This window comes from Actinomadura nitritigenes (genome assembly GCF_017573545.1).
GTDB lineage: Bacteria > Actinomycetota > Actinomycetes > Streptosporangiales > Streptosporangiaceae > Spirillospora > Spirillospora nitritigenes.
The window spans coordinates 56,247-113,335 of the sequence record NZ_JAGEOK010000007.1 but is presented as its reverse complement, the minus strand read 5'-3'; the positions used below and the strand labels follow the sequence as shown (position 1 = coordinate 113,335).

Sequence of the window (57,089 nt, the reverse complement as noted above, 5' to 3'; positions counted from 1 at the left end):
GGCGTCCTCCCTGGCACCCTGCACCTCACCAGCCCGAACGCCGCCTGGGATCCGGACGGGCCGCTCGCGTTCGGGACGACCGCGCGCCCATGGGCCGCCCGCCCCGGCGACCGGTACGCCGGCCTCAGCGGCTCCGGCGTCGGCGGCGCCACCTTCCACGCCGTCCTCGCCGGCTACGACGGCGGCCCCGAACCGGTGTCCGGCCTCGCCCAATGGCCCGCCGAACTGTTCCTCGTCCGCGGCGCCGACCGCACCGCCGCCCGCGCCGAGATCGCGCGGCTCCGGCGGCTGCTGGACGCGCCGTCCGTCCGGCTGCGCGACCTCGCGCGGACCTGCGCGTCCGCCGAAGGGCGCGTCCAGGTCGCCGTCGTCGCCGCCGGCCTCGACGACCTGCGCGCCAAGCTCGCCGCCGCCGCCGAGTTCCGCAGCGCGCCCGGCGTGCACGTCCGCAGGTCGGGCGACCCCGGGCAGGTCGCGTTCCTGTTCCCCGGGCAGGGCGGCCAGCGGCCCGGCATGCTCGCCGGGCTCTTCGTCGCCTTCCCCCGCCTGCAGCGCCTGCTCCGCCTCGCCGGCGGGCGCTACGCGCCCGCGATGTTCCCGCCCGCCGCGTTCGGCCCCGACGACGCCCGCCGGCAGCGCGACGCGCTCGCCGACACCCGGGTCGCGCAGCCCGCCCTCGGCATCGCCGGCCTCGCCGTCCACCGCCTGCTCACCGCCGTCGGCGTGCACCCCGACCTCGCCGCCGGGCACGGCTACGGCGAACTCGTCGCGCTCTGCGCCGCCGGCGTCTTCAACGACACCGACATGATCGAGCTCAGCGCCGCCCGCGCCGAGGCCGTCCTCGCCGCCGCGGGCGCCGACCCCGGCGCCATGGCCGCCGTCGCCGCGCCGCTCCGGCAGGTCAGGGAGGCCGTCTCCGGCGTCTCCGAGATCGTCGTCGCCAACCACAACGCGCCCGACCAGGTCGTCGTGTCCGGCACCACCGCCGGAGTCGCCCGCGCCCTCGCCGTCCTGGCCGAGCGCGGCCTCGCCGCGGAGCGACTCCCGGTCGCCTGCGCCTTCCACAGCCCCCTCGTCGCCGCCGCGTCCGGCACCCTCCGCACCGCCCTCACCGGACGCGATCTGCGCTCGCCCGCGTTTCCCGTCTGGTCCAACACCACCGCCGCCCCCTACGACAGCGATCCCGCCGAGCTCGCCGCCACCCTCGCCGGGCAGATCGCCGCGCCCGTCCGGTTCGTCGAGCAGATCGAGGCGATGTACGAGGCGGGCGCCCGCACCTTCGTCGAGGCCGGACCCGGACGCGTCCTCACCGGCCTCGCCCGCCGCATCCTCGGCGACCGCCCGCACACCGCCGTCGCGTGCGACGCCGCCGAGGACGGCTCCGTCGAACGGCTCCTGCACGCCTTGGCCGAGCTCGCCGCCGCCGGTGTCCCCGTCGACCCGCTGCCGCTGTTCGCCGGGCGCGACGCCCGCGTCCTCGACCCCGGGTCCGTCCCCGCCGCGCCCGGCTGGACCGTCAACGGCCACCTCGTCCGCACCGCCGATGGCGGCTACCCGGCGGGCGCGCTCCGCCCCGCCGAGCGCGTCCCCGCCGCGGCGCCCGCCCGCCCGGCGGGCTCCGACACCGCCGTCCTGGAGTACCTGCGCGCCGGCCGCGAACTGATCGCCGCGCAGCGCGAGGTCATCCTCCGCCACCTCGGCGCCGAGCCCGCCGGACCGGGCGTGCCGCCCGCGCCGATCCCGGCGCCCCGCCCCGTCCTGCCCGGCGAGACCCTGCCCCTCCGCTCCGCCGCGCCCGAACCGCCCCGCGACGTCCACGCCACCGTCCTGGCGGTGATCAGCGCCCGCACCGGCTACCCCGAGTCCGCGCTGGGCGCCGACCTCGACCTCGAGGCCGACCTGTCCATCGACTCCATCAAGCGCACCGTCATCATCGGCGAGGTCACCGAGCGCCTCGGCCTCACCGCCCCGGACGCCGTCATCGAGCAGCTCGCCCGCCTCACCACGATCGCCGACATCGTCGACTGCCTCCGCACCCGCCTGCCGTCGGCGCAGGGCCCGCAGCGCCCCGCCGTCCCGCCCCAGGCGGCGCCCCTCCCCGGCGGGCCCGAACGGCCCGCGAACACGGCACCCCGGCCCGCGAAACCCCGCGATCCGGAGATCTCCCCGAAGGCGCCGCACGCCGAGGCCGCGAGCGGCACCGAACCCCGCACCCGCCCGGCGACACCGGCACCGGCCGACCAGCCACCGGGCGCGTCCCGCGATGCGGAGACGCCCTCGATCGCAGGAGCCCCACGTTCCACGGCCCCGGAAGCCGCGGCCGGAACGACCGAGGCGCTGGAGCAGACGTCGAGCACGGAGGCCCGTGCCGGCAAGGCGGTGAGCAGTGCCGCCGGTGCGCCCACGGAACGAGGAGGGGCGCGCACCGCCGCGCCCGTCTCCGAGGGCGGCGGTGAGCGGGCCGGTGCGACCGAGCGGCCGTCGGGCGCGGCGACTCGGAGTGCGGGCGGCCGGGGAGCGGAGCTTCCCTCGGGCGAGGAGGATGCGGCGGCGTCTGCGGAAGGGGCCTCGGAGGCGGCCGAGGAACCGGCGGACGTCCGGGCCGGTAGCGCCGGGAACCAGGCCGGGGTGCCGTCTGCCCGGAGGCCCGAGGCGCAGGGCTCGGGCGGCCGGGAGGACGCGCCCGCCGGCGAGGCGCAGGCCGACGCGGCCGGCGAGGACGCCCCGGATCGGCGGCCCGCCGGGGAGGCGGCCGTCGAGGTCGTGCGGCTCGGCGGGGACGGGGTCGCCGCGCTCGGCGGGGAGGACGCGCAGGCGGGCCCCTTCGGGCTCGGCGGGACGCCCGCGCAGCGGGCCGCCGGGCGGGACGGGGAGCCGACGGGGGCGCGCAGGGTGCTCGCCGGGCGGGTCCGGCCGTCGGGGGAGCGGGCCCGGCGGGTCGTCCGGCAGGTGGTGAGGACGGCGGACCTGGAGGCGCTGCCGGTGCCGGCGGACACCGGGACGGCGTTCGACGGGCGGACGTTCGTGGTGGTCGACGACGGGTGCGGCGTCGCGCTGGAACTGGCGGACCTGCTGGAGCGGCACGGGGCGCGGGCGCGGACGCCGCTGGACGTGGACGGGAAGTGCGACGGCCTGGTGCATCTGGCGGCGCTCCGGCCGGGCGCGACGGCCGTGCTGCCGGACGCGTACGCGGGGATCCGCGCCGCGCTGGTGGGCGGGCTGCGGTGGCTGGTGCTGGCGAGCGGGGCCGGCGGGACGTTCGGGCGCGCGTTCGACGGCGGCGGGATCGGTGACCCGGGGCCGGGCGCGGGGTTGCGCGGCCTCGCCGCGACGGTCGCGCAGGAGTACCCGGACACGCTGGTCAGGGCGCTGGACGTCGACACCAAGGACACGCCGCGGGCCATCGCGTCGCGGATCCTGGCCGAACTGCTGGACGCCCGGGGCCCCGTGGTCGTCGGCCATGAGGGCGACCTGCGGCACACGATGCGCGTCGTGCCGGTGGAGCTGCGCGGCGAGGCGCGGGTGCCGCTGGGACCGGACGGCGTCGTCCTGCTGACCGGGGGCGCGCGGGGCGTCACCGCGCGCACCGCGCTGGAGCTGGCGCGGACGACCGGCTGCCACATCGAGGTGATGGGGCGGACGCTGGAGCCGGTGGGCCCGGCGTCGTTCCCGGACGTCCCGGACGAGGCGGGGCTGCGGCGGGCGCTGGTCGCGCAGGGCGGGCGCCGGCCCGCGGAGATCGAGGCGACGGTGCGGCGCATCCTGGCCGAGCGGGAGATCCGCGCGAATCTGGACGCGCTGAAGGAGCACGCGGCGTCGGTCCGCTACCACGCGGGCGACGTGCGCGAGCCCCGGGTGGTCCGGGACGTGGTGGAGCGGGTGTATCTGCGGCACGGCCGGCTGGACGGGGTGGTCCACGGCGCGGGCGTCGTGGAGGACCGGCTCGTCCGGGACAAGGAGCCGCAGTCGTTCGAGCGGGTGTACCGGACGAAGGTGGACGGCGCGTCGGCGCTCGCGGCGGCGGTGAGGCCCGACGTCGGCTTCTTCGTCGTGTTCGGCAGCGTCGCGGGCGTGCACGGCAACCGGGGGCAGGCCGACTACGCGGCGGCGAACGAGGCGTGCGACACGCTCGCGCACGTGTGGCGGACGCGGCTGCGCGGCCGGGTGCTGGTGGCGGACTGGGGCCCGTGGGCGGGCGGCGGCATGGTGTCGCCGGAGCTGGCGCGCGAGTACGGGCGGCGCGGGATCGGCCTGATCGATCCCGACGCGGGCGTGGCGGCGCTGCTGCGGGAGATCGCGCACGGGGACGAGACGCAGGTCGTGTTCACCGGGACGGTCCGGTGACGGGGGAGCCGATCGCGATCGTGGGCGCCGGGGCGGTGTTCCCCGGGGCCGGTTCGGCGGCGGAGCTGTGGCGCAACGTCCTGGCGGGCATCGACGCGATCACGGACGTGCCGCCGGGCCGCTGGGATCCGGCGCTGTACTACGACCCGGACGCGTACGGGCGGCCGCCGGAGTGCGACCGGTTCTACTGCCGGCGCGGCGGGTTCGTGGACGAGCTGGCGACGTTCGATCCGGCGCGGTTCGGCATCACGCCGGCGTCGGTGCCGGGGATGGAGCCGGACCAGCTGATGGCGTTGCGGGCCGCGGCGGAGGCGATCGCGGACGCGGGCGGCGACGATCGGCTGCCGGACCGGACGCGGGTCGGGGTGGTGATCGGCCGGGGCGGCTACATCACCCCGGGGGTCGCGCGGTTCGACCAGCGGGTGCGGACGTCGCACCAGGTGGCCGGGGTGCTGGCGGAGCTGCTGCCGGAGCTGGGCGCGGACCGGCTGGAGGAGATCCGGCGGGCGTTCTGCGAGCGGGTCGGGCCGGACGGCCCGGACGCGTCGGTGGAGCTGGTGCCGAGCTTCGCGGCGGCGCGGATCGCGAACCGGTTCGATCTGCGCGGTCCGGCGTACACGGTGGACGCGGCGTGCGCGTCGTCGCTGCTGGCGGTGGAGCACGCGGTGCGGGCGCTGCGGAGCGGCGAGGCGGACGCGATGCTCGCGGGAGCGGTGCACCACGCGCACCACGCGACGGTGTGGAGCGTGTTCAGCCAGCTGCGGGCGCTGAGCCCGAGCGAGACGATCCGGCCGTTCGACAGGGCCGCCGACGGGACGCTGCTGGCGGAGGGCACCGGGGTGGTGCTGCTGAAGCGGCTGCGGGACGCGGTGCGGGCGGGCGACCGGATCCACGCCGTGGTGGTCGGGACGGGGTCGTCCAGCGACGGGCGGGCGGCCGGGATCATGAGCCCGCTGGTGGACGGGCAGGTCCTGGCCGTTGAGCGGGCGTGGCGGGACGCGGGCCTGGACCCGCGGGCGGCGGGCGCGCTGGGCCTGGTGGAGGCGCACGGGACGGCGACGCCGGCAGGGGACGAGGCGGAGCTGGCGACGATGCGCCGGGTGCTCGGGACGGACGGCCCGCCGGTCGGGCTCGGCACGGTGAAGTCGATGATCGGGCACGCGATGCCCGCGGCGGGGATGGCGGGGCTGATCAAGGCGGCGTGCGCGGTGCGCGACGGGGTGCTGCCGCCGACGCTGCACGTGGACGATCCGCATCCGGCGCTGGACGGGGGGCGGCTGCGGGTCGTCCGGGAGGCGGCGGAGTGGGCGCGGCCGGCGGACGGTCCGCGCCGCGCGGTGGTGAACGCGTTCGGGTTCGGCGGCGCGAACGCGCACGTGATCCTGGAGGAGCCTCCGGCGGGGCGGGCGCGCAGGCGCAGGCGGCTGGACGCGCCGCGGTCGGAGGAGGGCGTGCTGAGGCTGGCCGCCCGCACCGCCGACGAGCTGGCGGCGCTGCTGGCGGTGCCCGACCAGGAACTGCTCGCGCGCGCGGGGGAGAGCCCGCCGGACCTGCCGGTCCGCCTGGCGATCGTCGGGCCGACCGCGCGCAGGCTGGACCTGGCGCGGGCGGTCGTCCAGCGGGGGACGCCGTGGCGGGGACGCAGCGACGTGTGGTTCGCCCCGCGTCCCCTGCTCGCCGAAGGCGGGCGGCTGGCGTTCCTGTTCCCGGGGTTCGAGCCGGCGTTCGAGCCGCGCGTGGACGACGTCGCCGAGCACTTCGGGATGCCGAAGCCGGAGCCGACGGGCCGCACCGACCTGCCCGGCCACGCGGCGGACGTGATCGCGGTGGGCCGGCTGCTCGCCGCCGCGCTCGCCGAGCTGGGCGTCGAACCGGACGTCGCGGCCGGCCACAGCCTCGGCGAGTGGACCGCGATGATCGTCGCGGGGATGTACGACCCGGCCGCCGTGGACGCGTTCGTGCGGGCCCTCGGCCGCGACGGGCCGGACGTCCCCGACGTGCTGTACGGGGCGCTCGGCTGCGGCGCGGACCGCGCGCAGGAGGCGATCGCCGGGCGGCCCGGCCTGTACGTCAGCCACGACAACTGCCCGCACCAGTCGGTGATCTGCGGGCCGCCCGACGACGTCCGGGACGTGCTGGGCCGGCTGGCGGCCGAGGGCGTCCTCGGCCGGGAGCTGCCGTTCCGCACCGGCTTCCACACGCCGCTGGCGGAGGCGTACGAGAAGCAGGTGCAGCGGTCGTTCGAGGCCCTGGACATCCGCGAGCCGCGCTTCCCGCTGTGGTCGGGGACGACGGCCGCGCCGTTCCCGTGCGGCGCGGACGCGGTGCGGGAGCTGGTCGCGCGGCACCTGCTGGAGCCGGTGCGGTTCAGCGAGCTGGTCGAGGAGCTGTACGGGACGGCGCACGTGCGGGCGTTCGTGCAGATCGGGCCGGGCAGCCTGACGGGATTCGTCGGCGACCGGCTCGGCGCCCGCGAGCACCTCGCGATGGCGGTGAACGTCCCGAAGCGGGACGGCATGGCGCAGCTGCGGCGGGTCGTCGCGGCGCTGTGGGCGGAGGGGTACGGGGCGTCCCCGGCGCCGCCGGCGTCGGCGGGCATGCGGCTGGACCTCGGGACGCCGCTGGTCAGGCTGGACGGCGCGGTGCCGCCGATCCGGCCGGGCGGCGCGGCGGTGCCGTCGCTGCCGGCCGACGATCCGGTGCTCGCCGAGCTGGAGGCGCTGCTCAACGACGCGGCGACCGGCGCGCAGAGCGTCCTGGAGGCGCTCGGCGGGGGCGCGGCGCCCGCCTCCTCCGAGGACGCGCCGTCCGCCCCGGCGGACGAGCTGGTGATCTCCCGCGTGTTCTCGCTGGAGGCGATGCCGTACCTCGCGGACCACTGCCTCTTCCCGCAGCCCCCCGACTGGCCCGACATGTCGGACCGGTTCCCGATCGTGCCGCTGGCCACGCTGCTGGAGGTGATGGCGGCGACCGCGCGGGAACTGCTGCCCGACACGGTCGTGGTCGGGTTCGAGTCCGTCCGCGCCGTCCGGTGGGTCGTGGCGGCCCCGCCGACCAGCGCCGCCATCCGCGCCCACCTCGTCGAGGGCGGAGGCACCGGTCCGCGCCGGGTCAAGGTCGTCATCCCCGGCCACACCGACGGGACGGTCCTGCTCGCCGAGCGCCACATCGCCCCGCCCCCGCCCGACCGCACCCCGCTGACCGGGGAGGGCCCGCCCGTCGTCTCCGCCGAGCGGCTCTACGAGGAACGCTGGATGTTCCACGGCCCGCTGTTCCGCGGCGTCACCCAGGTGACCGCGCTCGCGGAGGACGGCGTGCGCGGCGTCCTGACGTCCCTGCCCACCCCGGGCGCGCTCATCGACAGCGCCGGGCAGCTCTGCGGCCACTGGATCCAGGTGTACGGGGAGAAGGACCAGACCGTCTTCCCCGTGGGGATCGAACGCGTCTCCCTGTACGGCCCGCCGCCGTCCGCAGGAGAACGCCTCGAGACCACCGTGTGGGCCGAGTCGCTCACGGACACCACCCTGCGCTGCTCCGTCGAGATGGTCCGCGAAGACGGAACCCTGTGGGCGCGCGTCGACGGATGGACCGCGCACCGCTTCTACACCGACGAAGCCCTGTGGCGGATGAAGTTCACCCCCGAAGTGTCCGGCATGGGGGAACCGCAGGACGGCGGCTGGTGCCTCGCCCGCAAGCGCTGGGACGGCACCGCCTCCCGCGACCTCGTGATGCGCCAGTACCTGTGCGCCGCGGAGCGCGCCGAGTACGAGCGGCTCCCCGGCTTCGCGCAGGGCCCGTGGCTGCTCGGGCGCATCGCCGCGAAGGACGCCGTCCGGGACTGGCTGTGGCGCAACGGCCACGGCCCCCTGTTCCCCGCCGAGCTGACCGTCCGCGACGGCACCGGGCACCACCCGGCCGTCACCGGGCCCTTCGACCAGGACCTGGCCGTGGCCATCGCCTGCGACGCCGACCTCGGCGTCGCGCTGGCACGGCCCGCCGGCGAGCCCGCGGGCATCGGCCTGGCGTCCGGCGGCACGGACGCCCGCGTCCGCGCCGCCAAGCAGGCCGCCCTGCAGGCCCTGCCCGCCGGCCACCCCGAACCCGCCGTCACCGCGTCCGACGCCGAGCGCCTGCTGGTCACCGGCGGCGGCACGGTCACCGAGGTCGGGACGCGAGAGCTCGACGGACACGTCGTGGCCTGGACGGTCACGGCGGGCGGAACCGACATGGAGGAGAGCCGAACATGAGCGACGACGCCCTGACGCAGGTCGTCCGGATGCTGGCCGAGGTCGTGGGGGAGGACTTCCTGCTCGACGTGGAGATCGGCCGCGACACCTCGTTCAACGAGGACCTCGGACTGGAGAGCATCGAGTTCGTCGCCCTCGCCGACAAGCTGCGGGACCACTACGGCGACGGCGTCGACCTCGCCGCGTTCATCGCCGGCATGGACCTCGACGAGATCATGGACCTGACGGTCGGCGACCTGGTGGACCACATCGCCGCCACGGAGGCCGCCCATGCCTGACGTCACCGTCCGCGGCGTCCGCTTCCACGTGCAGACCATCGGCCCGCCCGCGCCCGGCGCGCCCGTCGCCGTGTTCCTGCACGGGCTCGTCCTCGACAACCTGTCGAGCTTCTACTACACGATCGCCGGGCCCGTCGCGGAGGCCGGCGCCCACGCCGTCCTGTACGACCTGCGCGGGCACGGCCGGTCCGAACTGACCCCGGACGGCCACGGCGCGGACGACGCCGTCGCGGACCTGTTCGGGATCCTCGACGCGCTCGGCCACCACCGCGTCCACCTCGTCGCCAACGGCTTCGGCGGCGTCATCGCGCTGAAGGCCGCCCTCGCCCGGCCCGACCGGATCGCCGGGCTCGTGCTCATCGAGGCGTACGGTCCCGCCGAGCACGACGGCTGGGCCGAGGGCCTGCTCAACGCCCTCACCGCGTCCGCGCTGGGCCTGGAGTACGAGCGGCTCGCCGACCAGCTCCTCGCCGCCGGATGGCGCAGGACCGGCCGGCAGGTCGCCGCCGCCGACGCGCTCGTCAACCGCACCACCCTGCTCGACGACCTGGCCCGCACCGAACCCGTCCGCCCCGCCGAGCTGGCCGCCGTCCGCTGCCCCGTGCTCGCCGTGTACGGGCAGCACTCCGGCCTCGCCGAGGCCGGGCGGCTGCTGCTGCGCACCGTCCCCGGCTGCACGCTGCACGTCATGACCGGCCACGCCCACACCGTGCTGCGCGACGGGACCGCCGAACTCCTGGAGGTCATGTTGCCCTGGCTGGCGCACCACGCGGGCACCCGCGTCAACGTCACCGCCGCCGGAGGTGCCCGGTGAAGGGCCGCCGCATGCAGGTCCCGTCCCTGCTCGGCGCCCCCGGCATCCCGCGCGCCGAGACGCCGAAGCGCCGCTTCCTGTTCGCCGTCCCGCCGCTCGCCGGGCACGTCGCCCCGACCGTCGCGGTCGGCGCCGAACTCGCCCGCCGCGGCCACACCGTCGCCTGGACCGGCCACCGCGCCACCCTCGAACCGCTGCTGCGCGCCGGCGCGCGGATCTTCTCCGCCGAGGACGACGCGTCCGCCGCGCGGCTCGCCGCCGCCCGCGAGGAGTGGCTGCGCCTCCGCGGCCCCGCCGCCCTGCGGTTCCTGTGGGAGGAGTTCATCGTCCCGCTCGGCCGCGCGATGATGCCCGGCGTCGAGACGGCCCTCGACCGGTTCCGCCCCGACGTCGTGATCAGCGACCAGATCGTCCTCGCCGCGCCCGTCGCCGCCCGGCACCGCGAGATCCCGTGGGCCACCTCCGCGACGACCTCCGCCGAGTTCACCCGGCCGCTCGCCGGGATGCCGCTCGTCGAGCGGTGGGTCCGCGACCAGATCGGCGACTTCCAGCTCGAATACGGCATCGAGGACCTGCTCGACCTGCGGTTCTCCGACCACCTCGTGCTGATCTTCTCCACCGGCGCGCTCGTCGGCGACACCTCGTTCTTCCCCGACCACTTCGCGTTCGTCGGCCCGGCCTCCGACCGCCCGGCGGGCGCCGCGTTCCCGTGGGAGTGGCTGGACGGCCGGCCCGCCGTCCTGCTGACCCTCGGCACCCTCGACGGGCCCGCCGGGGAACGGTTCCACCGGGTCGCCGCCGACGCCGTCCGCGACCTGGACGTCCAGGCGGTCTTCGTCGCCCCGCCCGGGACCGTCGACGACCCGCCGCCGAACGTCCTCGTCCGCGCGCAGGTCCCGCAGCCCCGGCTGCTGCAGCGGATGTCCGCGGTCGTCTGCCACGGCGGGCACACCACCGTCTGCGAGAGCCTCGCGCAGGGCCTGCCGCTGGTCGTCGCGCCGATCCGGGACGACCAGCCGGTCATCGCCCGGCAGGTCGAGGCCGCCGGCGCCGGCGTCCAGGTCCGGTTCGGCCGGGTCCGCGCCGAGGAGCTCCGCGACGCGCTGGCCACCGTCCTCACCGGGGACGCGCACCGCGCCGCCGCCGAGGCCGTCCGGGACTCCTTCGCCGCCGCCGGCGGCGCCGCCGAGGCCGCCGACCGCCTGGAGAAGCTGGCGTGATCGCGGTACCCGCGCTGGTGGCGGCGGGCCTCATCGCGGACGCGGTGCGGCTCCGCCGCCGCCTGGCGCGGTTCCGCGGGCTCCCGCAGCCCCGCCGCACCGCCCCGCTGAGCTGGGAGGACCGCCGCGAATCCACCGGATACGACGTGATCGGCGCCGACGGCGCCGTCATCTCCGCCAACGTCCGGCACGCCGCCATCGAGCACGCCCGCGCCACCGGCCTGGACGTCCTCGGCCTGGTCCCCGCCGACCTCCCCGTCGTCCGCGCGCTCGACATGCTCCGCCATACCCGCGACGCGGGATTCGCGGCGGTCGTCCACACCGAACTCCTGGACGACGCCTACACGGGCGACTACACGAGCACCATGGCGCGCCTCCGGCGCTACGACGCCGACGTCGAGCACGTCGTCGTCCCCTGCCACCTCACCCCGCGCGCCCCCGCCTGCAAGGGACGAGCGGCGTGGCTGCACGGGCTCGGCGTCACCCTCGCGCAGGCCGTGGTGCCCTCCATCCTCACCATGGCGCTCGTCCTCGCCGCGCTCGTCTCCGACCCGCAATGGGGCCCCGTCGCCGTCATCGCCTACTGCGCCGTGCCCTACCTCGTCTTCGCCGGCACCCCGCTCTCACCCCGCGACCTGCACCGCATGGCGCTGCTGCGGCCCGTCCTCACCCCGTACACCTGGTGGCGGACCCTCGTCGAGGACGCCCCGCCCTGGCACCGCCCCGCGTGGCGCCACCCGCGGAAGGACGAGATTTGATCGGCCTCGCCACGTCCCCGGACATCCGCATGACCGCGTACGTCTTCGAACGCGTCCACGGCTCCCCGCCCGCGGCGCTGCACCGCGCCCTCATCGGCCTGCCGCTCCTGGACGGCCTGACGATCGCGCTCCCGTGGGGCACCATCGTCGCCGCGGATCCGTCCGCCGCCCCGTCCCTCTACTCGGTGAAACACCCCGCTGACGGCGTCGTGCACCTCTCCGGGCCCGTCCCGCACTGGGCCCGCGAGTCCGCCGCCGTCCTGAACTCCCACGCCGACCCCGCCCCCGGCACCCGCCTGGTGATCAACCGCGAGATCCCCCTCGAGACCGGCCTCCTCACCGGCGCCGAGACCGCCGCCGCCACCTTCCTCGCCCTCCGGGCCCTCCACGGCCCGCCCGCCGGACCTCACCCCTTCACCGGCCACCCCGCCTACCGGGCGGCCCTGCACGCCCGCGCCGCCCACGCCCTGCTGACCACGCCCGGCACCCTCGAACACGTCCCGTTCGACCTGGCCGCCGCGGACCTCCGCGTCCTGATCGTCGACCTCGGCGCCCGGCACTCGTCCACCCTCCCCACGCCGCCGGGCGCCGCCGCCCGCGCCGCCGCCGCGCTCCGCGCGTCCGGCCCGTCCGCCCTCGGCCCGCTCCTCACCGACGCCCACACCCCCGGCGACCCGCTCCCCGATCGCGCCCTCCGCACCGCCCTCGACGCCGGCGCCCTCGGCGGCCGCAAGATCGGCGCCTGCGTCGTCGCCCTGACCCCCACCACGGCCCTCCCGGAGATCCGCGAGGCCCTCACCGCCCGCCTGACCCCCGACCTCCCGCGCCCGCCCCGCCTCCTCACGGCGCTCCCGGCAGCCGCCGAGGACCCCCACCCCTGACCGCTCGCGACCCGCCCGTCACCCGTACCGCGGCCCGTCCAGTTCGGGCCGATGCCGCAACCCCGCCTCCCTCGCCTTCTCCGCCGCCTTCCGCGCCGCCTCGGCCTCGGCCGCGGAGTAGACCCCGGCGACCTGGTACATCGTCTCCCGGGTCTCGATCAGAGAATTCTGCGACGCCTGCAACCTCCGCAGCGCCTCCTGCTGGAGCTGCCCATAACGCCTCTCCGCCGCCTCCCCATACGCGCTCAGGGCCCCGCTCGCCAACCAGGAGTCATTGACGTTCACCGAGGCGTCGACCCACAGGTTCACCGCCTCGTTGATCTTGTCTCCGGCCTCGATCAGGTACTTCTTTCCCTCGACGCTGTATCCGCCCATGGCCGTCCTTGTCGCTCACGTGGAGAGATGATCCAGAACCTCGGTCGCCAGCGCGGCGGCCGTCTTCTCCTTCTTGCTTTCGTCCAAGGCGGGAGAGTGCGCGGCCGTATATCTGACGGTGACGGTCGTATATCCCTTGCGCACCGCGACGTGGACGCCTGAATCGTCGCGCTGCCAGCACGCCTCATCGGCGGACATTCGGAGAGGCGTGCATGGCCGCTGGAGCTGAGCGGCCTTGTAGGCGATCCTGGCGTCGTTGTACTTCTGACCGCCTTGCACCTGTTTCGATTGCGTGTAGGCGCCCACCTGGAGCAGCCCGCTCGGTGTCCCCGCATCGGGCGAAGGATCGCCCTTGGACTCCCAGCGGCAGTCCGCATGCTCCTCGTCGTTCTTCTCGCGGGCCATGGTGGACGGTCCGACCAGCCTGTCGACCAGGTCGCCGTCGAGGAGCCGGCACGCGTCCGGAAGCTCGGCGCCGGTGTCGGCCATGGGAGGCGAATGGGAATCGCCATCTCCTTCACCCGAGCAGCCGGCGGCCAGGACGGCGAACGTGACGATGACACCGGCGAGTGCGGAAAAGGGAGACCGCGCGCCTCTGGCCCGGCCGCCGCCGCTCTGCTCAGCCATAGGTCCACTTGCCCTTGTCCGAGACGATGGCGGGAGCCTTGGCAGGCGGATCCAGTTGCAGGATCTTTCCGTTGATGGCCTCCATCGCGCTGGCGCCCTTCTGGGTGATGTTGAAGACGGCCTGCTTTCTTGTGTAGATGCCGTCTATCCACAGCTTCAGCACGCCGTGCAGCGCGCTCCACGCCGTGTCCTGCGCATCGCCTTCCAGGGTCTTCAGGTCCATGTGGTATTCGATGGCCTTGTCAAGCGTCTCCTGATAGGACTTCATGCCGTCGTTGTATTGATCGACGACCTGATTGTGCACGTCGATCAACGCATCACCGATCGCGTTCAGGGTCTCCGAAATATTGGTGGCGGCGTCGAGGACGATGTTCTCCATGTACTTGTCGAACGCCTCGAACGCTTCGCCTTTCCAGTATCCCCCGAGCTGGATGGTCGTTATCTTCAGCGGATCGAAAGACTCGTGGTAGTGCGCCGACGCCTTGTACCAGTTCTGGGCCGCCTTCCGCACCGCGCGCGGATTCGGCTTCATCTTCTGCAGGGTCCGGTACGCCTTCGCCACTTCGGTGGCGAGCGCGACGGAGGCGGCGATGTCGATCAGCACGGTGGCCGTGGTCGGACCGCTCTGGGGCTCCTCGGCGGCGGGGGCGGTGCCGCCGCCGTTCGAGCGGGAGCCGCCGCCCGAACTCCCGCCGCGACGGCCCGGCCTCGGGCGTGGTCTGGGCGCGCTCATGCTCGGGGCCTCTCTCCTGTCAGACGCGGTTGCGGCGGGCGATGCGAGAGGCCTCCTGCTTGTACTGGGCGCCCGCCTCGGCGCGGGCGGCCGCCAGCGCGTCGAGGATCCGGCGGCCCACCAGACTCCGGTCCGAAGTGACCAGGCCGTCGCGATCGAGCGACACGTGCAGGAGCCGGCCGTCGCCGTCCACGTCGATCGTGCCGAGGCCCGGCCGGATCTTCTGGGTGATCCGCACGTGGCGCTGTCGCGCGTCCAGGTCGGACAGCTGTTCGACGTGGTCGTTCACGGCCCGTTCCGTCTCGAGCATCCGCCGTTCCGCTTCGGCGAGTTCGGCGAGGCGCTGCTCGGCGCGGGCTCGTGCGCCGGCGTCCGGGGGACGCGTCACGCTCGCTCTCCCGAGGCCGGATCCGGCCGCTCGCCGCTGAGGGCCCGCTCGCCGCCGAAGGCCCGGTCGTACAGGCGGGCCTCGAGATCGGCGGACCGGTCTTCGGCTTCGTTGACGGCCTCCACGATGCCCGCTTCGATGAGCCGGAGCCCGGCCGCGTCCAGGCGGGTCGTGTCGATGCCCAGGTCCAGGAGCCGGCCGTTTCCATCGATCTCCGCTGTGACCAGGCCGTCGGCCTTCACGGTCGTTATCCGGGCTCGGGACAGCTCGGCGTGCAGTTCCTGAAGTTCGGGCGGTGGGGGCATTGACTCGTCTCGTGGTTCGGGGGGAACGAGATTTGTCAGGAGAGTGTAGTGGCGCGTAAGAGCGGTGCCTAGACGGTCATTGGCGCCGCGCGCTTTTCGATGGTGCGGTTGAGTGCGCGCTTTGTGGCTGATCTGGGAAAATGGCGGATTCAGAGTTTGGGGGTGAAGGGGCGGCGGTGGGCGGGGTCGTCGGGTTCGGCCTGGGCGCGCAGGGCGGTCTCGACCAGCTCGATGGCCTGGAGGAGCGAGACGAGGCGGGCGCCCTCGCGGCGGTAGGCCTCCAGGACGGCCTCGACGCCGTGCGGAGGGACGAGGGCCGCGAGGTCGACGCGGGCGGAGCGGAACCCCTCGCGGGCTGCTTCGACGGACGCGTTGACGTGGTGCCGGGCCATCCGTGCGAGCGCGATCGGATACCGGCGCAGCACGCCGTAGCGCCGGTACTCGGGCGGGACGAGCTCCAGCAGCCAGCTCATCGCCGTGTCCTCGAAGCGGTCGGTGCCCGGTGGGTGCACCTGCGAGGGCCAGCCGGGCGGGACGTAGCTGCTCACGCGTCCACGATAACCCGGAATTCGAACCTATGTTCGACCCGAACCGGACAGGTCACTCGGGCGCGGGCGGCGGGGTGATCGGACCGTTGCGGCGGATCCGGATCTTGCCGGAGTCCAGGTCGTCGCGGGCGGAGCCGTCGCCGGCCTGCTCGTGGTCGTCCTGGCGCAGCACCTTCTGCCGCTGCTGCTCCTCCTGCTTGACCTTCTTGGAGCCCTCGAACGCCGAGGCGAGGTCCTCGAACATGCCGCCGCCGAAGCCGGCGCCGGTCTCACCGTCCCCGCGGATGGCGCCCATCAGCGTCGACCGGCCGGTGCCCTCCGTGGGCCAGTCGACGGGCTCGTGACCGGCCTGCTCGGGACGGTTGCCCATCGGGCGCCCCTTGACGCGCTTGCGGCGGCGAAACGGTGACTTCACACAAGCTCCAACGCGATGAGCCTCCAGATTGATCCCGGCGGGCGTTCAGCCTCCGAACGTCCACCGGGTGGGAGAACCGGTGAAATCTCCCTGACGCAGCCCGAACGCCTTCTGTGGCCGCACCGCGACGGTCGCGTTCACCTCCGGGTCCAGGAAATCGACACGATAGCGGGTCGCGTACTTGGAGTTGACCAGGTCGATGAAGCGCTGGAGGTCACGCGGCTCGGTGAGGACCTCCGCCCGGCCCTCCAGGACGACCGGGTTCTCCGCCTCCTCCGTGGCCACCACGACCTGCGGGTTCGCCCGCAGGTTGACCATCTTGCGGGACGGGACGCTGCTGCTGAACAGCAGTGCCTCACCGGACCAGGCGCCCCACACCGGCATCGCGTGGGGGCGGCCGTCCGGCCGGACGGTGCACAGCCAGAAGTTGCGGGCGGCGCGCAGCCGCTCGACGGCCCAGGACCACGGGAGCAGGCCGCTTCCCTCGGCGGGCCCCCTGATCCCGTAACCGGGCATGTGCGGACGGTCGGCGGCGGGGTCCGGCCCCGGGACGTACCCGGGGCGGGGCTCCGACGCCAGGGCGAATCCGGACGCGGGCTCCGGTGCCGAGGCGAACCCGGAAGCCGACATGGCGCTCTCCCTTCTGCGGACGTTCCCCGGCCCATCGTTTCAGACCGCGGAGCCCTCCGGTGACGCTCGGTGGCTCGTTGGGAGCGGCTCGGCGCGGTAGCCTGCGGGACGTGCGCCTATCCCATGTCATCGCGGCTCTCGAAGAGCTCTACCCGCCGTCGTGGGCGGAGTCCTGGGACGCCGTCGGCCTGGTCTGCGGCGACCCCGACCAGGAGGTCGGGCGGGTGCTGCTGGCGGTCGACCCGGTCGCCGCGGTGATCGACGAGGCGCTGGAGTGGGGCGCCGACCTGGTGGTCACGCACCATCCGCTGCTGCTGCGCGGGGTGCACTCGGTGGCCGCGACGACGCCGAAGGGCCGGCTGATCCACCGGATGATCGTCAACGGGGTCGCGCTGCACACCGCGCACACCAACGCCGACGTCGCCGATCCGGGGGTCTCGGACGCGCTGGCGCGGGCCGTCGGGCTCACCGGGGAACTGCGCCCGATCGTCCCGGCCGCCGACGATCCGCGCCGCGGCCTCGGCCGGATCGGGGAGCTGGACGGCCCGGTCACGCTGCGGGAGTTCACCCGGCGGGCCGCGGCCGGGCTGCCGTCCACGGCGTGGGGGCTGCGGGCCGCGGGCGACCCGGACCGCGCCGTCCGCACCGTCGCGGTCTGCGGCGGCGCCGGCGACTCCCTCCTCGACACCGTCCGCGCGGCGGGCGTCGACGTCTACCTCACCGCCGACCTGCGGCACCATCCCGCGTCGGAGTTCGCCGAGCACGGCGGCCCGGCGCTGGTCGACGCGGCGCACTGGGCGACCGAGCACCCCTGGCTGGCCGACGCCGCGCGGCGCCTGGCCGCCGCCGCACCCGAAGCGGGCAAGTTGGAGACCCGGGTGTCCACGCTCGTCACCGACGCGTGGAGCCTTCACGAAGAAGGAGAACAGTGAAAGCCGCACCGCAAGCCCAGCTTCGCCTGATCGACCTGCAGGACCTGGACAGCTCGCTGGACCGCCTCGCGCACCGCCGCCGGACGCTGCCCGAGCTGGCCGAGATCGAACGGCTGGAGGGCCGGCTCGCCGAACTGCGGGACGCGATCGTCGCGGCCGAGACCGACGCCGGCGACCTGGCGCGGGAGCAGAAGAAGGCCGAGCAGGACGTCGACCAGGTCCGCAGCCGCGCCGAGCGGGACCAGAAGCGGCTCGACTCGGGCCAGGTCACCTCCGCCAGGGACCTCAGCGGCCTGCAGGCCGAGATCGAGTCGCTGCACCGCCGCCAGTCCGACCTCGAGGAGGTCGTGCTGGAGATCATGGAGCGGATCGAGGAGGCCGACGGGCGCGTCGCCGCGCTGCGCGCCGACCGGACCGCGGCGCAGGAGGAGCTCGCCGCGGTCGTCGCGCGCCGCGACGCCACCCTGAAGGAGATCGACGAGGAGAACGGCACGACCGGCGCCGCCCGCACCGCCGTCGCCAAGGACGTCCCCGACGACCTGCTCGGCCTCTACGAGAAGCTGCGGGGCCAGTTCGGCGGCGTCGGCGCGGCGAAGCTGTTCCGCGGCGCCTGCCAGGGCTGCCACCTGGCGCTCAACACCGTCGACCTGAACCGGATCCGGGCCGCCGCCGCGGACGAGGTCGTCCGCTGCGAGGAGTGCCGGCGCATCCTCGTCCGCACCCCCGAGTCGGGCCTGTGAAGCTGATCGTCGAGGCGGACGGCGGGTCCCGGGGCAACCCGGGCCCGGCCGGGTACGGCGCCCTCGTCCGCGACGCGCTGACCGGCGAGGTGCTGGCGGAGGTCGCCGAGTCGATCGGCATGGCCACCAACAACGTCGCCGAGTACCGGGGGCTGATCGCCGGGCTGACGGCCGCGGCGGGCATCGACCCGTCCGCGCGGGTCGAGGTGCGGATGGACTCCAAGCTCGTCGTGGAGCAGATGTCCGGCCGCTGGAAGATCAAGCACCCGGACATGATCCCCCTCGCCCTGCGCGCCCGCGAGGTCGCCGAGGGCCTCGGCTCCGTCTCCTACGGGTGGATCCCGCGCAACCGCAACGCGCACGCCGACCGGCTCGCCAACGAGGCGATGGACGCCGCGGCCCGCGGCGAGCGGTGGTCGCGCACCATCGAGGAGCCCCCGCGGGAGGAGGCGCCCGGGCCGCCGCCGGTGTCCTCCACCCCCACCCGGACGATCCTGCTCCGCCACGGCGAGACGCCCCTGTCCGCCGAGAAGCGCTTCGCCGGGACGAACGACGTCCCGCTGACGACCCTGGGCCTGACCCAGGCCCGCGCCGCCGCCCTCGCCCTCAAGGACCGCGGGCTCGACGCGATCGTCACCTCGCCCCTGTCGCGGTGCCGCGACACCGCCGCCGAGGTCGCCGCCGTCACCGGCCTGGACGTCCGGGTCGAGGACGGCTTCCGCGAGACCGCCTTCGGCGACTGGGAGGGCCTCACGTTCGCCGAGGCCGGCAAGGGCTGGCCGGCCGAGATGAAGGCGTGGCTCGCCGACCCGGAGGCCGCGCCGCCCGGCGGCGAGAGCTTCGCGCAGGTCTCCCGCCGCGTCCGCACCGCACTGGACAAGCTGAAGGTCCGCAACCGGCAGCAGACGGTCCTGGTCGTCTCGCACGTCACGCCGATCAAGCTGCTGGTCAAGGACGCGCTCGGCGCCCCGATGAAGTCGCTCTACCGGATGCACCTGGACGTCGCGTCCCTCACCGCGATCGACTGGTACGCCGACGGCCCGGCCAGCCTCCGGTCCTTCAACGACGCTCATCACCTGGAACACTGACCGACCCGCTACAGTTCTCTGTACGGCGGACGAGCCGGCCGGACGGCCGCGTCGGGGAGCGATCCCCGTCGAGGAAAGTCCGGGCTCCACAGGGCAGGGTGGTCGGTAACGCCGACCCGGGGTGACCCGCGGGACAGTGCCACAGAAAACAGACCGCCACCGGTTCGCCGGTGGTAAGGGTGAAACGGCGAGGTAAGAGCTCACCAGCGCCCACGGTGACGTGGGCGGCTCGGTAAACCCCACCCGGAGCAAGGTCAAGAAGGGGCTTCGGCCCCGCGCAGGTGCCTGAGGGCGGCCCGCCCGAGCCTGCGGGTAGACCGCTGGAGGCCGCCGGCAACGGCGGTCCGAGATGGATGGCCGTCACCCGCCCTCCGGGGCGGGCACAGAACCCGGCTTACAGGCCGACTCGTCCGCCTTCCCTTCCGACCACCTCGGTGACCGTCGCGGTACGGGCCGTGGCGCCCTGCGGGGGCGGTGCCGTCCGACTCATCGCCGCCGCCATCCGAAGCGAAGACCTCCGGAAGGCGAAGCCACCGGCACGCATGCCGGGTCGTTCAGCCGGGCGGCCCGGTGGGCGCCGAGGGGCTCCGGAACGAGCGGCGGTAGGCGCCCGGGGTCGTGGCGAGGGCGTTGACGAAGCGGCGGCGGAGGTTGGTGGCCGACGAGAGGCCCACGCGGCGGGCGATGGCGTCCAGCGGGAGGTCGGACGACTCCAGCAGGTCCTGGGCCGCGGCGATCCGCTGGGCGAGCAACCACCGGCCCGGGCTGGTGCCGAGCTGGTCGGCGAACCGGCGGGTGAGGGTCCGGGGCGAGACGCCCGCGTGCGCGGCCATGTCCTCGATCGACACGGGTTCGCCGAGACGTGCGGTGACCCACTCCAGCAGCGGTGCGAGCGTGCCGTCGATGTGGGAGGGACGGGGCGGCGCCGAGTACTGCAACTGGCCGCCCTCGCGGTGGGGCGGCATGACCATGGTCCGTGCGACATGGGCGGCGTACCGGGCGCCCTGGTCGGTGCGGAGCAGGTGCATGCACAGGTCGAAGCCCGCGCCCGCCCCGGCGCTGGTGGCGACGTCGCCGTGGTCGACGTAGAGGACGTCCGGGTCGAGTTCGACGTCGGGGAAGCGCTCGGCGAACTCGCCGGCCTGCGCCCAGTGGGTGGTGGCACGGCGGCCGTCCAGGAGGCCGGCGTGCGCCAGCGCGAAGGCGCCCGAGCAGATGCTGACGACGCGGGCGCCGCGGGCGTGCGCGCGGCGCAGGGCTTCCACGACGGCGGGGGAGGGCGGCTCCGCGGTGGGCAGCCAGCCCGGGACGATCACCGTCTCCGCCCGGTCGAGGGCGTCCAGGCCGTCGGTCACCACCATGTCGTACCCGGCGAGCGTGGCGAGGGGCCCGGGGTGTTCGGTGCACACGCCGAAGGCGTACCTGGCCGGGAGCTCCGCCCGCTCGATCCCGAACACCTGGGCCGCGCAGCCGAGCTCGAAGGTCGACTGCGGCGGGCGGACGAGCGCGGTCACGCGGTGCATGGCGTGAAAGTACCGCATGATGTCTATTCAGACACTCGGCGGGGCGGTGGCGCGTTCGCGAGGCTGGGGCCATGACGACAGAGCAGAACACGGCCGGTTACGCGTGGTCGTCCGTTCGGGACGCCCCGGTCCGCGAGCTGTTCCCGGGGATCCGGCTGCGGCCGCTGTGGAACGGGGACTCCGGTGCGAAGGCCTTCGTGCTGGAGATGGACCCGAACACGGGCTGGGAGGGCGTGGACGTCCACGAACCGGGACCCGAGGAGGTCTTCGTGGTGTCGGGCGTCTTCAACGACGGCGACCGGGACTACCCCGCCGGCTCGTTCATCCACGCTCCCGCCGGCTCCTCGCACGTCCCGCAGACGACCACGGGCTGCACCCTCTTCCTCTTCTACCCGGAAGGCTGAAGGCGTCCGCGCGGCCGGGACGGGCGTGGGGTTGTGGCGTGCCGCCCTCATGCGCCGTTGGACGAGGGCGGCACGCCACGAGCGAACGCCGGGCGGGCTCAGCCGCCGGGGGTGCCGGTGCCGGTCGGGCTGCCCGTCGGGGCGCCGGTCGGGCTCTCCGGCGGGCTCTCCGGCGGGCTCCCGGTCGGGCTGCCCGTCGGGCTCTCGGTGGGGCTCTCGGTGGGACTGCCCGTCGGGCTCTCGGTGGGACTGCCCGTCGGGCTCTCCGTGGGGCTGCCCGTGGGGCTCTCGGTCGGGCTGCCGGTCGGGGTGGGACTCGCGGGCGGGACGCCGCCGCCGGTGCCCGAGACGGTGATCTTGGTCTGCAGGCCCATGGCGCGGTCGTTGTCGCTCGGCGACCAGAGCTGGTACGTGCCGGGTTGCAGCGAGACGTGCAGCTTGGCCTGGGTGCCGGGCGAGATGCCCGGGGTCTGCTTCGGCGTGGTGAGGCCCGGCCCGGAGATGGCCAGGGCGTGCTCCCTGCCGCCCTCGTTCTTCACGATGAAGACGTAGGGCCCCGCCGTGAAGGTGTTCTTGGACAGCTTCAGCGAGTTGTCCTGCTCGGTGACCGTCACGGTCGCGGGCTTCGGCTGCGCGCCGCCGCCCGGGCTGGTCGGGCTGCCGGTCGGGCTGCCGGTCGGACTCATCGGGCTTCCGGTCGGGCTCGTCGGGCTTCCAGTCGGACTCGTGGGGCTTCCGCCCGGGCTCGTCGGGCTTTCCGTGCCCGGGCTCGTCGGGCTCTCGGTTCCCGGGCTGCCGGTGGGGCTGGTCGGTGGCGAGCCGCCGGGGCTCGGGGCCGTTGTCGCGTTCGCGGCCGTGACCGGGAGCAGGGCGCCGGCGGTCAGGAGGACGGCGCCGGTGGCGGTCGAAATGGTGGTTTTGTTCATAAATGCCGGGCTCCCCGGCGCGCCTCCGCCGAAACCGCGCAGGTGTTGCCGAAAGTCCAGGTCAATGGCGGTTTCGGCGGAGGTCGAACGGCATGGTCAGGGCGCCGGCCAGGGCAGGGTGAAGCGGGTGAAGACGATGCCGCCGGTGTCGCCGATCTCGTAGAGGTCGCCGACCGATCCGTCGGGCAGGACGGGACCATCGCCACCTGAGTGTCGTTCGTCCCCTCCCCGAGGTCGTAGCCGGCGTCCACACGGGCGTCCGGGGCCTACGGGGCTGAGATGTGCAGGGAACCTCGCACCGGAGCCGAGTGGCGTGAATCTCGATGGCTTCGGGTCACACGACACAAACGGCCTGAAAGAGCGCGCCTAACGTCATGGGTAGAGCTGATCGCCGGGTCGGCGGAGGCTCGGGGCGCGGTGGCCGCCCCGTGGAGAGGAGCGCTGATGTTCATCATCATCGTGTTCGTGACCCTCGTGCTCGCCGGGGCGCTGGGGTCCCTGGTCTACCTCGCGGTGTTCGCGCGGGCCAGCCGCAGCGACACGCTTTTCACGCCTCCGGCGAACCTCGGCGCGCGCACCGCGCGGCGGGTGACCGGAGTGTACGTCCGCGACCCCCGGCAGGAGGGCGCCCTGCACCACCGCGGGTCCCCGCGGAACACCGCCCCCGTGATCGGAACCGACCGGCCGGAGGACGACGGCCGGATGCGCGGCGAGCAGCTGGTCGGACGGTGAGACGGAGGGTCTCCAGGGCACGGGCCCCGGAGACCCTCCGGTGTCACGACCGGCCGCCGGCGTCCCGGTAGGCCGACTCCGGGACGTGGTTCGGGATCGTGGCGAACTTCCCCGCGGCGCGATCGAGGACCTTGACCGTCGCGGACTTCAGGTCGAAGTAGAGCCCCACGAGCTCCAGCTCGCCGGCCTCGGCGCGCTCCCGGAGCCACGGGTAGGTGAGCAGGTTGTCGAGCTGCTGCATCACGTTGATCTGGCTGAGCCGGGCCAGCGGGTCGTCGCCGTGGTCCTCCTCGGCGCGGAAGCGCTCCAGCGTCGGCGTGCCGAGCTCGAGCCAGCGGGTCAGCCCCTCCAGGTGCGCGACCTCCGCGCCGCCCGCCATGACCGCGGCCATCGCGCCGCAGTTGGAGTGCCCGCAGACCGCGATCGTGCGGATGTCCAGCACGTTGGTCGCGTACTCCACCGTCGCCATCACCGAGTCGTCCGGGACGGCCGAGTCGTGCGGCGGGACGAAGTTGCCGACGTTCCGGTTGATGAACAGGTCACCGGGCCCGCTGGCGGTGATGATGTTGGGCACGACGCGCGAGTCCACGCAGGTGATGAACAGGAGCTCCGGCTTCTGCTCCATCGCCAGCTCGGCCATGATCGGCCGGACCAGCCCGGCGGTGCTGTCGTGGTACTCGCGGACGCCGTCGAGCAGCACGGACGTCGGGGTCGGGGGCTCGACGGCGCTCGCGGAGCGTCGCTGCCGATTCGCCCATGGAGCCCACCAGCGCGCTGGGGGGGACGACTTACGCGGCGAAGACAAATCACCTGTCACCCCTCTTTCATACCAACCCTCGTGAACCTCGTCGATGTCGACCCTGCCTCCCTGGCGCTCGTGCGCCAGCCGCCACTGGTGGACGGCGTCGAAGGCGGCATGGTCCATGAAGTCGACGTTCAGGTCGAGGTCGACGCCCGCACCCGCCGGAACGGACCGCAGCGCGCGCGTCACCTTCGGTACTCCGAGGAAGGTCAGTGTCCCCTCCACGACCACGTGCCAGCGGGGCGGAACGTCCCCGTCGTCCGGCGCGGGGAGGAGCCGCTCGGTCCGGACGGTGAGCCGGGTCAGCCGCCGCAGCGCCAGCACCGCCGTGACGGCGATGCCCAGCAGCACGCCCTCGCCGAGGCCGAGCAGGACCACGCCGGCGAACGTGGCGGCGTAGGCGGGCGCCTCCCGGTGGGAGCGCAGGTCGCGGATCCGCGCCGGGTCCACGAGGCGGATGCCGAGGACCACGAGCAGCGCCGACAGCGCCGACAGCGGGACGCGCTCGATGACGGGCCCGCAGGCCACCGCGAGCACCAGCACCCACACCCCGTGCAGGACGGTGGACAGCCGGGTCCGGGCGCCCGCCTCCAGGTTGGCGGTGCTGCGGACGATCACGCCCGCGACCGGGAGGCCGCCGAACAGCCCGGACACCGCGTTCGCCGCGCCCTGCGCGGCCAGTTCCCGGTCGAGGTCGGTGGGCGGGACGCCGGCGGGCCGGACGCGGTCGACCGCCACGCTGCACAGCAGCGACGCGACGGCCGCCACGACCGCGAGCGAGACGACGGCGCCCGCCACGCCGTGCGGTGACCCGTGCGGCAGCTCCGGGACTCCCCAGCCGTGCAGCAGGGACCCCGGCAGGTCCACCCGGTCGACCGGCCATCCGAACGCCCACACGGCGGCGGTGGCGGCGGCGATGGCGGGCAGCGGACCGGGGACCAGGCGCAGCCGGCCCCCGCGCGGCAGCCGGGACCAGCCCAGCAGCACCAGCACGGTCAGCGCGCCGACGAGCGCCGAGTACGGCGCCGGGTGCAGCAGCTGCCCCGGCAACTCCCGCAGGTTCGCCACGGCGGACTCCTGCGGGCCGCCGCCCAGCACGACGTGCACCTGGGCCAGCACGATCACCGCGCCGACGCCCGCGAGCATGCCGTGCACCACGGCGGGCGACACGGCCAGCACGACGCGCGCCACCCGGCTGAGGCCGAGTACCACCTGCAGCACCCCGGCGAGCAGGGTGATCGTGCAGGTGGCCCGCCAGCCGTAGCTCGCGATGAGGTCGGCGACCAGCACGGTCAGCCCGGCGGCCGGACCGCTGACCTGGAGCGGCGACCCGCCGGCCAGCCCGGCGACGACACCGCCGGCGACGGCGGCGACGAGCCCGGCGGCGACCGGCGCGCCCGAGGCGACCGCGATGCCCAGCGACAGCGGGATCGCGACCAGGAACACGACGAAGGACGCGAGGACGTCCCTGCGCAGAGCGGATGCGTTGAGTGGCTTTGAAGTCACTCAACGTATCCAATCAGGATTCGCGTCCCCGGAGAAGATCGCCTCCTTGGAAAAGAGCGAGGACCGCCGGAGATCCGGCGGTCCTCGCTCCGATGCTCGCGCGGCGGCGCGTCAGCGGCGGTAGTTCTCCCAGTCGTCGGGCTGCTGCCGCGACCCGTACGGGTCGGCGTCGTTCGGCTGCCCGCCCTGCTGGTAGCCGCCCTGCTGCGACGCGCCGGGGTAGCCCGAGCCGTACGCCTGGGTGGCGCCCGGGTCGTGCGGCGCGGCCAGCGGGTCGCCGCTGTTGTAGCTGCTGCCGCTGAAGTCGCCGTAGGCGCCCGTGCCGCCGCCCTGCCCGCCGGAGCCGTACGGCTCCCGGGACCCGCCGCCCAGCGGGTCGTCGTAGCGGGGCGACTCGCCGTAGGCGGGGGCGGTCGGGTACCCGTCGGTGTGCGAGCCCTGGCCGTATCCCGCCCCGGGGCCGGTGCTCGACGGGCCGAACCCGCCGTCGTACCCGCCGCCGGAGCCGGACGCTCCGCCGGACGCCGGCGGGGGCCACGGCCCCGTGCCTGAGCCGCCCGAGCCCGTCCCCGAGCCGGTGCCGAACGAGCCGGTGCCGAGCGGGTCGCTCAGCGGGTCGTTCAGCGAGCCGTACGAGCCGCCGGAGTCCCCGGACGGGCCGCCCGTGGAGCGCTGCCGGTCGGTCTGGATGCGCTGGAGGAGTTCGTCCACGGTCGGCAGCTTGTGGTTGTCGGTGTCCGAGCCCGAGCCGCCGGACGGGGCCCCGCCGAGACCGCCGTGCGCCGCCGGAGCGGCCGGGGCCGGGGGAGCGGGCGGGATCGCCTCGGCCGGGCCGGGCAGCCCGCCGGTCGTCTCGCCGAACCCGCGCGCGGGCTCCTCGGGGCGGCCGAGCGGCAGGCCCAGCGGGTCGGCGGCCGGCGGCGCCTGGTGCGGCGCGGGCGGCTGCGGCGCGGACGAGCCCAGCGGCAGGTCGAAGGCGTCCGGGCGCCCGCCCGCCGGACGCGAGCCGAGCGGGTCGCCGCCGAAGTCGCCGTAGGACGGCTCGTGCGAGGACCCGTACTGCGGCTGCTCGGGGACGCCGTACTGCGGCTGGTCGCCGTAGGGCTGGTCACCGTAGCCGGGCTGGTCCTGCGTGCCGTAGTGCGGCTGGTCGGCGTGCCCGCCGAACTGGTCGCCCCCGCCGTAGGACGGGTCGTACTGGTCGGCCGCCCCGTAGGCCGGCTGCGGCTCCTGCCCGCCGTACACCTGCTGGTCGGGCATGCCGTAGGGCGCCTGCGGGCCGGTGCCGGACGGGCCGCCGAGCGCGCCGAGGTCGGCCGGGATCGGGTCGTGCGAGGTGGAGCCGGGGTCGCCGGCGAACGGCCCGCCCTGGAAGCCGCCGGGGGCCTGCTGCGGTCCGGTGCCGGACGGGCCGCCGAGCCCGTTGAGGATCGTCCCGTCCGCGCCCAGGGAGACCGGCTGGGTGAGGCCGGGCTGCTCGACGGGGGGCTGCGGCTCGGGCGGCGCGACGTGCTGGGTCGCCTGCGCCTGCTGGGGAGCGTGCTGGGCGTTCAGCGGGTCGGCCGACGGGTCCGGCCCGCCCGCCTCCTGGCCGTGCTGCCAGGGGAACTTGGGCTTGTCGAAGGTGATGGTGGCCCAGTAGTCGTCGTCCTCCATCTCGTCGGACGACTGGCCGCCGGGAGCGGGCGGCGGCGGCGACGGGGGAGCGGCGGCGGGAGGCGGCGGGGCGGCGAGCGGTCCGCCGGCGACGCGGCGGTCGAAGCCGGGGTCGGGGGCGGCGTTGCCGTAGCCCTGGTCGTACCCGGGGCCGTAGCCGTCGTCCTGCGCGCCCATGTCGTCGGGCGGCGGCGGGGCGGCACGGCGGCCGCGGGGCTGCTGCTGCGGCTCGTCGTCCATCCAGTCGTCGTCGTCGCGGCCCGCCCTGCTGGCCCGCAGCCCGAGCGCCACGAGGACGACCACCAGGACCACGACCACAATGAGGCCGAAGACCACGATGTAAGAAGTCATGCCACCACCCAATGCCTTGGCCCGGCGAGAGTCGTCGGCGCGGTCCGCGGGTCGGGCCCGTTCGTCGCCGGCGGTCGGTTGTCCTCGGAGCTAGTCCGATTCTGTCCGACCGCTATGACCGTTGTCACACCCTTCGCGCACATTTACCCTCACCCGACGCGTATCGGCCGGCCCGTCCGGGCCACCCGCACACCCCTGTTGGCTCCAGCCCCCCGAAGGGGTCCGCGCCGACCTCGGGGCCCGGAGGCTCCACGGTCAACGCGCCTGCTTGCCGCCGAAGTTCCCGGTGATCCGGCCGCGGCCCACCGTGTGCTCGGCGATGGCGCCGAGCGAGTCCCGGAGCTTGGCGCCTTGGCGGAACGGTGCCGGACTGTCCAGAGCGTAGATGGTGAACCGGTACCGATGCCGCTCTCCCTTGGGCGGGCACGGGGGCGCGTATCCCGCCTTCTTGCCTGTGGTGAGCCCCTCGACGGCGCCCTGGATCTCGGCGCCCTCGACGAGCTCGTTGGTCGTGCCGTCGATCCCCGCGATCACCCAGTGCACGTAGGCGCCCTCCGAGCCGTCCGGGTCGTCCATCACGATCGCGAACGACCTGGTGCCGGCCGGCGCCGACCAGTGCAGCGGCGGGGTCTTTCCCTCGCCGCCAGGGTACTTCGCGCAGCCGTACCGCGTGGGCAAGTCGCGCCCATCGCGGAAGACCGGGCTGGTCACGGTGAACCACTCCGACAGCTCGGCGCTCTTGTTCTGGGGCTGGCCGATCAGCCCGCAGCCGCCCAGCGCCGTGGTGAGCGCGAGGGCGCCCGCCGCGGCCAGGATCGGACGCCGTTCTCTGCTCTTCATGTCGTTACGCTCCCGGGCGAGATCGTACGCTGCGCGCCGCCGGATCGCCGTCCTCCCGGCCTCGCGCGCTCCGCGCCGGTGGCGCCCCCTTTCCCGTCCGGCCCAACCTTAGGGCTTCCACGGGTGTGGAACGGGCCTTTCCGCCGCCCGCGGCCGCGGCGGCCCTCGTCAGCACCGGTGTGAGTTGCGTCATGCCTGCTTTGCCCCGTTCCGGGCGAAAATTTGGGAAGGAGTGGCGAGTTTCACACGCTTGGTAACGCTGTACTTTGCCGGTTGAGGAAGTTTTCGTGTTCTTTCCTGGTTCTCGGTTGGTGTCGGGCACGTTCCATCAGCTAGTTTGTGAATGTCTTCACAAGCCGACCGTGACATAGGAGGCCGCAATGGCCAGGACCGCCGAGGAGACCCCTGGCGCTCCCCACATCCTCATCGTGGGTGGCGGCTATGTGGGCATGTACACCGCCCTGCGCCTGCAGAAGAAGCTCCGCAAGGAGCTCAAGCGGGGCGAGGTCAAGGTCACCGTGGTTGACCCCAACTCGTACATGACGTACCAGCCGTTCCTCCCCGAGGCCGCCGCCGGGAACATCTCGCCGCGGCACGTCGTCGTCCCGCTCCGCCGGGTGCTGCCCCGCTGCACCGTCCGCAAGGCGCGGGTCACCGAGCTCAACCACGACGAGGGATGGGCGATCGTCCAGCCGCTGGCCGGGCCGCCGGAGCGGATCTCCTACGACTACCTGGTCATGGCGGCCGGCGCGGTGCCGCGGCTGCTGCCCATCCCGGGCCTGGCCGAGAACGGCATCAGCCTCAAGACCGTCGGCGAGGCGATCCACCTGCGCAACCACGTGCTCGAGCAGCTGGAGATCGCCGAGTCCACCGACGACGTCGACCTCCGCCGCAAGGCGCTGACCTTCGTGTTCGTCGGCGGCGGGTTCGCCGGCGTCGAGGCGATCGCCGAGCTGGAGGACATGACCCGCGACGCCACCAAGTACATGCGCAAGGTCACCCCGCAGGACCTGCGGTTCATGCTGGTCGAGGCCGCCGACCGCATCCTGCCCGAGGTCGGCCCCGACATGGGCAAGTGGACCGCCGAGCAGCTGCGCGGCCGCGGCATCGACGTGAAGATGAAGACCTTCCTGCAGTCCGCCGTGGACGGCCAGATCGAGCTGTCGGACGGCAGCAGCTTCCAGGCCGGGACGCTGGTGTGGAACGCGGGCGTCAAGCCGTCCCCGGTGGTCAAGCACGGCGACCTGCCCCTGGACGAGCGGGGCCGGGTCAAGGGCACCGAGTACCTCACCATCGAGGGCCTGGTGCGCGCGTTCACCGCCGGTGACAACGCCGCGATTCCCGACCTCACCCAGGACGGGATGTTCTGCCCGCCGAACGCCCAGCACGCCGTCCGGCAGTCGAAGGTGCTGGCCGACAACATCGTCCGGTCGCTGCGCGGCAAGTCGCTCAAGCCGTACGTGCACGGCAACCTCGGCGCCGTCGCCGGGCTCGGCCTGCACAAGGGCGTGGCGAACCCGATGGGCTTCAAGCTCAAGGGCTGGCCCGCGTGGTTCTTCCACCGCAGCTACCACGGCGCGATGGTCCCGACCTTCAACCGCAAGATCCGGGTCATCGCCGACTGGACGCTCGCGCTGTTCCTCAAGCGCGAGACCGTCTCGCTCGCCAGCGTCGAGCAGCCGCGCGCCGACTTCGAGCTCGCGGCTCTGGACGACATCAAGCCGAAGGCCAAGTCGAGCGAGCCCGCGGCCTGATCCGCGCCACGTTCCCGGCGCCCCGGCGGTCCCCGTGACCGCCGGGGCGCCGGCGTGTCCGCCGGTGGGGGAGAATCGCCGGTGTGCGGATCGGGATCCTGGGGCCCCTGGAGGTGCGCGCCGAGGGCGCCCGCGTCGAGGTCGGGGGAGCGCGGCTGCGGGCCCTGCTGACCCTGCTCGCCCTTGACCCCGGCGCGTTCCTGCCCGTCGAGCGGATCATCGACGCGCTCTGGGAGGACGGCGTGCCGCGCGGCGCGCCGAACGCGCTGCAGTCCCTGGTCTCGCGGCTGCGCGCCGCCATCGGCCGGGAGGCGGTCGAGTCGCGTCCGGGCGCCTACCGGCTCGCCGTGCCGCGCGCGTGCGTCGACGCCCACGACTTCGAGGCGCGGGCGGCGGCCGCCCGCCGCGCCTCCGACCCCGCCGGCCGGTCGGCGGGGCTGCGCGCGGCGCTCGCGCTGTGGCGCGGGCCCGCCCTCGCCGACGCGGCCGGGCTGCGGTTCGCCGGTCCGCCCGCCGCGCGGCTGGACGCGCTGCGCCGCGCCGTGCTGGAGGAGCGCATCGACGCCGACCTCGCGCTCGGCCGGCACGCCGAGGTGATCCCCGAACTGCGCGCCCTCGCCGCCGACGACCCGCTCCGCGAACCCGTCACGGCCCTGCTGATGCGCGCCCTCTACGGCGCGGGCCACCAGGCCGAGGCGCTCACCCGGTACGAGGACGCCAAGCGCGCCCTCGCCGACGGGCTCGGCGTCGACCCGTCGCCCGAGCTCGCGGCCGTGCATCTGGCGGTGCTGCGCCGCGACCCGGCGCTGGCCGCCCGCCCGGACGCCGGCCTCGCCCCGCCGCCCGCGCCGCGTCCTCCGAAGGGCAACCTGAGCGCGCCGCTGACCAGCTTCATCGGGCGCGACGCCGACCTGGAACGGGTCGGCGCGCTGCTGGCGGGCGCCCGCCTCGTCACCCTCACCGGCCCCGGCGGCGCGGGAAAGACCCGGCTGTCGGTCGAGGCCGCCCGCAGATGGGGCGCCCGTGACGGCGCCGTGCCGCCCGCGCCGCAGGCGGCGGACGGCGCCTGGCTCGTCGAGCTGGCGCCGGTCACCGACCCGGGGGAGGTGCCCGCCGCCGTCCTCGCCGCGCTCGGGCTGCGCGAGGCGCCGCAGCCGATGCCCGGCCGGCGCGCCGCGCCGCCCGACCCCCTGGACCGGGTCGTCACCGCCCTGTCGGCCCGGCGGATGCTGCTGGTCCTCGACAACTGCGAGCACCTCCTCGACGCCGCCGCCCGGCTGGCCGACCGGGTCCTGGCCGGCTGCCCCGGTGTCCGGATCATGGCGACCAGCCGCGAACCGCTCGGCATCACCGGCGAGACGCTCTGGCCCGTCGGGCCGCTGGAGGCGCCGCCGCCGTCCGCGTCCCCGGAGGACGCGCTCGCCCGGCCCGCCGTCCGGCTGTTCGCCGACCGCGCCGCCGCCGTCGCGCCCGGGTTCGCGGTCACCGGCGCCAACGTCGCCGCGGTCGTGCGGATCTGCCGGGCCCTCGACGGCGTCCCGCTGGCGATCGAACTCGCCGCCGCCCGCATGCGGGCGCTGACGCCCGCTCAGGTCGCGGCGCGCCTGGACGACCGGTTCCGGCTGCTCGGCGCGGGCAGCCGCACCGCCCTGCCCCGGCACCGGACGCTGCGGGCCGTCGTCGAGTGGAGCTGGGACCTGCTGGACGAGCCCGAGCGCGCGCTGTGCCGCCGGCTGGCCGCCTTCCCCGGCGGCGCCACGCTGGACGCCGCCGAGCGGGTGTGCGCCGGGCCGGGCCTCGACCGCGCCGCCGTCCTGGACACCCTGGCCGCGCTGGTCGACAAGTCCCTGGTCACCGTCGCGGGCGCGGACGGCGAGCCGCGCTACCGGATGCTGGAGACGATCCGCGCCTACGGGATCGAGCGGCTGGCCGAGGCGGGCGAGGAGCGGGCCGTCCGGCGCGCGCACGCCGACTGCCTCGTCCGGCTGGCCGAGGAGGCCGAGCCGCACCTGTACCGGGCCGAGCAGCTCGAATGGCTGCGCCGCCTCACCGCCGAGCACGACAACATCTCGGCGGCGCTGCGCTGGACGATCTCCACCGGGGACCCGGCGACCGCCGTCCGGTTCTGCGCGGCCCTCGGCTGGTACTGGTTCCTGCAGGGAGAGCTGCGCGACGGCGCCGACCACCTGGAGGACATCCTCCCGCTCCCGGACGTCCCCGCCGACGGCACCACCGCGCGCGCCCTCGCGCTCGGGGCCATGGCGTCGCTGGACAACCAGCTCGACGGCGACCGCGTGCGCGGCTGGCTGACCCGCGCCAGGGACCTGTGCGCCGGCCGCGATCCCGCAGACCTGCATCCGGTGCTGCGCCTGATGCTCACCACCTTCGAGATGTACACGGTCGGCTGGGACGACGCCACGGCGGCCGGCGTCGAAGGGCTGCTGGACGACCCGGACCCGTGGGTGCGCGGGCTGGCGTACTTCATCCGCGGCCAGATCGCGCACAACTTCGGCCGCCTGGGCCGGGCGCGGGAGGACTGCGACCGGGCGCTGGCGGCGTTCCGCGAGGCCGGGGACCGGTGGGGGCTGTCGTTCACGCTCGCCGCGCAGGCGGAGATGGCCGGCCGCGGCGGCGACCACCGCCGCGCCGCCGCCCTCTATGAGGAGTCGCTGCGGCTGAACGCCGAGCTCGGCGGAGGGACGGCGGCGCTCGTCCACGTCCACATGAAGCTGGCCAACGCGCTGGACCTGATCGGCGAGCGGGAGCGCGGCGAGGCGCTGCTGCTCGCCGCGGCGGAGGGCGTCGAGGCGGCCCGGCGGCCGGAGGAGGCCGCCGCGGTCCACTACCAGCTCGGCGAGTTCGCCCGCCGCTCCGGCGACGAGGCGGAGGCGCTGCGCCGGCTGTCCCGCGCGGACGAGCTGACCAGGGGCATCCCGGGCCCGCCGCAGTTCCGCGCGATGGTCCTGTGCTCGCGGGCCCAGCTCGACATGGCGATGGGCGCGATGGACGAGGCGTCGGCGCGGCTGGACGAGGCGGTGCGCGGCGCCGCCCAGGCCCGCGATCATCCGATCCTGTCGTACGTGCTGGCGGGCGTCGCCGAACGGGCGCGGCTCCTCGGCGACCCGGAACGGGCGGCAGAGCTGCTCGGCACGGCCGACGGGCTGCGCGGTGGCCCCGACCTGGCGCTGCCCGACGTCCTCGCCATCGAGGCCGCGGTCCGCGACGACCTGGGCGCGTCCGCGTACGCCGCCGCCCACGACCGCGGCGCGGCGCGGACCTTCGGCGACATCGTCGACGAGTTCGGCCTGGAGCGCCCACCCGCGTCGACCATGCACCGTCCGTCCGGCGGCCGCACCGCGGCCGCCGGCTGATCAGGGGCGCATCGGCGGGCCGGCGCGCTTCACGGTGCGGATCACCGGCGCCGTCTCCATCGTGGCGATGCCGTCGAGCGGGGCGACCCGCTCGGTGAGGTAGCGCGCGAGGTCCTCGGTGTCGCGGCAGTTCACGACCGCGACCAGGTTCGTCGGGCCGGTGGTGAGCGCGACGAACGACACCTCCGGATGCGCGGCCATCGCGGTCGCGACGTCCTGCAGCGCGGACGGCCGCACCGACGTCCACAGCCGCGCCTCGGCGTGGAAGCCGAGCCGGGCCGGTTCGATGTCGACCTGGTACTGCAGGACGCCGGCGCCGCGCAGGGCCTCGGCGCGGCGCCGGACCGTGGACTCCGACCAGCCCGTCGCCCGCGCCAGCTCGGCGTGACCCGCCCGGCCGTCGACGGCGAGGGCGGCGAGCAGGGCCCGGTCGGCGTCGCCCACCTCGACGGGCCGCGCCGCGTCGTCCGGCGCGGGCGGCCGGAGCCGGGCGGCCTGGTCCTCCGACAGCACGGCCGGGCCGAGCCAGGTGCCGGGCAGCGCGTAGCTCCGCAGCAGCAGGTGCGCCGAGACGCCGATGACGCGGCGGGTGCGGGGCAGCTTCTCCAGCAGCAGGGCGTCGCGCTCGTCCGCCGACCGGGTCTGGGTGTTGCACGAGATCTCCGTGCCGCCGGACAGCAGGTGGACGAACGAGGTGTCGTCGCGCGCCGCGAGCGCCCCCGCGATGGCCCCGGCGGCGTCCGGCGTGCAGCGGAGCCGGATCGTCCACGAGGTGTACCCGAGCCGGGGGCCGTTCACCGCGCCGACCACCCGCAGGACGCCGGACGAGCGGAGCCGCCGGTACCGCCGCGCGACGGTGTTCTCCGAGACGCCGAGCACCGCGCCGATCCGGCTGAACGGGGCCCGCCCGTCGATCCGCAACGCGTGCACGAGCCCGCGGTCGACCGGGTCCAGCATGACGTCATCCATCATATGAGCGTACCTACTGACGGATTCCGCCGCGATCTCGTCTCCACTTGGCGGACATGCGCCGGCGCCGCCGACGCTGTGGAGGTCTTCCAGCGAAAGGAGAGCCTCCGATGCGCCGATGGACGCCGCTCGCTGCGGTCTGCCTGGGCTCCTTCATGTTCATCCTGGACACCACGATCGTCGCGGTCGCGCTGCCCGGCGTCGCCCGCGGCCTGCACGCCTCCCTGTCCGGCCTGCAATGGGTCGCGAACGTCTACACGCTCGTCCTCGCCGTGCTGATGCTCCCGGCCGGGTCGCTCGCCGACCGCTTCGGGCACCGCACCGCCTACACCGCTGGGCTGGCGGTCTTCGCGGCCGCCTCGGCGGGGTGCGCGCTGGCCCCGGACGCCGGGACGCTCATCGCCGCCCGCGCCGTCCAGGGGATCGGCGGCGCCGCCCTGGCCGTCACCGCGTTCTCCCTGCTCGGCGCCGTCTACCGGGGACCCGCGCTCGGCACGGCGATGGGCGTGTGGGGTGCCGTCAGCGGCCTCGGCGGCGCGGCCGGCCCGCTGCTCGGCGGCGCCCTCACCGGCTGGCTCGGCTGGCGGGCGATCTTCCTCGTGAACCTGCCGGTCACGCTGCTCACCCTCGCGCTCACCGTGAAGGCGGTCCCGCGCGGCGAGCGCGCCGCGCGGCCCGCCCCTCTCGACCCGGCCGGCATGGTCCTGTTCGCCGCCTTCGCGGCCGCCCTCACCGCCGCCCTCACCCGTGCCGGCACCGACGGCTGGGGCTCGCCCGCCGTCCTCGCCGGACTGGCCGCCGCGCTCACCGCCTTGGCGGCGTTCGTCGCGTTCGAACCGCGCCGCCGCCATCCGATGCTCGACCTCCGGCTGTTCCGCGACCCCGCGTTCTCCGCCGTCATGGTCTGCGTGCTCGCCTCGTCGGCCGCGTTCGCCTGCCTGATCTACACCTCGGTCTGGCTGCAGTCGGCCGTGGGCCTCGGCCCTGTCGGCGCCGGCCTGGCGCTGATGCCGATGGCGCTGACGACCTTCGCGGTCTCCACGGTGAGCGGCCGCCGCGTCCCGCCGCGGACCGCGGTGAGCGGCGGGCTGCTGCTCAGCGGCCTCGGCTGCGCGCTGCAGGCGCACCTGGACGCCGGCTCAGGCGCGTCCTCGATCACGCTCGGGCTGATCGTGACCGGCGCGGGCGTCGGCCTGATGATCCCGGCGATGGGCGCCGCGGTCCTGACCGCCGCGCCGCCGGAACGGCGCGGGACGGCCGCCGGCGCGATGACCACGTTCCGCCAACTGGGCCAGACCCTCGGCGTCGCCGCCCTGGGCGTCCTCTTCCAGAACGCCCGGCATGACACCGCCGCGGGCCTCGACCACGTCTACGTGGCCGCCGCACTCACCAGCCTGACCGCCGCCGCCCTGGCCGCAACGGCCCTCAAACGCCCCCGCCAGGAGGCTCCCCAAGCCGATACAGCCGGCTGAACAACCCCACGGAAGACCAGACCCCAGCCCCCGCCACGGGCAGGCACGCGGAGCGAGCGCCAGCGAGCGCAGCGGGCGTGCCCGACGACGGACAGGCTGTTTCGCCGCGGAGCGCCAGCGGAGCGGCGAAACAGCCTGTCCGTCGCGACGGGGGTTCCAGGGGGTCGCCCCCCTGGGAGAATCAAGCCCGCTTCTTGAAGGCCCGCAGTGACAGCGGGGCGAAGACCAGGGAGATCCCGACGCCCCAGGCCAGCGCGATCCACGCGTGCTCCAGGACGGGGCCGCCGACCAGCAGGCCCCGCATGGACGCGACCAGCTGCGTCACCGGGCTGTTGTCCATGCAGAACGCCAGCCAGCCGGGGATGCCCCTGGTCGTCGGGATGAAGGCCGTGCTCAGGAAGCTCAGCGGGAAGATCACCACGAAGCCGAAGATCTGCACCTTCTCCGGTTCGTTGACCTTCATCGCGATGTACACCGACGTCCACGAGAACAGCAGCGCGAACGTGAGCAGCAGCAGGAACGCGAGGAGCACCGCGGGGAAGCTGGTGTGCACCCGGAACCCGATCGCGAACCCGACCCCGAGCAGGATCAGCATCGACCACGCCTGCTTGACCGTGTCCGCGATGATCCGGCCGGCCAGCGGCGCCGACCGGGAGATCGGCAGGCTGCGGAACCGGTCGAACACGCCCTTGGTGATGTCGGTGTTCAGCCCGAACCCGGTGCTCATCCCGGCGAACAGCGCGTTCTGCGCGATGATCCCCGGGATGACGATCGGCAGGTAGGCGTGCACGCTGCCGGCCATCGCCGGGCCGAACACGTACGCGAACAGCAGCACGAACATGATGGGCTGGATGGACAGGTCCAGCAGCTCCATCGGGTTGTGCTTGATCTGGACGAGGTTGCGCCAGGCCAGCGTCAGCGTGTTGCGGGCGGCGATGCCCGGCGACACGCGCTTGGCCAGGTCCTGCGGTGCGAACGCCGTGGCGGTCATGCCGACGCCCCTTCCCGGTCGGCGGCCTGCCCGAGCGCGCCGGCCTCCGCGTCGATGTCGTCGGTGTGGTGGCCGGTGAGGGCGAAGAAGACCTCGTCCAGGCTGGACTTGCGGAGCGACAGCTCGCCGACCGCGACGCCCGCGTCGTCGAGCCGCCGGACGACGGCGGGCATCAGCCCCGGGTCGGTGATCGGCGCGGACACCAGCCCGTCCCGGGTCTCGGGCTCGGCGCCGGTGAGGTCGGCGACGATCCGCGCGGCGGCCTCGCCGTCGGCCTCCCGGATCGGGCGCAGCTCCAGCACCTGCCCGCCGACCTGCTCCTTCAGCCGGTCGGACGTGCCCTGCGCGATGACCTGGCCGCGGTCGATCACCACGATGTCGTCGGCGAGCTGGTCGGCCTCCTCCAGGTACTGCGTGGTCAGCAGCACGGTGACGCCGTCGTCGGTCAGGCCGCGGACGATGTCCCAGAGGCCGCCGCGGCTGCGCGGGTCGAGACCCGTGGTGGGCTCGTCCAGGAACAGGAACTCCGGCCGCCCGACCAGGCTCGCCGCCAGGTCCAGGCGGCGGCGCATCCCGCCCGAGTAGGTCTTGGCGGCGCGCTCGGCGGCCTCGGTGAGCTGGAACCGCTCCAGCAGCTCCGCCGCGCGCGCCCGCGACGCCCGCCGCGAGATGCCGAGCAGCCGCCCGATGAGGATGAGGTTCTCGGTGCCGGTCAGCATCTCGTCGACCCCGGCGTACTGCCCGGTCAGGCCGATCAGCTGCCGCACCTTGTGCGCTTCCTTCACCACGTCGTACCCGCCGACGCGGGCGCTGCCCTCGGTCGGCTCGATCAGCGTGGCGAGGATCCGCGTCGCCGTCGTCTTCCCGGCGCCGTTGGGGCCGAGGACGCCGAGCACGGTGCCGGCCTCGGCGGTGAGCGAGACGCCGGCCAGCGCCCTGGTCTCACCGAACCGCTTCACCAGGCCGTCGGCCTGGATCGCGTAGGACATGTGATCTCCTGGGACTCGGTCTGCCGGACATCCCGCCCGACGGGGACGGACCCGCCAACCTATGCGTGCCCCGGGGCCGCTCGCATCCACTTTTCCGCCGCCCCCCGCGGCATCTCGGGCACGTCCGGCCACCCTTCCAGCCGCCACCGACAAAACGCTGGTAGCGCGCCGTTTTCCCGGGACGTTCTAGACTCGCGGTGTGACGTCGGTGCGGCGCAGTCACCACAAGGACGGCGGGGGCCCGCACCCGCCGCGGCTGCGGCCGCCCGCACACCGGGTCTCACCGCGCGCCATCGCGCACTGGGCGATCGAGTACCTCCTGCTCTGGGGGCTCGCGTTCGGGCTGGCGCTCGGCGTCGCGGCCTGGCTCGGCGACGCCGGATGGAGCGGGATGCCGGGCTGGCTCTCCGGGCGCGTCGGGTGGCTGCCCTACATCGTCGGGACGGCCGGGTTCCTCATGGTCACCGCGGCGCCCGTGTGGCGGTACCGGGTGCACCGCTGGGAGGTCAGCGCCGACGTCGTCTACACCACTACCGGCTGGTTCAGCCGCGAGTGGCTGCTGGTGCCGGTCAGCCGGATCCAGACCGTCGACACCGAGCAGGGCTGGATCGAGCGGCTGCTCGGCCTCGCCACCATCAAGGTCAACACCGCCTCGCACACCGGCTCGTCGGAGGTGTCCGGCCTGCCCGCGGACGTCGCGACCCGCCTCGCCGAGCAGCTTGCGCACCGCGCCCACGACCTCCGCGACGACGCGACGTGAGCGTCCGACCCGAGGCCGGGGAGCCCGCCGCGGCGGGACCCCCGCCCGCCGCCGTCGCGGCCGCGCCGCGCCGCCGCCGGCTGCACCCGCTGACGTTCGTGGTGGGGGCCGTCCGCGAGCTGATCGCGCTGCTCGCCGCGGGCGCCACCGGACTGCTCGTCGGCGGCATGTCCACCGCGTTCTACTTCACCCTCGCCGGGCTCGGGTTCGGGCTGGCGTTCCACGTCGCCGGCTGGGTCACCTTCACCTACGTCCTGTACGCCGACCGCATCGAGCTGCGGCGCGTGCTCCTCGGACGGTCCGTCAAGAGCATCCCCCGCGACCGGATCCGCGGCGTCGACGTCACCGCGTCCCTCCCGCACCGGCTGCTCGGCCTCGCCGTCGTGCACATCGACGCGGGCGCGGAGGGCGGCGAGGGCACCCTCAACGCCGTGTCCCGTCAGGAGGCGGACCGGCTGCGGCGGGTGCTGCTGGCCCGCCCGACCGCCGACCGGCGCCCGCCGCGCCGCCTCCTCGCCCGCGTGACGCCGCGCTGGTACCTGTACGCCCCGCTCAGCGGCGCCTACCTGCTCACCCCGTTCGCGCTGGCGGGCAGCGTGCTCGGCACCGTCTACAACCTCGGGGACGATCTCGGGCTCATCACCCGGCAGCGCGTCGAGACCGTCGGGCACGACGTCGCCGGGGTGGCCCCCGCCCTCGCCGTCGCGCTCCTCGTGCTGATGCTCCTCGCCATGCCGGTCATGTCGGTGATCGTGTTCGCGCTGTTCAACTGGGACTTCACCGTCCACGAGCGGGACGGCTCGATCCTGGTGGAGCGCGGCGTGCTCACCCGGCGGGCCGTGTCCCTCGAACGCCGCCGGCTGCGGGGCGTCGAGCTGACCGACAACCCCCTCGAGCGGCGCGCCGGGGTCGTCCGGCTCGGCGCCCTCATCACCGGCCTCGGGGACGCCGCGCACCGCGGGCGGCTGCTGCCCGCGGCGCCGCGCCCCGCCGCCGAGGACCTCGCCGCCCGCGTCCTCGGTCCCGTCCCGGGCCCGCTGGTCGCGCATCCTCGCGCGGCGCGCGGCCGGCGGGTCGCGCGGGCGGTCGCGCCCCTCGCGGGCGTCGCCGCCATCGCGGTGCCGGCCGGCCAGCCGTGGGTGGCCTACGTCTGCGCGGCCCTCGCCGTCCTCGCCGTTCCGCTGGGCCTGGACCGCTACCGCCAGCTGGGGCACGCCTCCGACGGCACCCGCCTCACCGTCCGCTCGGGCTCGCTGCGCCGCCGGCAGGTCGTCGTCGACCACGGCGCCGTGATCGGCTGGCGCGTCCGCCGCACGCTGTTCCAGCGCCGGCTCGGCCTCGCCACCCTGTTCGTCGCGACCGGCGCCGGCGACGGCGGCTACTCCGCGACGGACATGTCCGAGCCGGACGCCGTCGCCTTCGCCGCCGCCATCACTCCCGAATGGCTCGCGCCCTTCATCGAGCGCCCCGCACCGGAACCGCCCGGGAAGCCGGACGCCGAGCAGCGGGACGCCGACCAGCGGGACGCGACCCCGGGCGGGGCCCCGGCCTGACCGCGGCCTCCGCGCCCCGGGGTCACTCGGGGCGGCGGGCGCCGAACATGATCTCGTCCCAGGACGGCACGGAGGCGCGCTTGCCCTTGGCCTTGCGGCGGGGCCGCGCGGGCCGCTGCGCCGCCGACTCCGCCGCCGCGGCCGCCGGGGAGCCGGTGACCGGCTTGTCCTGTGCGGCGGCGGGCATGGGGGGCCGGGCCGGCTTCTTCTTCGCGGGCGGCCGGGACGGCTCCCGGCGCGCCGGATGCTGGGCCGGCTGCTGCTGTGCGGGCTGCTGCGGGGCGGGCTGCTGCGGAGCCGGGTCCGGCCGCGCGGCCTTCTCCTCGGGCGCGGGAGCCGGGCGCTCTGGCGCCGGGCTGCGGTCCCGCGCCGCCTCGCCGCCGTCGCTCGCGGGCTGCTCGCTCTCCAGCGCCGCCGCCGCTGCCGGGGCGTCCTCGGCCTCCTCGGCCTCATCGGGCTCGTCGTGCGCCTGCGTCGCCTCCGCCTCCTGCGGGGCGGGCTCCTCGTCGGCGGGGGCCGGGCGCGACCCGTCCTCGCCGGGCTCCTCGCGCGACGCCTGCGCGTCCTCGTCCTGCGCGTCCTCGTCCTGCGCGGCGACGCCGTCCGGCCGCCCGTCCTCGCCCGCCTTCGCGGTCTCGGCGGGGACGGCGGCGTCGGGGTTCTCCGCGCCCTGCCGCTCGTCGCTCGCCTGGACGTCCTCGCTCGCCTCGGGCCGGAGGTCCTCGGCCGCGCCCTGGGACGTCCGGCTCTCCTCGGCGGACGCCTCGGCCTCGGCGGGACGCGCCTCCTCAAGAATCTCGGGGGCGTCGCTCGCCGCCTCGGAACGCGACTCCTCGCGCTCTAGGAGCCCGGCCTCCTCGGCGGCGCTCTCCGTACGGGACTCCACGTCCTCAGCGGGCGCCTCCCGGCGCGCCTGCGGGACGCGCGGCTCCTCCTCGCGGGCGGAGCGGTCGTCGCGCGGCCGGACGTCCTCGGCGGGACGGGCGGGCTCGGGGGCCTCGCGCAGCCGCGGGGCCTCGCGGGGCCCGTCGGAGGAGAGCGGGCGGGACGCCTCGCGCAGCGGCGCGCCCTCGCCGGGCGCGTCGCGGAAGGCGGGGCGCGGGTCGACCATGCGGCCGCGCTCGACGATGTACTGCGGCGGCTCGGCGGGGCGCAGCGGGCCGGGCGCGGCGGGCTGCTCCGGCTCGGCGGGCAGGCCGCGCGCGGCGACGTCCCCGTCGTTCGGGAGCCGGTCGTTCTGCACGACCTTCATCGCGGGACGGCGCGGGACGAGCGGGGTGACGGTGTCCGACAGCGTCTCGTCGTCCCACTCGACGGCGGTGAGGCGGGCGGCGATCTCGTCGAGCGGCGAGACGTGCCGGCGGCGCGGGTCGAACGACCACTCGGCGGCGTGCGGGCGGCCGTTGTCGAAGAACGACAGCCGGACCCGCCAGGTGGAGTCCTCGCACTTCCAGGAGTCCCACTCGACCTCCTCGAGGTCGACGCCGCCGCGGCCGAGCCGCTCCTCGACGGTCTCCCCGAGCGGCGGGCCGAGCGTGGTCTCGCCGGGCCGGCGCACCGCGACGCGCTGCGCCTGCTGCGCCATGTACTCGCGTTCCTGCAGGACCGGGCCCTCGAACCAGCGGACGCGTTCGACCGGGATCCCCGCCGACTCGGCGATCTCCTCCGCCGTCTCGCCGGACCGGATGCGGGCCTGGATCTCCTTGGGACGCAAGGGACTCTCCACTTCGATCTCGAACTGGCCGAGGCGGGAGAAGTGCCCACGGACCGCTGCGCGGAGCCGGTCGTCGACGGGCAGGGTGAACCGGGTGCCTCGGCCCGCGGTGGCCAGGACGAGGTACGTACCGTCCTCGCTGACCGCGACGAGGCGCAGCTCCTGCATGCGTGTCCTTCCTGCCCTTCCTGACGGCACGGAGGGCGCCGGACCGTCCGGCCGCGGTCTCACCGGCCGGTCGCCCCTTGCCCGCCGAGGGCGCATGCGTGCCCTTCCCCCGGGTTCCCGAGTCTCTCTTCCGGACACACCTGCTGCCAGCACCGTACCCGGCATGTCCGAACATCGCCGCTCTCGAAGCCCCCTTCACGAGGCCGAAGAGGGCACCTGACCTAGCTTGCCGGTGTCGCGGGGCGGCCGGGGGCGCCCTGCCGGATTCTTGTGCATCCTTTTCCACACTGTGCCTGAGCGCGGCCGCGCGCTCCACCCCTTCGAGGTTAGGAGCGTCACGTCTGTGGCAGGAACACTCCGATCTTCCGAATAGTTTGGTTTTCGGGGGTTTCGGGCGAACGAACAGGGGTGAAAGGGTCGATGCGGCGCACGCTGCCGGATGTCAGCACGACGCAGCTGATCGCCAGTGGGGTGGCCACGCTGGTCGCCGCCGTCGGAGCGTCCTACCTGGGCGTTTACGGGACGATCATCGGCGCGGGGCTGATGAGCGTGATGTCGACGGCCGGCTCCGCGGTCGTCAAGCACTACCTCGACCAGGGCCGAAACCAGATCAAGGACCTGACGCACCTCCAGGCGGCGGCGCACCGGCAGGGCGCGGCGGAGCAGGCGGCGGCGGAGGCGAGGAGCGCCGACCCGACGCGGACCGTGGCGTGGCCGGCGGGCGACCCGAACGCGACCCGTCTCGACCTGAGCCTCCCCGGCGACCTCGCCGGCGGCGGGGACCCGAACGCGACGCGCCTGGACCGCACCCCGGCGGAGACGGTCGCGGACGCGCTCGCCGCGGCGGCGGGCCCGGAGGCCGTCCGCGAGGTGGTCCGCCGGTCGGCGCTCGACGCCACCGCGGACTGGGTCAGGCAGCACTGGGTGAAGCTCGTGGTGTCGTCCGCCGCGGTCTTCGCGATCGTCATCGGCGGCATCACCGCCTACGAGGCGGCGACCGGCGCGCCGATCGGCAACGGCAAGGGCGGCGGCACGACGCTCTCCAAGGCGCTGACCGGAGGCGGCGGCGGTGGTGGCGGCGGCACGGACGAGTCCCCGACGTCGCCCGCCCCGTCCACGCACGCGACGACGTCCGGTTCCACGCCGAGCGGCGGCCCGTCGGGCGGCGTCCCGACGACCGGGACGCCCACCACGGCGCCGCCCACCTCGCAGCGGCCGACCGAGCCGGCGGCGCCGACGTCCTCGGCCCCCAGCACGCCGCAGACCCCGCAGTCCCCGACGCCGACGAAGACCGCCGACGGCGGCACCGGCGGCGACGGGCAGCAGAACGACCCGAACGGCGCCGACCCCCGGATCACCCAGGGGCCGTGACCGCCGGTCCCCTTGACCTGAGCCGTCGACGACCCGGACCGTCGCGATCGCGAGCGAAGCCGGATTCGGGCGGAGCGAGAATCCGATCGCGCAGCGAGCCCCCAGGGCGAGTCGGAGCGATGCAGCGATCGCACGCAGTGCCCGCCGAAGGAAGGCGCCCCAGCGCCTGACGCCGAGGGCACTGCAATGAACTCAGTCCCCGAAGACCTGGCGGGTGTAGGGGTTGGCGAAGCGGCGGTCGGGGTCGAGCTCGTCGCGCAGCTTCTGGAAGTCGGCGAACCGGGGGTAGACCTTCTCCAGGTAGGTGGCGTCGCGGGTGTGGAGCTTGCCCCAGTGCGGGCGGCCGTCGAGGGCGGTGAGGAGGTCCTCGACGCCGCGGAAGTACTCCTGGTGCCGGTCCTTGTAGTAGACGTGGACGGCGATGAACGCGCTGCGGCGGCCGTGGGCCATCGACAGCCAGGCGTCCTCCTGGGGGAGCAGCCGCACCTCGATCGGGAAGCTGATGCGCCAGTCCTTGCGGGCGAACAAGGAGCGCAGTTCCCGCAGCGCGGGGACGAGCTCCTCGCGCGGGATGGCGTACTCCTGCTCCTTGAAGCGGACCGTGCGGGGGCTGGTGAACACCTTGTACGAGGCGTCGCTGTAGGTGCGGGCGCCGAGCGCCTTGGCGGAGACGCCGTTGACGAACGGCGTGGTGGCGGGGGCGAGGTGCGTCAGCCGGTTGACGGCGCCGAAGACCTTGTTGGACAGGAACTCGTCGTCCATCCAGTACTTGAACCTCGGCAGCGGTTCGGCCGGGCCCTCGACGCGGTTGTTGCGCTTGGTCAGGCAGCCCTCGGTGTGCGGGAACCAGTAGAACTCGAAGTGCTCGTTGGCGTCGTCGAACTCGTCGACGCGGGCGAGGACCTCGTCCCACTTCATCGGCTCCTCCTGCGCGCGCAGGAGGAAGGCCGGGACGGTCTTCCAGGTGATGGCGGTGACGACGCCGAGGGCGCCGAGCCCGGCGCGGGCGGCGTCGAACAGGTCGGGGCGCTCGTCCGGCGAGCAGGTGACGGTGGAGCCGTCGGCGAGGACGAGTTCGAGCGCGGCGACCTGGGAGGCGAGGCCGGCGGCGTCGCGCCCGGTGCCGTGCGTGGCGGTCTGCAGGGCGCCCGCGACGGTCTGCTCCTGGATGTCGCCCATGTTGGCCAGGGCCAGACCGTGCTCGGCGAGCAGGCGGTTGAACGCGTGCAGCGGCAGCCCGGCCTCGACGGTGACCAGGCCGGTCGCGGTGTCGACGGAGCGGACCGCGGTGAGCGCCTGCGGGCGCAGCAGCACGCCCTCGGCGACGGCGGCGCCGGTGAAGGAGTGGCCGGTGCCGGTCATCCGGACGGTGAGGCCGTCTGACGCGGCGGACCGGACGGCCGCGGCGACCTCGGCGGTGGTGCCGGGGGTCGCGACGCGATGCGGGGTGGCCTGCTGGTTTCCCGCCCAGTTCTGCCACTTCTGGTGGGTCACGGGTGACATGCGCCGACTCTACTCGGCAATCGATCGTGAGGAAAGTTCACGTTTACTGAGCGCGCGGGAGCCCGCCAGGCCGATCAGCGCGGCCACCACCGCCGACCCCAGCGGGACGAGGAACGCCGCGTGCGCGCCGTGCGCGTCCACGACCCGTCCGGACAGCGACGACCCGGCCGCCACCCCCACCCCGACCGACGTGGAGACCAGCGCCAGGCCCTCGGTCAGCCGGCGCGGCGGGACGAGCCGCTCGACCAGCCCGTAGCCGGGGATGATCGTCGGTGAGATCGCCAGCCCGGAGAAGAACACCACGGCCATCATCGGCCACAGGCTCCCGACCAGGACCGGCGGGACCAGCCCGGCCGTCAGCAGGCCGAGTCCGGCGAGGAAGCGGCGGGCGAGCGGGCGCCGCCAGCGCCGCGCCCCGTACCAGAGCGCCGCGGTGCCGCTGCCGAGCGCGTAGCAGCCGAGCAGCACGCCGGCGAGCGCCTTGTGCCCCTGGTCCTGGGCGAACGCGACGCCGCTGACGTCGATCGCGCCGAACACCATGCCGAGCGCCAGGAACACCGGCGTGATCACGACGACGCCGGGATTGCGGAACACCCCGCCGCGCGTCCCGGGGGCGCGCGGGCGCGGCGGCGGCTCGGTGCCGGGCTGCGCGGCCAGCGCCAGGCAGCCCGCCAGCGTGCAGGCGGCCGCCGCGCCGAGGCCCGCCGCCGGGTGCACGCCGGTGGCCAGCGCCGTGACGACCAGCGGCCCGGTGACGAAGATGCACTCGTCCACCACCGACTCGAACGAGAACGCGGTGTGCAGCCGGGTGGGGGAGTCGCGCAGCACGTGCGACCAGCGGGCCCGCACCCACGCGCCCAGCGACACCTGCGTCAGGCCCGCGGCCGCGGCGGCGGGGAAGAGCGTCCACACCGGCAGCCCGGCCAGCGCGAACACGATCAGCACGGCGAAGCTCGCGGTGTTGGCCGCCACCAGCGGGACCAGGACGCGGCGCTGCCCGTACCGGTCGGCGTAGCGGGCGCTGAGCGGGGCACCGACGGCGTAGGCGACCGAGAGGGTCGCGGTCACGGATCCGGCGATACCGTACGATCCGGTAACCGCGGACACGAGAAGGACGATGCCGATCCCCACCATGGACATCGACATGCGGCCGACGAACCCGGCGGCGACGAACGGCCGGGCGCCGGGAACCGACAGCAGCTCCCGGTACGGACCGGACATCCGCGACTCCCCTCCCCACCGGGAGGAGGGGCGCCCCCGGCCCCATCGATCGACTTCAGCCCCATGATCACGTTACCTGTGGGAAAGAAGTGCCAAGACGTGTAACTCACCCGTAGCGACACTCGTTGGGAAATGTTGTGGCTCCTCCATCAGCACCGCGCGCGAGCGAGGACGGGGCGCCGGACGCTCCGCCGCCCGCCGCGCGCCCGCCCCGGCAGAGGCCGCAGAAGAAGCAGCGCAAGGGACGGTCGTCGCCCGGCGCCCCGGCGGGCGCGGCGGGCGGGGGGCCGCGGCGCGTCCTGCCGCTGCTCATCGCGACCATCGCCGCGCTCGCCGTCGCCAGCACGTCCGCCGGTGTCTACGCGGCGCTGACCACGGACCGCTCCGGGCACGCCGCCCCGTCCGGGGGGCCGCGCGGCGACGCCCCGCCGAGCGCGGGCCAGGGCGACCCGGTGAAGGTCGTCGACGAGGGGCAGGTCGCGCCGCTGCGCCGGGTCGTCCCGCCGGACGTGCTCGCCGCCGAGGCCGGGTCCATCTCCGCCGCCAAGATCGCCAAGATCGCGAAGCTGAAGCGGGTCCGCGACGTCGTGGCGGTCGCCGGCGGGGCCGTCCAGCTCCAGGGCCGGCAGGTGAACGCGTTCGCGGTCGACCCGTCCTCGTTCCGCTCCTGGACGCCGCCCGGCACCGCGAAGAGGACCGACCTGTGGGCGGCGCTCGCGGCCGACCGGTTCGTCGTGTCGCCGGACGCCGCCAAGCAGCTCCAGCTGACCGAGGGCTACGAGTACCCGGTGGTCGGCCGGACGGTCCCGAAGCTGACCATGGGCGGCTCCGGCGACCTCGGCCTGCCCGGGATCAACATGCTGGTGAGCAAGAGGTCGGGGACGCAGATGGGCCTCGTCCCGAACGTCGCGGTGCTCGTCAACGCGCCCGGGGTCAGCCCGGCGAAGGTCGTCGCGGCGGTCCGCAAGATCCTCGGCGGCGGCGCGAACGTGGTGAACCTGCACGACGCCAAGTACCAGTCGTCCGGCACGGGCGGGAAGGCGACCAGCTACCTGGACCTGTACAAGCAGGCCGCCACGAGCTGCCCCGGCCTGTCCTGGACGGTGCTCGCCGCGATCGGGCAGGTCGAGAGCGACCACGGCCGCAACGCCGGCCGCTCCAGCGCGGGCGCGCTCGGCCCGATGCAGTTCATGCCGGCCACGTGGAAGAGCTACGGGGTGGACGGCGACGGGGACGGCAAGGCCGACATCATGAACCCCTACGACGCGATCCCGGGCGCGGCCAAGTACCTGTGCGCCAACGGGGCGGGCCGCGGCGGCCAGCAGCTCTACCGGGCGATCTGGCACTACAACCACGCCGACTGGTACGTCCAGAAGGTCCTGAACCTCGCGAGGGCGTACGCGGCCCGCTACAGCTGACCGGGGCGCCCGGAGGAGCCCCTGCGGCGGCCCGCCGGTCCGGGCGCCCGGTGCTTCTCCCGAGACGGGGCACCGGGAGCGGGCTGGTTGGATGGGGGCATGACGTCCCACGACGCGTTGCTTCTGCTGTCCTTCGGCGGGCCGGAGGGGCCCGAGGACGTGATCCCGTTCCTGGAGAACGTCACCCGCGGCCGCGGCATCCCGCGCGAGCGGCTCGAGAAGGTGGGGGAGCACTACCACCTGTTCGGCGGGGTCAGCCCGATCAACCGGCTGTGCCGGGAGCTGAAGGCCGCCATCGAGGCGGACTTCGCCGCCCACGGTGTCGACCTGCCCGTGTACTGGGGCAACCGGAACTGGACCCCGTACCTCGCCGACACCGTCCGGCAGATGCGCGACGACGGTGTCCGGCGCGCGGCGGCGTTCGTCACGTCGGCCTACAGCGGCTACTCCACCAACGACCAGTACCTGCAGGACATCGCGCGCGCACGCGAAGAGGTCCCCGGCACCCCCGAGATCGACAAGCTGCCCGTCTACTGCGACCGTCCCGGCTTCCTCGACCCGTTCGTCGACGCCGCCCGGGACGCGCTCGGCCGGCTCCCGGACGGCGCGCGGCTGCTGTTCACCGCGCACAGCGTCCCGCTGTCGCAGCCGAACCGCGAGCTGTACGTCGCCGAACTGGAGGAGGCCGCCCGGACCGTCGCCGGCCGCGCCGCCCCCGGGACCCCCTGGGAGCTCGTCTACCAGAGCCGCAGCGGCCCCCCGTCCCAGCCGTGGCTGGAGCCGCAGATCACCGACCACCTGGAGAAGCTCGCCGGTGAGGGCGTCCGCGCGGTGGCGGCCGTGCCGATCGGGTTCGTCTCCGACCACATGGAGGTCAAGTACGACCTCGACGTGGAGGCGGCCGGACGCGCCGCCGAGCTGGGCGTCGCGTTCGTCCGGGCCGCGACGCCCGGCAGCGACCCGCGCTTCGCCGCCCTGCCGCGACTGCTGATGGAGGAGAACCAGTGAGCCTGCCGGAGGAACTGCTCGAACTGGCCGCCGCGACCGCCCGAGAGGTGGGCCGGATGCTGGTCGACAAGCGCCCGGCCGGCGGTCCGGACGTGGTGCAGACCAAGTCGTCCCCGACCGACGTCGTCACCCAGATGGACCGCGCCGCCGAGGCGCTGATCATCGAGCGGATCCGCGCCGCCCGCCCGGACGACGCCTTCCTCGGCGAGGAGGGCGGCGAGCGCGGCGGCGGCAGCGGCGTCCGCTGGGTGGTCGACCCGATCGACGGGACCGTCAACTACCTCTACGACCTGCCGGACTGGGCGGTCAGCATCGCCGCCGAGGTGGACGGCGCCGCGGTCGCGGGCGCGGTCGAGATGCCGCGGCGCGGCGAGTCGTACACGGCGTTCCGCGGCGGCGGGGCGCTGCTGCGCACCGCGTCCGGCGCCCGGGAGCTACGGGTGACCGAGCGGGTGCCGCTGGGCCAGGCCCTGGTCGCGACCGGGTTCGGCTACGACGCCGCGCGGCGCGCCGCGCAGGCGCGGGTGCTCACCGGGGTGCTGCCGGCCGTCCGGGACATCCGGCGCGGCGGCTCCTGCTGCGTGGACCTGTGCTCGCTGGCGGCCGGGCGCCTCGACGCCTACTACGAGCGCGGCGTCCAGGCGTGGGACATCGGCGCCGGCGCGCTGATCGTGCAGGAGGCGGGCGGGCGCGTCGAGGGCCTCCACGGCGCCCCGGCGGGGCCCGAGCTGACCATGGCGGCCGGACCGGGCACGTTCGAGGCCCTGCACGACCTGCTGGCGCCTCTCGACCCCCTCAGGGACTAGCCGGGGGCCGGGGGAGACGAGAAGAGCCCGGGACATGGGCGTCCCGGGCTCCCTGCGGTGGGGCGTCTCAGTCGCAGCGGGGTGGTTCGACGCCGATGTCGTTGTTCGCTGCGATCCGGCGCAGTTCGTTGATCTCCTCCTGGCGGATGTCCGCCAGGTAGGTGTCGCCTTCCGCGTGGGCGCTGCGCAGCGACGCGTACGCGTCGTCGAGTCGCTGCTGAATCGTGCGTGACAACTCGCCCATGGGCCTCCTCCCGGATCGTGCCCATGCCTACCCAGCCGTAGGCTGAAGGTAAACCTGTTCGCCGGTGCAATTTTCGCGGATCCTTACGCCGCCAGTTAACGCGGCGCGGCGAACGCCGTCTTGAACAGCTGTTTACGGGCGTCTTACGACTTCCGTGGCATATCTGGACCACGGGGCGACCGCGCCCCGACCGGAAGGGGACGCAGAGTGCGTGTTCTAGTCGTCGAGGACGAGCGGGTGCTCGCCGACGCGATCGCGACCGGGCTGCGCCGCGAGGCGCTGGCCGTGGACGTGGCCTACGACGGCGCCGGCGCGCTCGACCGCGCCGGGGTGAACGAGTACGACGTGATCGTCCTCGACCGCGACCTGCCGCGGGTGCACGGCGACGACGTGTGCAAGCAGCTGGTGGCGCAGCGCTACCCGGCGCGGATCATCATGCTGACCGCCGCCGGGGAGCTGGACGACCGGGTCGAGGGCCTGTCCATCGGCGCCGACGACTACCTGGCCAAGCCGTTCGCCTTCGCCGAGCTGATCGCCCGGGTGCGGGCGCTCGGCCGCCGCGCGGCGGCGCCGCTGCCGCCCGTGCTGGAGCGCGCCGGGGTCGCGCTCGACCCGGCCCGCCGCGAGGTGACCCGGGACGGGCGCCCGGTGGAGCTGACCCGCAAGGAGTTCGCGGTGCTGGAGGTGCTGCTCAGCGCGGACGGCGCCGTCGTCAGCTCCGAGCAGCTCCTGGAGAAGGCCTGGGACGAGCACATCGACCCGTTCACCAACGTCGTCCGCGTGACGATGATGACGCTGCGCAAGAAGCTCGGCGACCCCCCGGTCATCGAGACCGTGCCCGGAGTGGGATACCGCCTTTGACTTCCGAATCCGCACCGCAGAACGAGCCGAACGGCCCGAACGAGCCCGACGAGCCGGCCGGGCCGCAGGACCGGCAGCAGCCGGCGCAGCCGGGGACGGACGACCGGTCCGCGCGCCCCGGCCGGTGGCGGCGGCCCGGGCCGCAGCAGGTCCCGGGCCCCGAGCCGGGCGGCAGGAACGTGTGGCGCGGCGAGGGCGGCGCGTCGTTCGGCGAGCTGAAGAAGCTGCCCGGCCGGATGAGCGTCCGGCTGCGGCTGACCCTGCTGTACGGGCTGCTGTTCTTCATGGCCGGGGCGCTGCTGCTGTTCGTGATGTCGGTGCTGATGGCCAACATCCTCGGCAACGTCAAGGTCATCGGCCTCGGGATCACCGACGCCGAGGCGGCCGAGCTGCAGCACCAGTTCGTCGAGCAGACGATGAGGCAGCTGGTCGGCCGGTCGCTGATGGCGCTCGCCGGGGTCGGGGTGATCACCCTCGTGCTCGGCTGGTTCGTCGCCGACCGGGCGCTCAGCCCGCTGCAGCGGGTCACCACGACGGCCCGCCGGCTGTCGGAGAGCACCCTGCACGAGCGGATCGCGCTGGAGGGCCCCGACGACGAGATCAAGGAGCTGGCCGACACCTTCGACGCGATGCTGGAGCGGCTCGGCCAGGCCTTCGACTCCCAGCGCCGGTTCGTCGCGAACGCCTCGCACGAGCTGCGCACGCCGCTGGCGATCAACCGGACGCTGCTGGAGGTGGCGCTCGGCGACCCGGAGGCGTCCGCCGACCTGCGCACCGTCGGCAAGACCCTGCTGGCCACCAACGCCCGGCACGAGCGGCTCATCGAGGGCCTGCTGCTGCTCGCCCGCAGCGAGCGCGAGCTGACCACCCGCACCCCCGTCGACCTCGCCGAGGTCGCCGCGACGGTGCTGGAGCACTCCGCGCGCCGCGAGCACGACAACGACGTGGCCGTGCACCGGGAGCTGACGTCCGGGACGGCGCTCGGCGACCCGGTGCTGCTGGAGCACCTGGTGTCCAACCTCGTCGAGAACGCGATCAAGCACAACGACGCCGAGGGCGGCGGGCTGTGGATCCGCACCGGCATGCTCGACGGCTACGCCACCGTCCAGGTCGAGAACACCGGCCCGGTGGTGCCCGCCTACGAGGTCGAGCGGCTGTTCGAGCCGTTCCGGCGGCTCAACGCCGACCGGGTCGAGTCCGCCAAGGGCGCGGGCCTCGGGCTGTCGATCGTCCGCTCGGTGGTGCTGGCGCACCGCGGCGCCGTCTACGCGGTGCCGCGCCCGGGCGGCGGGCTGATCGTCACCGTCCGGCTCCAGCCCGGCTGAGGTCCCTGTCCGCCGCTTCGGCGCGGCGGGGTCGCCTACTTCAGCGCGGCGGTCGCCACCGTCGGGTCGCCGTCGTAGTCCATCCGGAGGTTCACGAACCGGTTGCTCGCCAGCGCGCCCGTCCCGGTCTGGACGAGCGGGATCAGGGCCATGTCGTCCAGCGCGATCCTCTCGGCCTGCTGGTAGAGCTTCGTGCGCTGGTCGTCGGAGACGGTGCGCACCGCGTTGGAGATCAGCCCGTCGAACGTCGAGTTCTTCCAGCCGGCCAGGTTGTAGGAGTCGCTCTTGCCGACCAGCGTGCCGCCCAGCAGCGACCACAGCATCGTGTACGGCGACGGGTAGTCCGGACCCCACGCGAACAGGGCCAGTCCGGACGCGTCGCCGGCGGTCACCACCTGCCGGAACTTGTTCCAGTCCGACAGCGGTGTCGTCTTCAGCTCGACGCTCCAGCCGAGCACCTGCCGCAGGCGTGCCTGGACGGCCTGCGCCGCCGTCGCGCTGCTCGTCGTCTGCTGCAGGTACAGCCGGATCTTGGTGCCCGGCCCCAGCCCGGCCTGGGTGGCGAGCCGCTTCGCCTGCGCCGGATCGGACGCGTCGCACGACGCGCAGACGCCCGCCTTGCCGAAGCCGGGCAGCGAGGGCGGCACCAGTCCGTGCGCGGGCGCGTACCCGGTGCCGTACACCGCGGCGAGCGACCTGCGGTCCAGCGCGTACGACACCGCGAGCCTGGCCTCCTTCGACTTCATCGGGCCGCGCGCCGTCACCGGGACGAGCATCCGGGTGAAGGGCAGCGTCCTCGTGAGCGTCGTTCCGCCGGACGGGGTGCCCGCCGAGGGAGTGGCGGCCCCCGCGGCACTGGGCAGCGGCGCCCAGTCGGTGCCGCCCGAGGCGAACGTCACGCGTCCCTGCGCCGTGTCGGTGAGCACGCTGACCTGGACGGTGTCGAGCTTCGTCCTGCCGCACGCCCACCGGTCGTTGCGGACCAGCGTGTAACTCTTGCCCTTCTCGTAGGTCTGCAGCTTGAACGGCCCGTTGCCGACCGGGTTCTGGTTGTAGGACGCGTTGTCCGACGACCCGGCGGACCGCGGCAGCGGCGCGAACGCCGGGTCGCCGAGCCGCTTCGGGAAGTCGCAGTTCGGCGAGGTGAGGTCCACGTCGATCACGCTGCCCGACGCGTGCACCCCCGACAGCGTGCCCGCCTGGCCGCTCGAGGCTTCGGGATACCCGACGATGTCGGCCATCAGGACCGGCCCGCCGCCGGTCGGGGTCCGCGCCGCCCGCGTCCAGCCGCGCTCGAACGCCGCCGCGTCCACCGGCGAGCCGTCGCTGAAGGTCGTCCCCTCCTTGATGCCGATCGTCCACTTCGAGCACGTCCCGTCGGACTTGATCTCGGTGGCCAGCCGGTTGCGGACGACGCCGTCCGGCCCGGTCTCGGCGAGGCCGGTGAAGAGCAGCTTGTCGAGGAACCGCTCGGTGCCGACGTAGGAGTGCGACGGGTCGATCTCCCCGTCCGTGGAGCCGAGGCTCGCGACGGCCGTCCGCAGCGTCCCGCCGTCCCGTCCCACCGGCGGCTCGGGCTTGTGACCGCCGCCTCCGCCCGTGTTCATGATGATCACGGTGGCGACGAGCGCGAGGGCGACCGCGGCGGCGCCGCCCGCGCCGGCCAGCACGCCGATCCGCTTGCGCGACCGGGTGCCGGGCGGCTTCGTCATGTCGACGCCGGGGCCGGGCGGGGCCTGCTGCTGCCCGGACGGCCACGTCGACGGGCCGGCGTAGGCGGACGGCCCGGACCACGGCGCGCCCGGCGCCTGCGGCTGCGGCTGCGCCTGCGGCACGGGAACGCCCGGGCCCGGCGGCGGCATGTTCGCCGGCGGCTGGTGGAAGGGCGCCTGCGGCACCGGTGGAGACTGCGCGAGCTGCGGGTACGAGGCGAGCGACTGCGGCGTGAGGGACTGCCGGACGCCCAGCGGAGACCACGCCGCCTCCAGCCGCGCGGAGTCCGCGGCGGCCGTCTCGGCGCCCCTGCTGAGCATCTCGTCGGCGCCGTCGCCACCGCCGCCGGGCCTCGGCGGGTTCCCCGCGAGCGTCAGCAGCGTCGCCAGCACCTGCTGCGACGCGGGCCTCAGCGCCGGGTCCTTGCTCAGGCAGTGCGCCACGACGCCGCGCAGCGGCTCGGGCATCATGCCGAGGTCCGGCGCCATGTTCAGGATCCGGTGCATGACCGCCGGGATGGAGTCCTGCCCGAACGCGGGACGGCCCGTCGCGGCGACCGCCATCGTCGCGCCCCAGGCGAACACGTCGGCCGCCGGGCCGACCGGCGCCCCCGAGATCTGCTCCGGCGCCATGTAGGCGGGCGTCCCGACGGCGGTGCTCGACAGCGTGCCGGTCGCGTCGAGCGCCCGGGCGATGCCGAAGTCGATCACCCGCGGCCCGTCCGCGGCGAGCAGCACGTTCGCCGGCTTGAAGTCGCGGTGCACGACCCCCGCCTGGTGGATGGCCGCCAGCGCGGTCATCGTGCCGATCGCCAGCCGGTCCAGGTCCGCGTCGCGCTGCGGACCGCCCTCCGCCAACGCCGCCGACAGGGACGGGCCGTCGATGTACTCGCTGACGATGTAGGGCCGGTCGCCCTCGACGTCGGAGTCCAGGATGCGGGCCGTGCAGAACGCCGAGACCCGCTGCGCCACCGCCACCTCGGCCGCGAACCGCGACCGGGCCTTCGGGTCGGCGCTGAAGCGCGCGTGCAGCAGCTTCACCGCGACCCGGTGGCCCGGCTCGTCCTCGGCCAGGTAGACCGCGCCCTGCCCGCCCTCCCCGAGCAGCCCCGTCAGCCGGTAGTCGCCCAGTCTTTCCGGATCGCCCGGGCGCAGCGGGCGGATGTCGGGCATCTGGATCCTTCGGGGGGAGGCGCGGATGTCGTCGGGTGTCCGGGGCCGCTCGGGCCGGCCCGGGCCGGCCGGACCGGCGGAGCGGTCAGTCGCTCACCGTCCCGGACGCCGAGGGGGTCGGCGCGCTGCGGGTCTGCCGCCACTCCCAGCGCATGGTGCTGCCGCCGGGGTTGACGAACCGGACGTAGCCGGGCGCGCAGTTCTCCGTCTTCTGCCCCGCCATCGGCGTCTCCTGGTACTCGACGTAGCTGCTGGTCTCGTCGCCCGACAGCAGCGAGAGGTTGGTGTAGCAGGTCGGCTGGACGCCGCCGTAGTCGTACTTGGCGGTGCCGTGCGTGTAGACCAGCGCGAACTCCGCCTTGAAGTTCTGGTGGCCGGCCGGGGCGCCCGGCTGGTAGCCGTCGCCGTTCCACACGCCGACCAGCCCGCCCTGCGTCGAGCCCGTCGGCGAGTTCTCGGTCGGCGGCGTGTAGATCGACGACGTCGGCGTCGGGTCGGCGCCGTCGCCGCTGTTCGCGGCGATGATCACGAACACCACGACGCCGATGAGCGCGATCAGCGCCAGCACGCCGCAGCCGATCGCGATGGCCGGGCCCGGCGAACCCGACTTCGCGGGCGGCGGCCCGTAGGCCATCGGCGGCTGCATCGGCCCCTGCACGGGAGGACGCTGCCCCATCGGCATGTTCGGCGGCGGGGGCTGCATGCCGCCCTGGTACATCGGCATGGGCGGCGGCGTGATCGGCTGCGGGGGCGGCGTCGCCGGGCCCCCCATGCCGCCCTGCATCCCGGCGCCCTGCATCCCGCCCTGGTGCAGCGGCATCGGCGGCGGGGTGATCGACTGCTGCGGCGGCTGCGGGCGCGGCGCCGGCGGCACCCGCGGCGGCGCGGGCATCTGCGCGGCGATCCGGGTGCCCTGGTTGAGCAGGTCCTCCGGGTCGGCGCCCGGGTTCGACGGCGCGGCGCCGACCGCGCCGAGCAGGTTCAGCAGCAGCTGCGGCGCCGGCGGGCGCAGCCCCGCGTCCTTGGACAGGCAGCGCGCGACCAGGTCGCGCACCGGGCCGGGCGGCAGCGCCGACAGGTCCGGGTCCTCGTTGAGGATGCGGTTGATGATGACCGGCAGCGTGTCGGCCTCGAACGGCGACTGCCCGGTGGCCGCGAACACCATGGTCGCGCCCCAGGCGAAGATGTCCACCGCGGGCGTCAGCGGCGCGCCGGTCAGCTGCTCGGGCGCCAGGTAGCCGGGCGTCCCGACCACCATGCCGGTCGCGGTGACGGCGCTCTCCTGCGAGTTGACCGTCCGGGCGATGCCGAAGTCCACGACGCGCGGGCCGTCGGAGGCCAGCATGACGTTGTTGGGCTTGAAGTCGCGGTGCACGATCCCGGCCTCGTGGATGGCCGCGAGGGCCGTCACGGTGCCGATCGCCAGCCGCTCCAGCTCGGCCGCGCCGAGCGGGCCGTTGTGCGCGACCACGTCGTGCAGCGACGGGCCGTCGATGAACTCGCTGACGACGTACGGCTGGTCGCCGTGCACGTCGGCCTCGAGCACCCGCGCGGTGCAGAAGGGCTCGACCTTCTGCGCCGCCGCCACCTCCCGCGTGAAGCGGGCGCGCGCGGCGGGGTCGTTCGCCATCTGGGCGTGCAGCAGCTTGATGGCCACGTACTCGCCGCCCGGCGCGCGGCCGAGGAAGACCGCGCCCTGCCCCCCGGCGCCGAGCCGGCCGACGACCTCGAACTGACCCAGTGCCCTGGGATCGCCCGGCTCCAGCGGAGCGGCATCCGGCATCTGATCCTCCAGTGACCCGCAGTGATGTCCCGCGACAATGTGCGTCCGGACCCCGTCGCGAGGCCCGGGCCCCCGTACCGGCCCCGCACGGGGCCGGCGAGCCCGGCCCCCGACCTCAGGCGGGCACGATATCGCGTTAGTTCAGACGTTTCACCGAAGCGTCTGGTTCAGCGGTCCACCAGCCGGTTCGAGCCGTCCCGCGCGCCGCGGGCCGGTCGGCGCGCGCAACGCTCCCGGGACCGATATGATCCCCGCCGCCGCGGGAACCCCGACAGGCGCACCGGCCCTTCGGGAGCATGCCGGAACGCCGGGCGGGGGGCGTGTGACGGACGACACAACGCGGGGGTGGGAAACGGGTGATCGGTGTCACCCGTGGGAACGGTCGCGCCTCGTGTGTCGTAGGTCACCAACCGTGACAGAATTTCCCGCCCGGATCGGGCACAAGAACGGTCCCCCGAGCGTTAGTTCCGCGCGACGGGGCGCATAAAGCACTGAGGGGGATGGAGATAGAAGATGGCGACCGACTACGACAGCCCACGCAAGACAGACGACGACCTGAGCGAGGACAGCCTCCAGGAGCTCCAGGCCCGGCGCGCCGACAAGGCCGCCAGCATCATCGACGAGGACCTGGACGCGGGTGAGGTCGCCGAGCTGCCCGGCGCCGACCTGTCCAACGAGGAACTGACCTTCCGGGTCGTCCCCCGGCAGGCCGACGAGTTCACCTGCACGCGCTGCTTCCTCGTGCACCACCGCAGCCAGCTGGCCACCGAGAAGAACGGCCAGCCGGTCTGCCGCGAGTGCGCCGCCTGACACGTCCGGGGGATCGGCCCTTCGGAGAGGCACCACCGGGAGCGGCATGA

47 protein-coding genes and 1 other RNA gene (2 of these 48 cut by a window edge) are annotated in these 57,089 nt (G+C 74.8%); 26 read left to right on the top strand and 22 right to left on the bottom strand.

Annotated elements, in window-relative coordinates; translation table 11 throughout:
• The 7 genes in view from J4557_RS12090 to J4557_RS12060 are tightly spaced (at most 11 nt apart) and all read left to right on the top strand, a layout consistent with a single transcriptional unit that may run on beyond the window.
• Positions 1-4,344: the 3' portion of a type I polyketide synthase gene (locus J4557_RS12090; protein WP_208266592.1), read on the top strand. It extends 3,207 nt beyond the left edge of the window; 4,344 of the gene's 7,551 nt are visible here — the last part of the coding sequence; the start codon falls outside the window, past its left edge; its stop codon occupies positions 4,342-4,344.
• Complete coding sequence (locus tag J4557_RS51635; protein ID WP_208266591.1) at positions 4,341-8,591, top strand: beta-ketoacyl synthase N-terminal-like domain-containing protein; 4,251 nt, start codon at positions 4,341-4,343, stop codon at positions 8,589-8,591. Before J4557_RS12090 ends, J4557_RS51635 begins: the two co-directional genes overlap by 4 nt.
• Positions 8,588-8,869, top strand: coding sequence for an acyl carrier protein (locus J4557_RS12080; protein WP_208266590.1), 282 nt, complete (start codon positions 8,588-8,590; stop codon positions 8,867-8,869). The genes J4557_RS51635 and J4557_RS12080 overlap by 4 nt, the downstream gene beginning before the upstream one ends.
• Positions 8,862-9,683: an alpha/beta fold hydrolase gene (locus J4557_RS12075; protein ID WP_208266589.1), complete on the top strand. Its 822-nt coding sequence runs from the start codon at positions 8,862-8,864 to the stop codon at positions 9,681-9,683. The genes J4557_RS12080 and J4557_RS12075 overlap by 8 nt, the downstream gene beginning before the upstream one ends.
• 11 nt (positions 9,684-9,694) lie before the next feature.
• Positions 9,695-10,903, top strand: a complete 1,209-nt coding sequence (locus J4557_RS12070; RefSeq protein WP_208266588.1) for a glycosyltransferase — start codon at positions 9,695-9,697, stop codon at positions 10,901-10,903.
• Positions 10,900-11,661: a hypothetical protein gene (locus tag J4557_RS12065; RefSeq protein ID WP_208266587.1), complete on the top strand. Its 762-nt coding sequence runs from the start codon at positions 10,900-10,902 to the stop codon at positions 11,659-11,661. The genes J4557_RS12070 and J4557_RS12065 overlap by 4 nt, the downstream gene beginning before the upstream one ends.
• On the top strand, positions 11,658-12,542 hold the full coding sequence (locus J4557_RS12060; protein ID WP_208266586.1) for a galactokinase: 885 nt from the start codon (positions 11,658-11,660) through the stop codon (positions 12,540-12,542). Before J4557_RS12065 ends, J4557_RS12060 begins: the two co-directional genes overlap by 4 nt.
• 18 nt (positions 12,543-12,560) lie before the next feature.
• On the opposite strand, the gene J4557_RS12055 is transcribed toward J4557_RS12060, so the two are convergent.
• The 8 genes from J4557_RS12055 to J4557_RS12020 all read right to left on the bottom strand — a co-directional run bounded on the left by J4557_RS12055 (position 12,561) and on the right by J4557_RS12020 (position 16,563).
• Complete coding sequence (locus J4557_RS12055; protein ID WP_208266585.1) at positions 12,561-12,917, bottom strand: hypothetical protein; 357 nt, start codon at positions 12,915-12,917, stop codon at positions 12,561-12,563.
• Between the two features lie 15 nt (positions 12,918-12,932).
• Positions 12,933-13,544: a hypothetical protein gene (locus J4557_RS12050; protein WP_208266584.1), complete on the bottom strand. Its 612-nt coding sequence runs from the start codon at positions 13,542-13,544 to the stop codon at positions 12,933-12,935.
• Positions 13,537-14,277, bottom strand: a complete 741-nt coding sequence (locus J4557_RS12045; protein WP_208266583.1) for a WXG100 family type VII secretion target — start codon at positions 14,275-14,277, stop codon at positions 13,537-13,539. The genes J4557_RS12050 and J4557_RS12045 overlap by 8 nt, the downstream gene beginning before the upstream one ends.
• 19 nt (positions 14,278-14,296) lie before the next feature.
• Positions 14,297-14,665 (bottom strand): YbaB/EbfC family nucleoid-associated protein, encoded by a 369-nt coding sequence (locus J4557_RS12040; protein ID WP_208266582.1) that lies wholly within the window; start codon positions 14,663-14,665, stop codon positions 14,297-14,299.
• Complete coding sequence (locus J4557_RS12035; RefSeq protein ID WP_208266581.1) at positions 14,662-14,970, bottom strand: YbaB/EbfC family nucleoid-associated protein; 309 nt, start codon at positions 14,968-14,970, stop codon at positions 14,662-14,664. Before J4557_RS12035 ends, J4557_RS12040 begins: the two co-directional genes overlap by 4 nt.
• A gap of 149 nt (positions 14,971-15,119) precedes the next feature.
• Positions 15,120-15,518: a hypothetical protein gene (locus tag J4557_RS12030; protein WP_307799691.1), complete on the bottom strand. Its 399-nt coding sequence runs from the start codon at positions 15,516-15,518 to the stop codon at positions 15,120-15,122.
• A 52-nt stretch (positions 15,519-15,570) separates the two neighbouring features.
• A complete protein-coding gene (locus J4557_RS12025) occupies positions 15,571-15,933 on the bottom strand; it encodes a DUF6191 domain-containing protein (RefSeq protein ID WP_208266580.1) in 363 nt (120 codons plus the stop codon).
• A 45-nt stretch (positions 15,934-15,978) separates the two neighbouring features.
• Positions 15,979-16,563 carry a pyridoxamine 5'-phosphate oxidase family protein gene (locus J4557_RS12020; protein ID WP_208266579.1) on the bottom strand — a complete coding sequence of 195 codons (585 nt, stop codon included), beginning with the start codon at positions 16,561-16,563 and terminating at the stop codon, positions 15,979-15,981.
• 110 nt (positions 16,564-16,673) lie between these two features.
• Here J4557_RS12020 and J4557_RS12015 point away from each other — a divergent pair, with 110 nt between their 5' ends.
• The 4 genes from J4557_RS12015 (at position 16,674) to rnpB (ending at position 19,736) form a co-directional block, all read left to right on the top strand.
• The gene (locus J4557_RS12015; RefSeq protein ID WP_208266578.1) at positions 16,674-17,495 is read left to right on the top strand and encodes a Nif3-like dinuclear metal center hexameric protein; all 822 of its coding nucleotides are present in this window, start codon (positions 16,674-16,676) and stop codon (positions 17,493-17,495) included.
• The gene (locus J4557_RS12010) at positions 17,492-18,235 is read left to right on the top strand and encodes a zinc ribbon domain-containing protein (protein ID WP_208266577.1); all 744 of its coding nucleotides are present in this window, start codon (positions 17,492-17,494) and stop codon (positions 18,233-18,235) included. Before J4557_RS12015 ends, J4557_RS12010 begins: the two co-directional genes overlap by 4 nt.
• Complete coding sequence (locus tag J4557_RS12005) at positions 18,232-19,323, top strand: bifunctional RNase H/acid phosphatase (protein WP_307799688.1); 1,092 nt, start codon at positions 18,232-18,234, stop codon at positions 19,321-19,323. The genes J4557_RS12010 and J4557_RS12005 overlap by 4 nt, the downstream gene beginning before the upstream one ends.
• A 30-nt stretch (positions 19,324-19,353) precedes the next feature.
• Positions 19,354-19,736, top strand: an RNA gene (rnpB, locus tag J4557_RS12000) — RNase P RNA component class A.
• Between the two features lie 141 nt (positions 19,737-19,877).
• Here rnpB and J4557_RS11995 read toward each other — a convergent pair.
• Positions 19,878-20,846 carry a helix-turn-helix domain-containing protein gene (locus tag J4557_RS11995; protein ID WP_243775640.1) on the bottom strand — a complete coding sequence of 323 codons (969 nt, stop codon included), beginning with the start codon at positions 20,844-20,846 and terminating at the stop codon, positions 19,878-19,880.
• A gap of 71 nt (positions 20,847-20,917) precedes the next feature.
• Here J4557_RS11995 and J4557_RS11990 point away from each other — a divergent pair, with 71 nt between their 5' ends.
• Positions 20,918-21,250 carry a cupin domain-containing protein gene (locus J4557_RS11990; RefSeq protein ID WP_208266575.1) on the top strand — a complete coding sequence of 111 codons (333 nt, stop codon included), beginning with the start codon at positions 20,918-20,920 and terminating at the stop codon, positions 21,248-21,250.
• 98 nt (positions 21,251-21,348) lie between these two features.
• Here the strand turns inward: J4557_RS11990 and J4557_RS11985 are convergent, their stop codons facing one another.
• Complete coding sequence (locus J4557_RS11985; RefSeq protein WP_208266574.1) at positions 21,349-21,936, bottom strand: hypothetical protein; 588 nt, start codon at positions 21,934-21,936, stop codon at positions 21,349-21,351.
• Between the two features lie 684 nt (positions 21,937-22,620).
• On the opposite strand from J4557_RS11985, the gene J4557_RS11980 reads away from it, so the two are divergent.
• The gene (locus tag J4557_RS11980) at positions 22,621-22,908 is read left to right on the top strand and encodes a hypothetical protein (RefSeq protein WP_208266573.1); all 288 of its coding nucleotides are present in this window, start codon (positions 22,621-22,623) and stop codon (positions 22,906-22,908) included.
• Positions 22,909-22,951: 43 nt separating this feature from the next.
• On the opposite strand, the gene J4557_RS11975 is transcribed toward J4557_RS11980, so the two are convergent.
• The 3 genes from J4557_RS11975 to J4557_RS11965 all read right to left on the bottom strand — a co-directional run bounded on the left by J4557_RS11975 (position 22,952) and on the right by J4557_RS11965 (position 28,063).
• Positions 22,952-25,216, bottom strand: a complete 2,265-nt coding sequence (locus J4557_RS11975) for a SulP family inorganic anion transporter (RefSeq protein WP_208266572.1) — start codon at positions 25,214-25,216, stop codon at positions 22,952-22,954.
• Between the two features lie 111 nt (positions 25,217-25,327).
• Positions 25,328-27,223, bottom strand: coding sequence for a hypothetical protein (locus J4557_RS11970; protein ID WP_208266571.1), 1,896 nt, complete (start codon positions 27,221-27,223; stop codon positions 25,328-25,330).
• A 255-nt stretch (positions 27,224-27,478) separates the two neighbouring features.
• Positions 27,479-28,063 carry a YbhB/YbcL family Raf kinase inhibitor-like protein gene (locus J4557_RS11965; protein WP_190859950.1) on the bottom strand — a complete coding sequence of 195 codons (585 nt, stop codon included), beginning with the start codon at positions 28,061-28,063 and terminating at the stop codon, positions 27,479-27,481.
• Positions 28,064-28,443: 380 nt separating this feature from the next.
• Between J4557_RS11965 and J4557_RS11960 the strand changes: the two genes are divergently transcribed.
• Positions 28,444-29,817, top strand: coding sequence for an NAD(P)/FAD-dependent oxidoreductase (locus tag J4557_RS11960; RefSeq protein ID WP_208266570.1), 1,374 nt, complete (start codon positions 28,444-28,446; stop codon positions 29,815-29,817).
• Positions 29,818-29,900: 83 nt separating this feature from the next.
• Entirely contained in the window at positions 29,901-33,188 is a 3,288-nt protein-coding gene (locus tag J4557_RS11955; RefSeq protein ID WP_208266569.1) for an AfsR/SARP family transcriptional regulator, read from the top strand.
• Here J4557_RS11955 and J4557_RS11950 read toward each other — a convergent pair whose 3' ends face one another.
• Complete coding sequence (locus tag J4557_RS11950) at positions 33,189-34,157, bottom strand: Lrp/AsnC family transcriptional regulator (protein WP_208266568.1); 969 nt, start codon at positions 34,155-34,157, stop codon at positions 33,189-33,191.
• A gap of 110 nt (positions 34,158-34,267) precedes the next feature.
• On the opposite strand from J4557_RS11950, the gene J4557_RS11945 reads away from it, so the two are divergent.
• Positions 34,268-35,629: an MFS transporter gene (locus J4557_RS11945; protein ID WP_208266567.1), complete on the top strand. Its 1,362-nt coding sequence runs from the start codon at positions 34,268-34,270 to the stop codon at positions 35,627-35,629.
• Between the two features lie 181 nt (positions 35,630-35,810).
• Here J4557_RS11945 and J4557_RS11940 read toward each other — a convergent pair whose 3' ends face one another.
• Positions 35,811-36,620: an ABC transporter permease gene (locus J4557_RS11940; RefSeq protein ID WP_208266566.1), complete on the bottom strand. Its 810-nt coding sequence runs from the start codon at positions 36,618-36,620 to the stop codon at positions 35,811-35,813.
• Positions 36,617-37,609, bottom strand: coding sequence for an ATP-binding cassette domain-containing protein (locus J4557_RS11935; protein WP_208266565.1), 993 nt, complete (start codon positions 37,607-37,609; stop codon positions 36,617-36,619). Before J4557_RS11935 ends, J4557_RS11940 begins: the two co-directional genes overlap by 4 nt.
• 199 nt (positions 37,610-37,808) lie before the next feature.
• On the opposite strand from J4557_RS11935, the gene J4557_RS11930 reads away from it, so the two are divergent.
• Both J4557_RS11930 and J4557_RS11925 read left to right on the top strand, forming a co-directional pair.
• Entirely contained in the window at positions 37,809-38,369 is a 561-nt protein-coding gene (locus tag J4557_RS11930; RefSeq protein WP_208266564.1) for a PH domain-containing protein, read from the top strand.
• A complete protein-coding gene (locus J4557_RS11925; protein WP_208266563.1) occupies positions 38,366-39,922 on the top strand; it encodes a PH domain-containing protein in 1,557 nt (518 codons plus the stop codon). The genes J4557_RS11930 and J4557_RS11925 overlap by 4 nt, the downstream gene beginning before the upstream one ends.
• A gap of 22 nt (positions 39,923-39,944) precedes the next feature.
• Here the strand turns inward: J4557_RS11925 and sepH are convergent, their stop codons facing one another.
• On the bottom strand, positions 39,945-41,804 hold the full coding sequence (gene sepH / locus J4557_RS11920) for a septation protein SepH (RefSeq protein ID WP_208266562.1): 1,860 nt from the start codon (positions 41,802-41,804) through the stop codon (positions 39,945-39,947).
• Positions 41,805-42,224: 420 nt separating this feature from the next.
• Between sepH and J4557_RS11915 the strand changes: the two genes are divergently transcribed.
• Positions 42,225-43,175, top strand: coding sequence for a hypothetical protein (locus J4557_RS11915; protein WP_208266561.1), 951 nt, complete (start codon positions 42,225-42,227; stop codon positions 43,173-43,175).
• A gap of 192 nt (positions 43,176-43,367) precedes the next feature.
• On the opposite strand, the gene J4557_RS11910 is transcribed toward J4557_RS11915, so the two are convergent.
• Both J4557_RS11910 and J4557_RS11905 read right to left on the bottom strand, forming a co-directional pair.
• Positions 43,368-44,678, bottom strand: coding sequence for a D-arabinono-1,4-lactone oxidase (locus tag J4557_RS11910; RefSeq protein WP_208266560.1), 1,311 nt, complete (start codon positions 44,676-44,678; stop codon positions 43,368-43,370).
• Between the two features lie 9 nt (positions 44,679-44,687).
• The gene (locus tag J4557_RS11905; RefSeq protein ID WP_208266559.1) at positions 44,688-45,899 is read right to left on the bottom strand and encodes an MFS transporter; all 1,212 of its coding nucleotides are present in this window, start codon (positions 45,897-45,899) and stop codon (positions 44,688-44,690) included.
• 137 nt (positions 45,900-46,036) lie between these two features.
• Between J4557_RS11905 and J4557_RS50865 the strand changes: the two genes are divergently transcribed.
• From J4557_RS50865 to J4557_RS11890, 3 genes are all read left to right on the top strand, one after another.
• The gene (locus J4557_RS50865; protein ID WP_307799683.1) at positions 46,037-47,317 is read left to right on the top strand and encodes a lytic transglycosylase domain-containing protein; all 1,281 of its coding nucleotides are present in this window, start codon (positions 46,037-46,039) and stop codon (positions 47,315-47,317) included.
• A 99-nt stretch (positions 47,318-47,416) separates the two neighbouring features.
• Positions 47,417-48,325, top strand: a complete 909-nt coding sequence (locus J4557_RS11895) for a ferrochelatase (protein WP_208266558.1) — start codon at positions 47,417-47,419, stop codon at positions 48,323-48,325.
• Positions 48,322-49,131 (top strand): inositol monophosphatase family protein, encoded by an 810-nt coding sequence (locus J4557_RS11890; protein WP_208266557.1) that lies wholly within the window; start codon positions 48,322-48,324, stop codon positions 49,129-49,131. The genes J4557_RS11895 and J4557_RS11890 overlap by 4 nt, the downstream gene beginning before the upstream one ends.
• Before the next feature lie 67 nt (positions 49,132-49,198).
• Here the strand turns inward: J4557_RS11890 and J4557_RS11885 are convergent, their stop codons facing one another.
• Positions 49,199-49,375, bottom strand: coding sequence for a hypothetical protein (locus J4557_RS11885; protein WP_190859996.1), 177 nt, complete (start codon positions 49,373-49,375; stop codon positions 49,199-49,201).
• Positions 49,376-49,582: 207 nt separating this feature from the next.
• On the opposite strand from J4557_RS11885, the gene J4557_RS11880 reads away from it, so the two are divergent.
• Together J4557_RS11880 and J4557_RS11875 are read left to right on the top strand one after the other, a co-directional pair.
• Entirely contained in the window at positions 49,583-50,236 is a 654-nt protein-coding gene (locus tag J4557_RS11880; protein ID WP_190859998.1) for a response regulator, read from the top strand.
• The gene (locus J4557_RS11875; RefSeq protein ID WP_243775639.1) at positions 50,233-51,561 is read left to right on the top strand and encodes a sensor histidine kinase; all 1,329 of its coding nucleotides are present in this window, start codon (positions 50,233-50,235) and stop codon (positions 51,559-51,561) included. Before J4557_RS11880 ends, J4557_RS11875 begins: the two co-directional genes overlap by 4 nt.
• 35 nt (positions 51,562-51,596) lie before the next feature.
• Here J4557_RS11875 and J4557_RS11870 read toward each other — a convergent pair whose 3' ends face one another.
• Positions 51,597-54,446, bottom strand: coding sequence for an ABC transporter substrate-binding protein (locus J4557_RS11870; protein WP_208266556.1), 2,850 nt, complete (start codon positions 54,444-54,446; stop codon positions 51,597-51,599).
• An 85-nt stretch (positions 54,447-54,531) separates the two neighbouring features.
• Positions 54,532-56,229: a serine/threonine-protein kinase gene (locus J4557_RS11865; protein ID WP_208266555.1), complete on the bottom strand. Its 1,698-nt coding sequence runs from the start codon at positions 56,227-56,229 to the stop codon at positions 54,532-54,534.
• A 513-nt stretch (positions 56,230-56,742) separates the two neighbouring features.
• Between J4557_RS11865 and J4557_RS11860 the strand changes: the two genes are divergently transcribed.
• Positions 56,743-57,039: a DUF4193 domain-containing protein gene (locus tag J4557_RS11860; protein WP_117404125.1), complete on the top strand. Its 297-nt coding sequence runs from the start codon at positions 56,743-56,745 to the stop codon at positions 57,037-57,039.
• 46 nt (positions 57,040-57,085) lie between these two features.
• A protein-coding gene (locus J4557_RS11855; RefSeq protein ID WP_243775638.1) for a hypothetical protein crosses the window boundary here: on the top strand, positions 57,086-57,089 show its start. It continues 803 nt past the right edge of the window; the window shows 4 of its 807 coding nt (coding positions 1-4); its start codon is at positions 57,086-57,088; its stop codon lies beyond the right edge, outside the window.

What these genes read in the sequence shown, in the direction of transcription:
- J4557_RS11915 (WP_208266561.1), top strand. Translation starts at nt 42,225, where the DNA reads ATGCGGCGCACGCTGCCGGATGTCAGCACGACGCAGCTGATCGCCAGT.
- J4557_RS11940 (WP_208266566.1), bottom strand. Translation starts at nt 36,620, where the DNA reads ATGACCGCCACGGCGTTCGCACCGCAGGACCTGGCCAAGCGCGTGTCG.
- sepH (WP_208266562.1), bottom strand. Translation starts at nt 41,804, where the DNA reads ATGCAGGAGCTGCGCCTCGTCGCGGTCAGCGAGGACGGTACGTACCTC.
- J4557_RS11870 (WP_208266556.1), bottom strand. Translation starts at nt 54,446, where the DNA reads ATGCCCGACATCCGCCCGCTGCGCCCGGGCGATCCGGAAAGACTGGGC.
- J4557_RS11885 (WP_190859996.1), bottom strand. Translation starts at nt 49,375, where the DNA reads ATGGGCGAGTTGTCACGCACGATTCAGCAGCGACTCGACGACGCGTAC.
- J4557_RS11865 (WP_208266555.1), bottom strand. Translation starts at nt 56,229, where the DNA reads ATGCCGGATGCCGCTCCGCTGGAGCCGGGCGATCCCAGGGCACTGGGT.
- J4557_RS11985 (WP_208266574.1), bottom strand. Translation starts at nt 21,936, where the DNA reads ATGAGTCCGACCGGCAGCCCGACCGGCAGCCCGACCAGCCCGGGCGGC.
- J4557_RS11895 (WP_208266558.1), top strand. Translation starts at nt 47,417, where the DNA reads ATGACGTCCCACGACGCGTTGCTTCTGCTGTCCTTCGGCGGGCCGGAG.
- J4557_RS12035 (WP_208266581.1), bottom strand. Translation starts at nt 14,970, where the DNA reads ATGCCCCCACCGCCCGAACTTCAGGAACTGCACGCCGAGCTGTCCCGA.
- J4557_RS11905 (WP_208266559.1), bottom strand. Translation starts at nt 45,899, where the DNA reads ATGTCCGGTCCGTACCGGGAGCTGCTGTCGGTTCCCGGCGCCCGGCCG.
- J4557_RS11970 (WP_208266571.1), bottom strand. Translation starts at nt 27,223, where the DNA reads ATGACTTCTTACATCGTGGTCTTCGGCCTCATTGTGGTCGTGGTCCTG.
- J4557_RS12055 (WP_208266585.1), bottom strand. Translation starts at nt 12,917, where the DNA reads ATGGGCGGATACAGCGTCGAGGGAAAGAAGTACCTGATCGAGGCCGGA.
- J4557_RS11990 (WP_208266575.1), top strand. Translation starts at nt 20,918, where the DNA reads ATGACGACAGAGCAGAACACGGCCGGTTACGCGTGGTCGTCCGTTCGG.
- J4557_RS11950 (WP_208266568.1), bottom strand. Translation starts at nt 34,157, where the DNA reads ATGGATGACGTCATGCTGGACCCGGTCGACCGCGGGCTCGTGCACGCG.
- J4557_RS11945 (WP_208266567.1), top strand. Translation starts at nt 34,268, where the DNA reads ATGCGCCGATGGACGCCGCTCGCTGCGGTCTGCCTGGGCTCCTTCATG.
- J4557_RS11965 (WP_190859950.1), bottom strand. Translation starts at nt 28,063, where the DNA reads ATGAAGAGCAGAGAACGGCGTCCGATCCTGGCCGCGGCGGGCGCCCTC.
- J4557_RS12050 (WP_208266584.1), bottom strand. Translation starts at nt 13,544, where the DNA reads ATGGCTGAGCAGAGCGGCGGCGGCCGGGCCAGAGGCGCGCGGTCTCCC.
- J4557_RS11980 (WP_208266573.1), top strand. Translation starts at nt 22,621, where the DNA reads ATGTTCATCATCATCGTGTTCGTGACCCTCGTGCTCGCCGGGGCGCTG.
- J4557_RS11995 (WP_243775640.1), bottom strand. Translation starts at nt 20,846, where the DNA reads ATGCACCGCGTGACCGCGCTCGTCCGCCCGCCGCAGTCGACCTTCGAG.
- J4557_RS12070 (WP_208266588.1), top strand. Translation starts at nt 9,695, where the DNA reads ATGCAGGTCCCGTCCCTGCTCGGCGCCCCCGGCATCCCGCGCGCCGAG.
- J4557_RS11860 (WP_117404125.1), top strand. Translation starts at nt 56,743, where the DNA reads ATGGCGACCGACTACGACAGCCCACGCAAGACAGACGACGACCTGAGC.
- J4557_RS12075 (WP_208266589.1), top strand. Translation starts at nt 8,862, where the DNA reads ATGCCTGACGTCACCGTCCGCGGCGTCCGCTTCCACGTGCAGACCATC.
- J4557_RS12045 (WP_208266583.1), bottom strand. Translation starts at nt 14,277, where the DNA reads ATGAGCGCGCCCAGACCACGCCCGAGGCCGGGCCGTCGCGGCGGGAGT.
- J4557_RS12080 (WP_208266590.1), top strand. Translation starts at nt 8,588, where the DNA reads ATGAGCGACGACGCCCTGACGCAGGTCGTCCGGATGCTGGCCGAGGTC.
- J4557_RS11960 (WP_208266570.1), top strand. Translation starts at nt 28,444, where the DNA reads ATGGCCAGGACCGCCGAGGAGACCCCTGGCGCTCCCCACATCCTCATC.
- J4557_RS11935 (WP_208266565.1), bottom strand. Translation starts at nt 37,609, where the DNA reads ATGTCCTACGCGATCCAGGCCGACGGCCTGGTGAAGCGGTTCGGTGAG.
- J4557_RS12020 (WP_208266579.1), bottom strand. Translation starts at nt 16,563, where the DNA reads ATGTCGGCTTCCGGGTTCGCCTCGGCACCGGAGCCCGCGTCCGGATTC.
- J4557_RS11910 (WP_208266560.1), bottom strand. Translation starts at nt 44,678, where the DNA reads ATGTCACCCGTGACCCACCAGAAGTGGCAGAACTGGGCGGGAAACCAG.